At 32.1% G+C, this 57,671-nt stretch carries 51 protein-coding genes and 1 tRNA gene (1 of these 52 only partly in view); 20 read left to right on the top strand and 32 right to left on the bottom strand.

The window, feature by feature from the left end:
• Window positions 1–3 precede the first annotated feature (3 nt).
• Window positions 4–1,008, top strand: a complete 1,005-nt coding sequence (gap, locus tag QM746_RS15605; RefSeq protein WP_374364540.1) for a type I glyceraldehyde-3-phosphate dehydrogenase — start codon at window positions 4–6, stop codon at window positions 1,006–1,008.
• Window positions 1,009–1,121: 113 nt separating this feature from the next.
• Window positions 1,122–1,739, top strand: a complete 618-nt coding sequence (locus QM746_RS15610; RefSeq protein WP_414985053.1) for a DUF4919 domain-containing protein — start codon at window positions 1,122–1,124, stop codon at window positions 1,737–1,739.
• A 52-nt stretch (window positions 1,740–1,791) separates the two neighbouring features.
• On the opposite strand, the gene QM746_RS15615 is transcribed toward QM746_RS15610, so the two are convergent.
• The 6 genes from QM746_RS15615 to aceB form a co-directional block, all read right to left on the bottom strand.
• The gene (locus tag QM746_RS15615) at window positions 1,792–4,644 is read right to left on the bottom strand and encodes an alpha-amylase family glycosyl hydrolase (RefSeq protein WP_414985054.1); all 2,853 of its coding nucleotides are present in this window, start codon (window positions 4,642–4,644) and stop codon (window positions 1,792–1,794) included.
• Between the two features lie 181 nt (window positions 4,645–4,825).
• Window positions 4,826–5,842 (bottom strand): acyl transferase, encoded by a 1,017-nt coding sequence (locus QM746_RS15620; protein ID WP_414985055.1) that lies wholly within the window; start codon window positions 5,840–5,842, stop codon window positions 4,826–4,828.
• A 62-nt stretch (window positions 5,843–5,904) separates the two neighbouring features.
• Complete coding sequence (locus QM746_RS15625; protein ID WP_414985056.1) at window positions 5,905–6,684, bottom strand: UDP-2,3-diacylglucosamine diphosphatase; 780 nt, start codon at window positions 6,682–6,684, stop codon at window positions 5,905–5,907.
• Between the two features lie 88 nt (window positions 6,685–6,772).
• The gene (locus QM746_RS15630) at window positions 6,773–7,219 is read right to left on the bottom strand and encodes a 6-pyruvoyl trahydropterin synthase family protein (protein ID WP_414985057.1); all 447 of its coding nucleotides are present in this window, start codon (window positions 7,217–7,219) and stop codon (window positions 6,773–6,775) included.
• A gap of 145 nt (window positions 7,220–7,364) precedes the next feature.
• Complete coding sequence (gene aceA / locus QM746_RS15635) at window positions 7,365–8,642, bottom strand: isocitrate lyase (RefSeq protein WP_414985058.1); 1,278 nt, start codon at window positions 8,640–8,642, stop codon at window positions 7,365–7,367.
• Window positions 8,643–8,860: 218 nt separating this feature from the next.
• Window positions 8,861–10,432 carry a malate synthase A gene (gene aceB, locus QM746_RS15640; RefSeq protein ID WP_414985059.1) on the bottom strand — a complete coding sequence of 524 codons (1,572 nt, stop codon included), beginning with the start codon at window positions 10,430–10,432 and terminating at the stop codon, window positions 8,861–8,863.
• A 366-nt stretch (window positions 10,433–10,798) separates the two neighbouring features.
• Between aceB and QM746_RS15645 the strand changes: the two genes are divergently transcribed.
• The 4 genes from QM746_RS15645 to QM746_RS15660 all read left to right on the top strand — a co-directional run bounded on the left by QM746_RS15645 (window position 10,799) and on the right by QM746_RS15660 (window position 15,317).
• Entirely contained in the window at window positions 10,799–12,274 is a 1,476-nt protein-coding gene (locus tag QM746_RS15645; RefSeq protein WP_414985060.1) for a helix-turn-helix domain-containing protein, read from the top strand.
• Between the two features lie 137 nt (window positions 12,275–12,411).
• Window positions 12,412–13,668, top strand: a complete 1,257-nt coding sequence (locus tag QM746_RS15650) for a putative DNA modification/repair radical SAM protein (RefSeq protein ID WP_414985166.1) — start codon at window positions 12,412–12,414, stop codon at window positions 13,666–13,668.
• Window positions 13,669–13,756: 88 nt separating this feature from the next.
• On the top strand, window positions 13,757–14,527 hold the full coding sequence (locus QM746_RS15655; protein ID WP_414985061.1) for a hypothetical protein: 771 nt from the start codon (window positions 13,757–13,759) through the stop codon (window positions 14,525–14,527).
• A 25-nt stretch (window positions 14,528–14,552) separates the two neighbouring features.
• Window positions 14,553–15,317 carry a TIGR03915 family putative DNA repair protein gene (locus tag QM746_RS15660; protein WP_414985062.1) on the top strand — a complete coding sequence of 255 codons (765 nt, stop codon included), beginning with the start codon at window positions 14,553–14,555 and terminating at the stop codon, window positions 15,315–15,317.
• A gap of 7 nt (window positions 15,318–15,324) precedes the next feature.
• Here QM746_RS15660 and upp read toward each other — a convergent pair whose 3' ends face one another.
• Both upp and der read right to left on the bottom strand, forming a co-directional pair.
• Window positions 15,325–15,975 carry a uracil phosphoribosyltransferase gene (upp, locus tag QM746_RS15665; RefSeq protein ID WP_374362877.1) on the bottom strand — a complete coding sequence of 217 codons (651 nt, stop codon included), beginning with the start codon at window positions 15,973–15,975 and terminating at the stop codon, window positions 15,325–15,327.
• A gap of 140 nt (window positions 15,976–16,115) precedes the next feature.
• On the bottom strand, window positions 16,116–17,423 hold the full coding sequence (gene der, locus QM746_RS15670) for a ribosome biogenesis GTPase Der (protein ID WP_414985063.1): 1,308 nt from the start codon (window positions 17,421–17,423) through the stop codon (window positions 16,116–16,118).
• A 219-nt stretch (window positions 17,424–17,642) separates the two neighbouring features.
• Here der and QM746_RS15675 point away from each other — a divergent pair, with 219 nt between their 5' ends.
• The 7 genes from QM746_RS15675 (at window position 17,643) to murA (ending at window position 25,443) form a co-directional block, all read left to right on the top strand.
• A complete protein-coding gene (locus QM746_RS15675) occupies window positions 17,643–18,269 on the top strand; it encodes a hypothetical protein (RefSeq protein WP_414985064.1) in 627 nt (208 codons plus the stop codon).
• An 80-nt stretch (window positions 18,270–18,349) separates the two neighbouring features.
• Window positions 18,350–21,808: a lectin-like domain-containing protein gene (locus QM746_RS15680; RefSeq protein ID WP_414985065.1), complete on the top strand. Its 3,459-nt coding sequence runs from the start codon at window positions 18,350–18,352 to the stop codon at window positions 21,806–21,808.
• Between the two features lie 22 nt (window positions 21,809–21,830).
• A complete protein-coding gene (locus tag QM746_RS15685) occupies window positions 21,831–22,400 on the top strand; it encodes a hypothetical protein (RefSeq protein WP_414985066.1) in 570 nt (189 codons plus the stop codon).
• Between the two features lie 96 nt (window positions 22,401–22,496).
• Entirely contained in the window at window positions 22,497–22,994 is a 498-nt protein-coding gene (locus QM746_RS15690) for a heme-binding domain-containing protein (RefSeq protein ID WP_414985067.1), read from the top strand.
• Window positions 22,991–23,395 (top strand): thiol-disulfide oxidoreductase DCC family protein, encoded by a 405-nt coding sequence (locus QM746_RS15695; RefSeq protein WP_414985068.1) that lies wholly within the window; start codon window positions 22,991–22,993, stop codon window positions 23,393–23,395. The genes QM746_RS15690 and QM746_RS15695 overlap by 4 nt, the downstream gene beginning before the upstream one ends.
• A gap of 108 nt (window positions 23,396–23,503) precedes the next feature.
• On the top strand, window positions 23,504–24,130 hold the full coding sequence (locus QM746_RS15700; RefSeq protein ID WP_374361335.1) for a DUF4290 domain-containing protein: 627 nt from the start codon (window positions 23,504–23,506) through the stop codon (window positions 24,128–24,130).
• Window positions 24,130–25,443: a UDP-N-acetylglucosamine 1-carboxyvinyltransferase gene (gene murA / locus QM746_RS15705; RefSeq protein WP_414985069.1), complete on the top strand. Its 1,314-nt coding sequence runs from the start codon at window positions 24,130–24,132 to the stop codon at window positions 25,441–25,443. The genes QM746_RS15700 and murA overlap by 1 nt, the downstream gene beginning before the upstream one ends.
• A 36-nt stretch (window positions 25,444–25,479) precedes the next feature.
• On the opposite strand, the gene QM746_RS15710 is transcribed toward murA, so the two are convergent.
• Window positions 25,480–25,938 carry a DUF1801 domain-containing protein gene (locus QM746_RS15710; protein WP_414985070.1) on the bottom strand — a complete coding sequence of 153 codons (459 nt, stop codon included), beginning with the start codon at window positions 25,936–25,938 and terminating at the stop codon, window positions 25,480–25,482.
• A 107-nt stretch (window positions 25,939–26,045) separates the two neighbouring features.
• Here QM746_RS15710 and QM746_RS15715 point away from each other — a divergent pair, with 107 nt between their 5' ends.
• The 4 genes from QM746_RS15715 (at window position 26,046) to ribB (ending at window position 30,307) form a co-directional block, all read left to right on the top strand.
• Window positions 26,046–27,242, top strand: coding sequence for a pyridoxal phosphate-dependent aminotransferase (locus tag QM746_RS15715; RefSeq protein WP_414985071.1), 1,197 nt, complete (start codon window positions 26,046–26,048; stop codon window positions 27,240–27,242).
• 54 nt (window positions 27,243–27,296) lie between these two features.
• The gene (locus QM746_RS15720; protein WP_414985072.1) at window positions 27,297–27,839 is read left to right on the top strand and encodes a YfiT family bacillithiol transferase; all 543 of its coding nucleotides are present in this window, start codon (window positions 27,297–27,299) and stop codon (window positions 27,837–27,839) included.
• Window positions 27,840–27,961: 122 nt separating this feature from the next.
• The gene (gene murB / locus QM746_RS15725) at window positions 27,962–28,972 is read left to right on the top strand and encodes a UDP-N-acetylmuramate dehydrogenase (RefSeq protein ID WP_414985073.1); all 1,011 of its coding nucleotides are present in this window, start codon (window positions 27,962–27,964) and stop codon (window positions 28,970–28,972) included.
• Window positions 28,973–29,185: 213 nt separating this feature from the next.
• On the top strand, window positions 29,186–30,307 hold the full coding sequence (gene ribB / locus QM746_RS15730; protein WP_414985074.1) for a 3,4-dihydroxy-2-butanone-4-phosphate synthase: 1,122 nt from the start codon (window positions 29,186–29,188) through the stop codon (window positions 30,305–30,307).
• A gap of 42 nt (window positions 30,308–30,349) precedes the next feature.
• On the opposite strand, the gene fmt is transcribed toward ribB, so the two are convergent.
• The 5 genes from fmt to folK all read right to left on the bottom strand — a co-directional run bounded on the left by fmt (window position 30,350) and on the right by folK (window position 36,761).
• The gene (gene fmt, locus QM746_RS15735) at window positions 30,350–31,297 is read right to left on the bottom strand and encodes a methionyl-tRNA formyltransferase (RefSeq protein WP_414985075.1); all 948 of its coding nucleotides are present in this window, start codon (window positions 31,295–31,297) and stop codon (window positions 30,350–30,352) included.
• Window positions 31,298–31,360: 63 nt separating this feature from the next.
• Window positions 31,361–33,262, bottom strand: a complete 1,902-nt coding sequence (locus tag QM746_RS15740; protein WP_414985076.1) for an ATP-dependent DNA helicase RecQ — start codon at window positions 33,260–33,262, stop codon at window positions 31,361–31,363.
• An 85-nt stretch (window positions 33,263–33,347) separates the two neighbouring features.
• A complete protein-coding gene (locus QM746_RS15745) occupies window positions 33,348–34,835 on the bottom strand; it encodes an OmpA family protein (RefSeq protein WP_414985077.1) in 1,488 nt (495 codons plus the stop codon).
• Window positions 34,836–34,860: 25 nt separating this feature from the next.
• Entirely contained in the window at window positions 34,861–36,324 is a 1,464-nt protein-coding gene (locus QM746_RS15750; protein ID WP_414985078.1) for an OmpA family protein, read from the bottom strand.
• 23 nt (window positions 36,325–36,347) lie between these two features.
• Window positions 36,348–36,761: a 2-amino-4-hydroxy-6-hydroxymethyldihydropteridine diphosphokinase gene (folK, locus tag QM746_RS15755; RefSeq protein ID WP_414985079.1), complete on the bottom strand. Its 414-nt coding sequence runs from the start codon at window positions 36,759–36,761 to the stop codon at window positions 36,348–36,350.
• Between the two features lie 29 nt (window positions 36,762–36,790).
• On the opposite strand from folK, the gene sppA reads away from it, so the two are divergent.
• Window positions 36,791–38,542 carry a signal peptide peptidase SppA gene (gene sppA / locus QM746_RS15760; protein WP_414985080.1) on the top strand — a complete coding sequence of 584 codons (1,752 nt, stop codon included), beginning with the start codon at window positions 36,791–36,793 and terminating at the stop codon, window positions 38,540–38,542.
• A gap of 82 nt (window positions 38,543–38,624) precedes the next feature.
• On the opposite strand, the gene ftsY is transcribed toward sppA, so the two are convergent.
• From ftsY to QM746_RS15800, 8 genes are all read right to left on the bottom strand, one after another.
• Window positions 38,625–39,581, bottom strand: a complete 957-nt coding sequence (gene ftsY, locus QM746_RS15765; protein WP_414985081.1) for a signal recognition particle-docking protein FtsY — start codon at window positions 39,579–39,581, stop codon at window positions 38,625–38,627.
• 159 nt (window positions 39,582–39,740) lie between these two features.
• Window positions 39,741–39,896: a DUF4295 domain-containing protein gene (locus QM746_RS15770; RefSeq protein WP_374361364.1), complete on the bottom strand. Its 156-nt coding sequence runs from the start codon at window positions 39,894–39,896 to the stop codon at window positions 39,741–39,743.
• Between the two features lie 19 nt (window positions 39,897–39,915).
• Window positions 39,916–40,098, bottom strand: a complete 183-nt coding sequence (gene rpmG / locus QM746_RS15775) for a 50S ribosomal protein L33 (RefSeq protein WP_374361366.1) — start codon at window positions 40,096–40,098, stop codon at window positions 39,916–39,918.
• A gap of 7 nt (window positions 40,099–40,105) precedes the next feature.
• A complete protein-coding gene (gene rpmB / locus QM746_RS15780) occupies window positions 40,106–40,342 on the bottom strand; it encodes a 50S ribosomal protein L28 (RefSeq protein WP_069797241.1) in 237 nt (78 codons plus the stop codon).
• Between the two features lie 133 nt (window positions 40,343–40,475).
• Window positions 40,476–42,101 carry an apolipoprotein N-acyltransferase gene (gene lnt, locus QM746_RS15785; protein WP_414985167.1) on the bottom strand — a complete coding sequence of 542 codons (1,626 nt, stop codon included), beginning with the start codon at window positions 42,099–42,101 and terminating at the stop codon, window positions 40,476–40,478.
• An 86-nt stretch (window positions 42,102–42,187) separates the two neighbouring features.
• A complete protein-coding gene (locus QM746_RS15790) occupies window positions 42,188–43,390 on the bottom strand; it encodes a PepSY-associated TM helix domain-containing protein (protein WP_414985082.1) in 1,203 nt (400 codons plus the stop codon).
• Between the two features lie 70 nt (window positions 43,391–43,460).
• On the bottom strand, window positions 43,461–44,081 hold the full coding sequence (locus QM746_RS15795) for a hypothetical protein (RefSeq protein ID WP_414985083.1): 621 nt from the start codon (window positions 44,079–44,081) through the stop codon (window positions 43,461–43,463).
• A 6-nt stretch (window positions 44,082–44,087) separates the two neighbouring features.
• Complete coding sequence (locus QM746_RS15800) at window positions 44,088–46,295, bottom strand: TonB-dependent siderophore receptor (RefSeq protein ID WP_414985084.1); 2,208 nt, start codon at window positions 46,293–46,295, stop codon at window positions 44,088–44,090.
• Window positions 46,296–46,507: 212 nt separating this feature from the next.
• Here QM746_RS15800 and QM746_RS15805 point away from each other — a divergent pair, with 212 nt between their 5' ends.
• Window positions 46,508–47,014, top strand: coding sequence for a hypothetical protein (locus QM746_RS15805; RefSeq protein WP_414985085.1), 507 nt, complete (start codon window positions 46,508–46,510; stop codon window positions 47,012–47,014).
• Between the two features lie 306 nt (window positions 47,015–47,320).
• Here the strand turns inward: QM746_RS15805 and QM746_RS15810 are convergent, their stop codons facing one another.
• From QM746_RS15810 to QM746_RS15855, 10 genes are all read right to left on the bottom strand, one after another.
• Window positions 47,321–49,249, bottom strand: coding sequence for an ABC-F family ATP-binding cassette domain-containing protein (locus QM746_RS15810; protein ID WP_414985086.1), 1,929 nt, complete (start codon window positions 49,247–49,249; stop codon window positions 47,321–47,323).
• A gap of 125 nt (window positions 49,250–49,374) precedes the next feature.
• Window positions 49,375–49,881, bottom strand: coding sequence for a hypothetical protein (locus QM746_RS15815; protein ID WP_414985087.1), 507 nt, complete (start codon window positions 49,879–49,881; stop codon window positions 49,375–49,377).
• A 59-nt stretch (window positions 49,882–49,940) separates the two neighbouring features.
• Entirely contained in the window at window positions 49,941–50,201 is a 261-nt protein-coding gene (locus QM746_RS15820; protein WP_414985088.1) for a GlsB/YeaQ/YmgE family stress response membrane protein, read from the bottom strand.
• A gap of 28 nt (window positions 50,202–50,229) precedes the next feature.
• On the bottom strand, window positions 50,230–50,487 hold the full coding sequence (locus QM746_RS15825; protein ID WP_414985089.1) for a YtxH domain-containing protein: 258 nt from the start codon (window positions 50,485–50,487) through the stop codon (window positions 50,230–50,232).
• Between the two features lie 17 nt (window positions 50,488–50,504).
• Window positions 50,505–50,657, bottom strand: coding sequence for a lmo0937 family membrane protein (locus tag QM746_RS15830; RefSeq protein ID WP_414985090.1), 153 nt, complete (start codon window positions 50,655–50,657; stop codon window positions 50,505–50,507).
• Between the two features lie 396 nt (window positions 50,658–51,053).
• Complete coding sequence (locus QM746_RS15835) at window positions 51,054–54,083, bottom strand: PAS domain-containing protein (RefSeq protein WP_414985091.1); 3,030 nt, start codon at window positions 54,081–54,083, stop codon at window positions 51,054–51,056.
• Between the two features lie 13 nt (window positions 54,084–54,096).
• Window positions 54,097–54,543, bottom strand: coding sequence for a response regulator (locus QM746_RS15840; protein WP_414985092.1), 447 nt, complete (start codon window positions 54,541–54,543; stop codon window positions 54,097–54,099).
• Window positions 54,544–54,563: 20 nt separating this feature from the next.
• Complete coding sequence (locus QM746_RS15845; protein ID WP_414985093.1) at window positions 54,564–55,121, bottom strand: helix-turn-helix domain-containing protein; 558 nt, start codon at window positions 55,119–55,121, stop codon at window positions 54,564–54,566.
• A 151-nt stretch (window positions 55,122–55,272) separates the two neighbouring features.
• Window positions 55,273–55,836 (bottom strand): hypothetical protein, encoded by a 564-nt coding sequence (locus QM746_RS15850; RefSeq protein ID WP_414985094.1) that lies wholly within the window; start codon window positions 55,834–55,836, stop codon window positions 55,273–55,275.
• Window positions 55,837–56,120: 284 nt separating this feature from the next.
• Window positions 56,121–56,191: transfer RNA gene (locus QM746_RS15855), tRNA-Gln, on the bottom strand.
• Window positions 56,192–56,390: 199 nt separating this feature from the next.
• Between QM746_RS15855 and QM746_RS15860 the strand changes: the two genes are divergently transcribed.
• Window positions 56,391–57,671: the 5' portion of a hydroxymethylglutaryl-CoA reductase, degradative gene (locus QM746_RS15860; RefSeq protein ID WP_414985095.1), read on the top strand. 48 nt of this gene lie beyond the right edge of the window; the window shows 1,281 of its 1,329 coding nt (coding positions 1–1,281); it begins with the start codon at window positions 56,391–56,393; its stop codon lies beyond the right edge, outside the window.

Below are 57,671 nucleotides of genomic sequence, written 5' to 3' on the forward strand. Positions count from 1 at the left end.
AATATGTCAACAATTAAAGTAGGAATCAACGGATTCGGGAGAATTGGTCGTTTAGTTTTCAGAGCAATGACTGAGAGAGAAAACATCGAAGTAGTAGGAATCAATGACCTTATCGATGCAGAATATATGGCGTATATGCTAAAATATGACTCAGTACACGGAAAATTCAAAGGAGAAGTTTCTGTAGAAGGAAATAATTTAGTAGTAAATGGTAAAACTATCCGTGTAACTGCAGAAAGAGACCCTAACAACCTAAAATGGAACGAAATAGGTGCTGAATATATCGTAGAATCTACTGGTCTTTTCTTATCTAAAGATACTGCTCAGGCTCACATCAACGCTGGTGCAAAAAAAGTAATCCTTTCTGCTCCTTCTAAAGATGATACTCCTATGTTTGTAATGGGTGTAAACCACACTACTCTTACTGATGATGTAAAAATCTTCTCTAACGCTTCTTGTACTACTAACTGTCTTGCTCCTTTAGCAAAAGTAGTTCACGATAACTTCGGAATTCTTGAAGGTCTTATGACAACTGTACACGCTACTACAGCTACTCAAAAAACTGTAGATGGTCCATCTTTAAAAGACTGGAGAGGTGGTAGAGCTGCTCTTACTAACATTATCCCTTCTTCTACTGGTGCTGCTAAAGCGGTAGGAAAAGTAATCCCTTCATTAAACGGAAAATTAACTGGTATGTCTTTCAGAGTACCTACTGCTGACGTTTCTGTAGTAGATTTAACTGTAAGATTAGAAAAACCAACTTCTTATGACGAAATTGCTGCTGCTATTAAAGCCGCTTCTGAAGGAGAATTAAAAGGAATCCTTGGTTATACTGAAGATTTAGTAGTTTCTCAAGATTTCGTATCTGATGCTAGAACTTCTATCTTTGATAAAGATGCTGGTATCATGTTATCTCCAACTTTCGTTAAATTAGTTTCTTGGTATGACAACGAGTGGGGTTATTCTAACAAATTAACAGACTTATTAATTCACTCTGCTTCTCTATAATAAAGTAGATTAGAATTTAAACATAAAACTCCTGATTTTTTCAGGAGTTTTTTTATTTGAAAACTCAAGATTCATTTTAATTTTATATTTTTGAGAGAAGATAATGAATTCTCATGAAAAAAAACTTCACATTAATTGCTCTATTCCTTTTCGCTATATCAACATTTTCTCAAAATGTAAACCTCGAAGAAATTAAAAAGAACATTTCTAATCCTTCTTCAGACTTTTATTTAGAAAAAATTCTCACCAAATACAAAGGCCTTCCAAGCCAATTAGACAGCATAGAAGCAAGACATTTGTACTATGGCAAAGCTTCTTCAGTAGATATTAAGAAAAGTAACGAAATAAGAGAAAATTTCAAAAAAGAAGATTACAAAACTGCCTTAGAAATCGCAGAAAGCATTTTAAAAGAAAACCCTACAGATTTAGAAACACTAAGTATAATTTCAGAATGCTATTATAGGTTGCAAGACAGTAATAATTTAAACTACTACTCTACTCAATTTAGGAAATTGATAGATGCCGTTTTATCTTCTGGCGATGGAAAAACCGAAAAAACAGCCTATCTTGCCAATTCAGTGACAGACGAATATATTCTTTTGGCTATTCTTCAAAAAAAGGCATTTGAAATGAAAAGATTTTCCAAACCTTCTAAAGATGGAATGTATGATGTTTGGGACGATAATGGCAAAAAAATATTCATTAGCATTATTTACAATATGAAATTCTAAAAAAATCCTTTCAAAAAAATTGAAAGGATTCTTCTATACTATTGAATTGAATTTATTTAATCAAAAGTTTTGACACTGTCATTCCAAGCTCTGATTTCAACATCAAAAGATAAACTCCAGATTGCAAACCTGAAACTGAAATGGTTTCGTCTCCAGAATTTTGTTTTACTTTTTGGGTTTTAAGCATTTTTCCATTCAAATCATACAAATAAACGGTTCCGCCTTTTGCGTTGGTATATCTTATGGTTGCTTGTCCGTTAGAAACAGGATTTTGAACAATTGTTAAGGTTTGCTTTTTAGCAGAACTCGTAACTTCATTGGTAGCTAAAGCTGCTCCGTTTCCGAAAATTCTGAACTCGCCAGGTTGTAGATTATAAGTAAACGAAGAATCTGTAGCCGTAACACTTAATATACTATTATTATCCATTAAATTATACCAAGTTCCTGTATTTGGAAAAAAAGGAGCGACAGTTTGAGCTGTAGTAGTAAGATTTGCAAAAATAACTACACTTTTTAAAGCTCCCGAAGCTAAAGCATCATTCCAAATGTAAATTCTAGGTTTCAAATCTCCTGAATTTATTGTAAACGTTTTGGTATTAAAAACTTCATTATTCAATTTTAAGCTTATAATCTTTGCCCAAGTATCATAAACTGCTTTTCTCTGAGTATTGGTAAAATAGTTTAAAGTAAATGCATTAGGTTTTGGACTTGTTCTGCAATCATTACTATAAGTACCATTCTCACATCTATTAATTCCATATTCATATCCTAATTCACCAAATTGCCATAACATTTTAGGACCAGGAATTGGAAAAAGTACTGCTGCATAAGCTTTTTGTCTCTCTAGAGCAGTTGACAAGATTTTAACATCATATCCAGAACCTGTATTGCCATAAAGTAAATTTTTATACATTAATCTCTCCTCATCGTGACTTTCGCCATAAGTGATATTTCTTCTCTCTGTAAATCCTACATGATTTTCAAAATCTGCTCTATCAATTGTGCTATCAGTAGTATAGCCCATAGTATTTTGATTGTATGGGACATTCAAATTATCCCACAATATAACACCTTTTCCTTCTCCAACTCTGTAATTAGCCCATTCTTTTTCTTCATTATTTGTACCTAAATGTTCAAAAATAACATAAGAGCTAGGATCTAAACTCCACTGTCTATCAGCATATAATTTTAATACATCTACTCTATCTTGTTGATAAGAACCCGTACAAGATTCATCAGAAGCCGTACAATTTTGTGTAAATCCTTTTGTTAAATCCCAACGGAAACCATCAATTTTATACTCACTTATCCATTGTTCTAAAACTCTTCCTACATAATATCTAGTTGCATCAGTAGAATGATTCATATCTTCGTTTACATTATAAGCATGCTTTGCCACTGTATTAAAATAAGGATTTGAAGAATTAGCAGAACCATAACCGTCTCCATCAGGGTCTGTATTCCAAAGTCTTACTAAAGGATTTCTTTGCGTAGCATGATTAAGAGCAATATCTAAAATTACCGCAATACCATTTTGGTGACAAGTATCAATAAATTCTTTAAACTTATCTGAAGTTCCGTAAGCTTTATCTAATGCAAAATGAAAAGAAGGATTGTAACCCCAAGAATTATTACCATCAAACTCCATTACAGGCATTAATTCAATTGCATTAATTTTTAAATTTTTAAAATAAGAAATCTTATCTATCATAGATTGCCAATTCTGTTCTGAAGTAAAATCTCTAACAAGAGCTTCATAAACTACAAGATTTTCTTTGGCTGGTTTTGTAAAATTAGTCGCTTGCCAATTGTAAGCAGACATCCCAGTTTGCACTACCGAAACATCAAATTTTTGTCCAGAAGGATATGCTGGAAGATTTGGATAATCTGCCGAAGAAATATAAGGGTCGTCATCAGGTGAAAGCACTAATCTAGAATAAGGGTCTGCTACTTTTATGCCATCATTTGTTCTGTATTGAAAAGTATAAATCTGCTGTGGAGTAAGCCCTGAAATTTCAATCCAATACAAATCTGGGTTCGTAGTATCTTTTTTCATTAAATAATTACTATTTACCGCCCATTGATTAAAGCTTCCGATTACGTGAACATAACTTTTTCCAGGAGCATAAATTGCCAAACCAATTTTTGTAGCATCATTAGCATCATAATTTATTCCTTGTCTTATCCAAGAAGGAATTGCTTGCTGATTAGAAGTAGAAGAAATAACAAAAGATTTTGTTTCGGACAATCCACTTACAGAACTTGTTCCTGTTAATTCAAAAAAAGAATTGCCATTGGTTACCGTAAAATCATAATTATAATTTGCAGATGGAGTTGCAACTGTATTAATAACCGTTCCATTCATTTTTAGAACATAAGAAGCCGTTTGGGTAGAAGTAGCTCCTATATTCACCGTATTACCAGCTGTAGAACTCGTAAAACTATTATCTAAAGGATTGTTCATCGTTAATACATATCTCCCAACTTTTACATAAATATCTTGCGATTGTAATAATCCATTTGAAGTCTTTACCAAAAAACCAATTCTTGACAAGGGATTTGCTCGGTTCCCATAAAAAGATTTCACAGTATTCATGGTATAAGTGTAAGTTGCTGCAGTAGCAGTTCCACCAACATAAGTTAATTTATTGGCTGAATTAGACACATTCCAAGTTCCATTAGTTGGAGAATCGGCAATAACATTACTCGTATCAAAAGACCAAGCCCACAGATAAAGGCTATGAGTGGATGCTACTCCAAAAGAATTTTCGTTTACCGTAAAGGTTATTGTTATAGACTCTGTTTCATCAAAAGTAGATGGTGATACAGAATACGACGTAGTAATTTGGCTATATGCAAAAATCTGCATTAATAGAACCAAAAAAATTGATAGTTTTTGTTTCATTTGATAATTTTTTCAACACGTAAAATTAGGAATTTCTATATTACGATTGATATAAATTATACTGATATTTGACAAAATAGTACATTTTTTATGCACTTTTTTGCTATCAACTTATCATAAAAAACAATTCAATTAATGTCTTTTCGTGAGAAAATAAAAAACTTCTTTTCAGCTATAAAAACTAAGAAACCAAAAGGCTACAACCTCTAATATCAGAATGGTCTATTCTGCCCAAAACTTGAAACTTTTCATTCTCGAACTCTCTTTTTTCAATCCTTCCCAAATCCTGTGTAGCAATAAAAGAGCAAGAATATCTGTTTGCCAAATCTATAATATTGATAGCTCCAGTTTTGCCATCTTCTAAGTAAGAAAATGGGTCTTCTGCATTTCGGATAAGAACACGCATCCAATGTGGGCACTCATATTCATTATTCCCTAAAGAATAAGCTTGAGAAAGCAATTCCGTCATAGAATATTCCGAATAAATCTTATCAGTGCCGAAACTTTTTTGCAAAATTTCTAGAAGTTCATCTTTCGTCATTTCGGCTTTTCTGCCTTTCATTCCGCCAGTTTCTATCACTGTAAAATCGTTGATTTTTAAATTTGTAAAGTCATTTTCAGAATCTAAAAAATCTAACAATGCAAAAGAAACCCCGAAAAGAATTACTTTTTTATCTTCTTTTCCTAATTTTTGTAAAAGTTCAAAAAGTTCTTGATGATTGTATAAGAAATATCCGTTTTCAGGCTTTGCTGATTTCTTCATCAAAAAATCAACCATATAAATTAAAGAAGAGTGCGGATTTTCCGAATAATTTGGAAGCAAACCTAAGAAAATATAATCTTCTGGCTTTCCAATAAATTTTTCAAAACTCTTGTAAATACTTTCTTCGTATAGATTAAAATCTGCAATATAATGTTTAGAACGATTCAGCATTTGTGTAGTTCCAGAACTTTGAAAATAACTTGTAGATTTGTCTGTCTGAGCGGAAACGAAGACTTTGTCTAAAACTTGATGATTCTTAAACATTTCTATCGGAAGAAAAGGGATGTCTTCAATTTTTTTTACTTCCGAAGGATTTTTACCTAAAAAATCTACAAATTTTTGGTAAACTTCTACGTTTTTATATTGATATTGAAATGTTTCCAAACACGCCGCTTGGAATTCTTCTTCCGTTGTTATGTTGAATAAATCATTCATTTTGTAAAAAAATAAAAAGATGCAAAAAGAATAAACATGCATCTTAAATTGGTAAATTTATTTTAAATAGGATTTTCGTATTTCAAAACTTGAAAATTTTCCCCATCAAAAACTCCATAGGTAAAATACGAAATCCAATCGCCAAGATTAATGTATTTCGCTTCGTTTTCGTTTGCTTTTAAATCCAAAATCATCGGAAGATGACGGTGACCATACACGAAATAATCCATCTTCTCTGTTTTGAGTTTTTCTTTAGAGTAAATAATTAAAAACTCTTTGTCTTCGCCCAAAAACTCTTTGTCTTCTTCGCCAGAAATCATTTTATTTTTTGTTGAAAAATAGATAGCAACTTTCATTGCGATGTCAGGGTGAAGCCATTTAAAAAACCATTGCGCAATAGGATTGGTAAAGAATTTTTTCATTCTTTTGTAGCCTTTATCGCCAGGCCCAAGACCATCTCCATGAGCCAGAAGAAAGTTTTTGCCAGAAATTTCATAAAATTGTTTTTCGAAGAAAACCGGAATTCCTATTTCTTCTTCCAGATAATCTTTCATCCACAAATCGTGGTTTCCAACAAAAAAATAAATCTCTATTCCGCTGTCTTTTAGTTCGGCTAATTTCCCAAGAATTCTCACATATCCTTTCGGAACTACATAGCTCCATTCGTGCCAAAAATCAAACAAATCACCCATCAAAAACAGTACTTGTGCATCGTGTTTTATTTCGTCTAGCCAAGCAAGAAATTTAGTTTCTCTAGGCTTACTCAGCTCTGGAGTTGGCGCTCCAAAATGCTGGTCAGATGCAAAATATATTTTTTTATTGGGCTGTAATTCGATTTTCATTTTTTTGAGTTTCGAAATGCGAGTTTCGTGTTACGAGTTTTGATATTTTTAATTCACTATTCACTGCAAAGCAAATTCACTATTCATTTTATAAATTCTCTTCCGCCAACCATTCTCCGTAAGAATTTTCGGTTTCGTGAAGTTTCAAATAAGCTAACTGAACGTGACTTGGAAGATTTTTCTTAATTTTCTCAGCAATATCATACAACATATTTTCGCAAGTTGGCTGGTAATTGCAATAAATTACTTTATGACCTTGTTGCTCTAAACCTTCGCCCAATTCTTTGTGAGGCGTAAGTGCATTAAGCAAAACTGCGTGGTCCCAAATATCTACAATTTCTTCTTTCACAATTTTCTTAATATCTCCAAAATCTACCACCATTCCGTTTTTAGAATGCTCCACATCATTAATAGGAACTCCTTTTACTGTAACGAAAAGTTTGTACGAATGTCCGTGCATATTTTTGCATTTTCCATCATAATTATACAGAACGTGTGCCGTCTCGAAAGTGAAAATTTTAGTAATGCGTATCATTTTGCAAAGATAGAGAATTTTTAAACTTAAAAACCTCCTCTATTAAGAGAAGGTTCTTTCAACAAATTAAAAACTATGGACTCTTTTTATGTTAAGAGTGAATAATGGAAATATAGGGATGAAAAAATCATTTTTTTTTAAAATTTTAATGGAATTGCTCTGCTTCTGTAGAACCTGCCAATGCTGTGGTAGAAGAATTACCCGCAGTTACAGTAGTTTGAACCGCATCAAAATAACCTGTTCCTACAAAACTTTGGTGTTTCACAGCACGGAAACCTTTCGCTTGTAACGCAAATTCTCTTTCTTGCAATTCGCTGTAACCTGCCATACCTCTTTCTTTGTAAGCCAATGCCAATTCGAACATTGCCGTATTCAAAGCATGGAAACCTGCCAAAGTAATAAATTGGAATTTGTAACCCATTTTTGCTAATTCTTCACGGAAAGTTTCCATTTCGGCAACAGATAATTTTGCTGCCCAATTGAACGATGGAGAACAGTTGTACGCCAACATTTTCCCCGGAAATTTTGCATGAATTCCTTCTGCAAATCTTCTTGCATAATCTAAGTCTGGATTAGAAGTTTCCATCCAAATTAAATCTGCATACGGAGCATAAGAAAGTCCTCTGTCAATACCTTGTTCCACTCCACATTTTACTTGGAAAAAACCTTCAGAAGTTCTTTCGCCAGTTATAAATTTTTTATCTCTATCATCAATATCCGAAGTTAATAAATCTGCAGCATCAGCATCAGTTCTTGCCACCAAAACCGTTGGAACTCCGCAAACATCTGCCGCTAATCTTGCAGCAATCAATTTATTAATCGCTTCTTGCGTAGGTACTAGAACTTTCCCTCCAAGATGTCCACATTTTTTAGCCGAAGACAATTGGTCTTCAAAATGTACACCAGCAGCGCCAGATTCAATCATTTGTTTCATCAATTCAAAAGCATTGAGATTTCCACCGAAACCAGCTTCTGCATCAGCCACAATTGGAACGAGATAATTCTTATCGCCACCACCGTTCACAGATTGAATTTGGTCTGCTCTCAAAAGTGCATTATTAATTTTTTTCACCACCACAGGAACCGAATTTGCAGGATATAAACTTTGGTCGGGATACATTTCTCCAGACAAATTTGCATCTGCAGCCACTTGCCAACCAGAAAGGTAAATTGCTTCTAAACCAGCGTCCACTTCCTGAACCGCCTGATTTCCTGTTAAAGCTCCCAAACCTGCCACAAAATCTTGATTGTTCAATTTTTTCCAAAGTGTTTTAGACATTTCTGTCGCAATGGTGTAATCTATTTTGTAGTTTCCTCTCAATTTTAAAACTTCCTCAGCGGTATAAGGTCTTGTAACGCCTTTCCATCTTGGGTTTTCTCTCCACTCTTGCTCTAGTGCTTGGATTTGTTCTTGTGTGTTCATAATATTTTGGATTTTTTTGGGTTGTTTAAAATTTGTGTAATGTATACTATGTATAATGTATAATGTACTATGTATAATGTATTTTTTTTAATTTCAAAAAACTTTAAATTTTCATTTACTTAACAAATCATACTTTGTACCTTGTACCTTGTACTTTTTACTTTTTACTTTGTACTTTGTACTTTTTACTTTGTACTTTGTACTTTATACTTTGTACATCAAATAAAAGGATATGCTTTCAAGGTTAAAAACTCTTCGAAATTTTCATCAAAAATCAATTCATTGAAAAGCTGAGTTGCCAAATCGAATTTCCCTTCAGTAAAACGTTTTTCTCCGACATAATTTTTAATTTTTTCGAGTTCATCTTCTTCCCAAATCATAATCATATTTGGTGTAAGTGTTCTTTCGTCGTCTAATTTTGCTTTATTTTTGAGCCATTGCCAGATTTGAGTTCTGGAGATTTCGGCAGTTGCAGCGTCTTCCATCAGATTGTAAAGAGCTGCAGCTCCCGTTCCCATCAACCAAGATTCTATATAAAGAATTCCTACATTGATGTTTTTTCGTACGCCTTTTTCGGTAATTTCACCTTTCGGAACTTCTAATAAATCTGTTTCAGAAATGTGATAATCTTCGTACTTTTTATCTATTTGATTGGGTGTTGGCATATATTCATCAAAAATTGCTTTTGCAACAGGCACCAAACCAGGATGTGCCACCCAAGTTCCGTCGTGCCCATTTTTCACTTCTCTTTCTTTATCTGCTCTTACTTTTGCATAGGCGATTTCGTTTTCTTCTTCGTTGTTTTTTACAGGAATTTGCGCCGCCATTCCGCCCATAGCATGAACTCGGCGTTTATGACAAGCCTGAATAACACGTTTGGAATAAGCACTCATAAAAGGCGAAGTCATGGTAACTTGGTCTCTATCTGGCACTAAAAATTCCGGATGATTTCTAAATTTTTTGATGTAAGAAAAAATATAATCCCATCTTCCGCAGTTTAGTCCGGCGCTGTGTTCTTTCAGTTCATACAAAATTTCGTCTAACTGAAAAGAAGCGGTGATGGTTTCTATGAGAACTGTTGCCTTAATTGTCCCTTGATTAATTCCTAAATAATTTTGTGAAAAATTGAAAACCTCATTCCACCACCTTGCTTCTTTATAATGTTCTAATTTTGGCAAATAAAAGTACGGTCCACTACCTTTTGCTAATAAAGTTTTCGCATTTCTGAAAAAGAAAATCCCAAAATCTACTAGAGAACCAGATGCTTTTTCACCATTAATTTCTATATTTTTTTCTTCTAAATGCAATCCTCTTGGTCTTACGATTAGTGTCGCCAAATTTTCGTTGAGTTGATAAGCTTTACCTTCTTCATTCACGAAATCTATTTTTCTATTAATTGCATCTGTAAGGTTAATTTGCCCTTCCATACAATTTTGCCAAGTTGGAGAATTAGAATCTTCAAAATCTGCCATAAAAGTAGAAGCGCCAGAATTTAACGCATTGATAATCATTTTTCTATCAACAGGCCCAGTAATTTCAACTCTTCTATCTTGTAAATCATTTGGAAGTTTGTTGCAAACCCAATATTCTTCTCTTATTCCCCTGGCTTCTTTGGGAAAACTTGGCATTACACCTTCGTTAATCAATTCTTGAACTTTTTTTCTTTGCTCTAGAAGTTCAATTCTTTTTTGATTAAAATTTTTATGAAGTTGAATTAAAAACTTTTCAAGACCTTCAGAGAAAATTTGAGAATACTTTTCATTGACTTTCACATTAAATTCTTTTTCCATAATATTTTGATTTTGTTGATGTTAAATAATAATATCACTATCAATAATTTTTTAATTGAGAAAATTTATTGAGTTCTGCTTGAGACAAATATAGAAAATATTTTCACTTACAGCGAACGTTCGCAAAAAATATAAAATTTTTTATTATGCGAATAATCGCTTTTATTTTATATCTTTGTATTGAAAGGAGATAGCGAGCAATTTAGAATCATTACAAATTATTTTCAACGTTAATTTTCGTATAATTTTTAAAGTTTTTTATCGATTTTAGCTCAAATTAAAAAGCACAAAATCAACACTTGAAATTCAATTTTTAATAAAATTTATTTTTTTTCAATTAAAACCACATCACCAAAAACCAAAAATATGAACAACGAAAGCGACTTTATAAAAACTGTTTTCGGATTGAAACTGAGACAACAAAGACAAAAAAAAGAATGGTCTTTGCAAGATTTAGCAGACAAAACCAAACTTTCTAAATCTTACCTCAACGAAATTGAAAATGGCAAAAAATATCCTAAACACGACAAAATTTTACAATTAGCAGAAGTTCTTAATTGCAAGTTTGATGATTTAGTTTCTACAAAATTAGATAAGAATCTCGCTCCTTTTGGCGAACTTTTACAGAGTGATTTTTTCAAAGAAATCCCTTTAGATTTGTTTGGAATCAACAAAAATACACTCATCAATATCATTAGCGAAGCTCCAAAACAAATTACCGCTTTCATCAATACATTAATCGAAATATCTCAAAATTATAACTTAGGAAAAGAGCGATTTTACTTTGCTGTTTTAAGAAGTTTCCAAGAGTTACACGACAATTATTTCCCTGAAATTGAAGAAATTGCTCAAAATTTCGCCTCAGAAAACAATCTAAAACTCGGGAAAAACATTAATATTCAACATTTAGAAGAAATTCTCGCCAAAACATTCGGTTATGAAATAAAATCCGAAAATTTTGAAAATCACGGAACGCTCAACAATCTTCGTTCGCTTTACATTCCCGAGAAAAAACTGCTTCTCTTGAATCAACTTTTAGACGAAAATCAAAAAACCTTCATCTTCGCAAAAGAAATAGGCTTCAATGTTTTAAAACTAATACCAAGACCCAACACTTATTCTTGGTTAGATTTCACAAGTTTTGACGAATTGCTCAATAATTATTACGCATCTTATTTCGCTGGCTGCATCTTAATTCCAAAAGAAGAATTAGTAGAAAAATTAGAAGATTTTTTTGATGAAAACGAATGGAATTCTCAGAAATTAGCAGATTTAATTTCGCATTTTACCAATTCTCCAGAAACATTTTATTACAGATTAACCAACATTCTCTCATCAGAATTTGGAATTAAAGATTTGTTCTATCTTTGTTTTGTAAAGAAAAAAGACACTGATAAAATACAGATTTTAAAAGAGCTACACCTTAATCAACAGCAAGCTCCACACGCCAATTCTATGAACGAACATTATTGCAGAAAATGGATTGCCATTAAAAATCTGAAAGAATTAAAGGAAAACGAAACGCTTACTTCTGCTCAAATTTCACATTACAAAGATTCTGGTTTAAGTTATTTGGTACTTTCCACTTCACACAAAAATCCTTTTTCAGACGGCACCAATAGAAGCTATTGCATTGGAATTTTACTAAATTCTAATTCTTTGAAAAAAATAAAATTCGCTAAAAATTCTTCCGTAAAATCAGAATACGTAGGCGTAACTTGCGAAACCTGCAACATCTACGATTGCGACGCAAGAAAAACTCCGCCAACCCGATTAGAAAAAGAAAATTTTAACGAAAGTATGAAAAAATCTATCGCTAAAATTAGAAAAGAAATGTTATAATTTGCGATTTCCGATTTGTGATTTTCGATTTAATTTAAAGATTACAATTAATTCATTTTAACATTTTTTGCGGATAACTTTAGACAATTTTTATTGAAATTTAAATTTCTTGGAATTATATTTGACAAGACATTATGATGAATTTTGATAGAATAAAAGAAAAACTAGAAATCCTTGCCGATGCCGCAAAATACGACATTTCTTGCTCTTCGAGTGGCGGAAACCGCAAAAATAAAGGCGGACTTGGTAACAGTCATGTTTCTGGAATTTGCCATTCTTTCACAGAAGATGGCAGATGTATTTCTTTGCTCAAAATTCTATTAACCAATCATTGCATTTACGATTGCGCTTATTGCGTTTCCAGAAAATCTAACGACATAAAACGTGCAGCTTTTACGGTAGATGAAGTGGTAGATTTAACCATTAATTTTTACCGAAGAAATTACATTGAAGGTTTATTTTTGAGTTCAGGAATTTTCAAAGATGCCGATTTTACAATGGAACGTTTGGTAAGAATTGCTAAAAAATTACGACAAGAACACAATTTCCATGGATATATTCACTTGAAAACCATTCCTGGTGCAAGTGATGAGCTAACGAAAGAAGCCGGACTTTACGCTGATAGACTTTCTGTAAATTTAGAAATTCCTACAGAATCTGGCTTAAAATTACTCGCTCCCGAAAAATCTCACGAACAGATGACAAAACCAATGAATTACATTAAAAACGAGTTGGTTTTATATAAAGAAGAAAAGAAAATTTTCAGGAAAGTACCAAGATTTGCTCCAGCTGGACAATCTACACAAATGATTGTAGGTGCTACCAACGAAACTGATTTGAAAATCATAAAAGTTGCCGACCACTTTTACCAAAATTACAACATGAAACGCGTGTATTATTCTGGTTACGTTCCTGTAATTGAAGATTCAAGATTGCCTTCGGTTTTTTCGCAAGTTCCTATGCAACGAGAAAATCGCTTGTATCAAGCCGATTGGTTGATGCGTTTTTATGGTTTTGATGCTAATGAAATCCTAGACCAACAAAATCCGTTTTTGGATTTGGAAGTTGACCCAAAATTAGCTTGGGCATTAAGAAATAGAGAAAAATTTCCTGTAAACATTAATACTGCACCAAAGGAAATGTTATTGAGAATTCCCGGAATTGGTGTAACTTCGGTTTTGAAAATTTTACAAGCGAGAAAATTTCAAAAATTGAATTTGACACATCTCAAAAAAATGGGAGTTGCTACCAACCGAGCCAAATATTTCATTGAATTTGAAAGCGAAAATATTTTCAATAGATTAATTGATGAACAAAATTTCCGCCAAATTGTGTTGAACGGAATGAAATCGAAATGGCAAAATCCGTTTTCAGAGCAGTTGAGTTTGTTTTAATCGCTGTCGTCATTGCGAGCGAAGTACAACGAAGCGAAGCAATCTCAATTATAAACAAGATTTTGTAATTTTAAACTTTAATTTTTAAATGAAAAAACTATTAACAATATTATCATTTACAATATTTATTTTATGTTTTTCACAGGAAAAATATGTGAATGATGCAACTGCATATTACAATTCAAAATCAAAAAAACCTTTTGGTTATATTAACAATCCTAGTATTAATGAAATCTATATAAATTCTGATAATACTTTTGAAATGTGGATGAGACCGCATAACAGTTGTTTTACTTGGCAAGAATTCAAAGGAACCTGGAAAAAAACTAGCGACAGCATTACTTTTTCAAATCATTACGAAGTAAAAGAAGCAGATTCTTATGAAATATTAAAGAAGAATAATTCAGATAAATTCACTATTTTATTTAAAAATGACAGTAAGAAAATCATTGCAAACCAATCTATTTACATAACTTATGAATACGATTTTGATTCTAAAATAAATCCTGATAATTCATATGAATTTACAACTAACAAAAATGGAATTATAGAAATTCCTATTAACAAAATTCCAAATTTTGACAAGGTTGCTTCTCTAAAATATAAATTTCAATATAAGCAAAGGAAAATTGATAGCTACATTACAGAAAGTGACTTTGTAAACAAAAAGGCTAAAGAAATCCCTAAAGATATTGTAGTTGTACTTATCGAAAATCCTAAAAAAGAAACAGTTGTAAGAACTGTAAAAACAATTCTAAAAGACAATAAACTTTATATTTTATCTTCAAATAAAACTAAAACTAACATTAAAGATTTTCATAACGAATGGAAATTTGAAAAACTTTACACTAAAGAGTAAAGTTTAGATTGCTTCGTTCCTCGCAATGACGATACTATTATACGATTCCACTTTTGAAGGTTTAATGACGGCTGTATTTGAAGTTTTCGAGTACAAATATGATAATGTGGAAATTATTGCCAAAGAAAATTACACACAAGAAAATTTCTTCGCAGAAACGCACGAAGTAATTACCAATATTGAAAAATCTGATAGAGTTCTCAAAAAATTAGAAGAAAATCTCGGCAAAGAAGGAATTTCTCAATTGATGTTGGTTTATTTTTCGGAAAGGAAAGATTTGGAACGTTTGATTTTGAGCGCTGTTCAGTATTCTATTAATCATCCGAAACAGAATATTTTAAAAGATTTCGGGAATGATGATATTTTAGAAATTTCTAAAATTTGCAGAAGTGTAGGACGAGAACGACACAGAATGCTCGCTTTTATTCGGTTTGAGTTATTGCAAGACGAAATGTATTTTGCCAAAATAGAACCAGATTTTAATGTTTTGCCTTTAATTCAGAAACATTTTAAAGATAGATATGTCGACCAAAAATGGATGATTTTTGATTTAAAAAGAAACTTCGGAATTATTTACGACTTGAAAAATGTTGAATTTTTCTTTCCCAACGAATCTCAATTGCAAAATTTTAAAAATTCTGAGCAATTTCATCACGATGAAGAAAAAAACTACCAAAAACTGTGGCAACGTTATTTTGTAAAAACAGGAATTACGGCTCGTAAAAACATGAAATTACACACCCAATTGGTTCCGAAACGCTATTGGAAATATTTAACCGAAAAGTTTTAAACTGAAATTAGTTTTGAAGTTTTTGTCCGTAACTCAAATCACCAGCATCTCCTAAACCTGGAGAAATGTAGCCTTTTGGCGTAAGGTCTGGGTCTATAGCGCCTACCCAAATTTTAGCCTTCGGAAAAGCATTTTGAATAGTATCAACACCATGTTGACTGGCAATTACTGCAACAATATGCAACTGAGATGGCGTACCGTGATTTAATAAATCCTTCAACGCTTCAATAAGAGAAGCACCAGTTGCCAACATTGGGTCAGCTACAATTAGCGGTCTTCCGTCCACATTAGGACAAGTAAGATAGTCTTGTTTTATAGAAAAATAATCATTCACATCGTGTTTTCTGTAAGCTGCTACAAAACCACAATCTGCTTTATCAAAATAATTAAGGACACCTTGAAAAAGAGGAACTCCAGCTCTTAAAATAGTAGTAATAACAGGCTGTACTGCAATTTCTTTCACTACAATTTTGTCTAAAGGCGTCGTAATTTCCACTTCTTTATACTCTAAATCTTGAGAAATATGATACGCTGCTACTTCGCCAATGCGCTCCATATTTCTTCTGAAAGTATTTCTGTTGTTTTGAGTTTCTACGTTTCTTAGTTCGTTAATCCAAGAATTAACCAGTGAAAAATTTTGAGCAAGTTCTATAACCATTGGTTGATGTGTTGATTTTACAAATTTATTGATATTTTTTGAAGACTGAAAATTATTTTTAAATCCAAACTTCAAATTACTTTCATTTAATTGAAACTAAAAACCCTTTCTACTTTTAAAAAAGCAAAAAGGGTTTCACATTATTTTTGTCTGAAATAAACTTCAATAGGAACACCTGTAAAATCGAAGTTTTTTCTCAATTGATTTTCTATAAATCTTTTGTAAGGTTCTTTTACATACTGAGGTAAATTACAGAAAAATGCAAACTGAGGCGTGTAAGTTGGCAACTGCGTAATGTATTTAATTTTCACATATTTACCTTTAATTGCCGGAGGTGGAGTTTGCTCTATAATTGGCAATAAAATTTCGTTAAGCTTTGAAGTTTTGATGCGTTTTTTACGATTTTCGTGCACCATCATCGCCATTTCTACGGCTTTCAAAATTCTTTGTTTCGTAAGAGCGGAAACGAAAAGAATTGGCACATCGCTAAACTGCCCAATTTTTTGTTTTATTTTTTCTTCGAAATCTCTCATGGTATTGGTTTCTTTTTCTACCAAATCCCATTTATTTACCAAGATTACAATTCCTTTTCTGTTTTTCTGAGCCAATCCGAAAATATTCATGTCTTGAGATTCCCAACCTTGCGTGGCATCAATCATCAAAATTACAACATCAGAATGTTCAATAGCTCTAATAGACCTCATCACAGAATAGAATTCTAAATCTTCAGAAACTCTATTTTTACGACGCATACCAGCTGTATCTACCAATACAAACTCGTGTCCAAATTTATTATAAAGCGTTTCAATACTATCTCTGGTAGTACCTGCAATATCTGTAACAATATTTCTGGTATCATCCAAAAGTGCATTAGTAAGTGTAGATTTACCTACGTTTGGTCTTCCAACAATGGTGATTTTTGGCAAACCTTCAAAAGGGTCTTGGTATTCAGTAGTAGGAAAATCTGCAACTAAATCGTCTAGCAATTCGCCAGTTCCAGAACCTGTAGCCGAAGAAAGAGTGTAATATTTTTCGACGCCTAATTGGTAAAATTCTGTAGCAGGAAGTTCTTCTTTAGCAGAATCTACTTTGTTTACAACAAGGTATAAAGGTTTATTAGCTTTTCTTAAAAGATTGTAAATTTCGTGGTCTATATCCTGAAGACCTTCTTCTACATTTACCATAAAAATGATAGAAGTAGCTTCATCTACCGCCAACTGTACTTGTTTACGAATTTCTTCTTCGAAGACATCATCACTACCAACATCGTAACCACCAGTATCTATTACAGTAAAATCTACTCCATTCCAGTCAGATTTTCCGTAATGGCGGTCTCTAGTAACGCCTGCTGTAGCATCTACAATAGCTTCTCTTTTTTCTAAGAGACGATTAAAAAGGGTAGATTTCCCTACGTTTGGTCTCCCTACAATTGCAACAATATTGCCCATAAAAATTGTATTAATAATCCTTAAAAATTATAAAATAGGATTTTGTTATTAATAGGTATCCCCCACTTTGAGAGCCTTAAAATTTTTGCAAAGATATGAAATTGAAAATTAAGATTAAAAATATCTATAGTACAATAAATAAAATTTATCGAAATAAAATATAGATTTACAATGATTTATTACTTTTTTTATTAAATTTGCATCAGTCTAAAAACACAAATGAAACTGAAGAAACACAACTATGCAGCAATAGCTGTAATAGTTTTATATTGCTTTGTAAGCTATAAATCTTTTTCCTATAAAAGATTTAAAGTTTTATTAGTTGTTATTACCTCACTATTTTCTTCATATATTTATTCGCAACAAGTAACCATTAGTGGTTTAGAAAACATTCACATCTCCGAAGGTGCATCTATTGTTGCTGAACATACGGATAATAAAATTACAGTCATTACTTCTTCATCCACAAAAAGTTACTCACAAGAAGAAAAATTCCTAATCACAAAAAATGATGTCAACCAAAACAAAAAAAAGGTTTACAAGAAGGAAAATATTGCAAAAAAATCAAAAAGCAATTCATTAAAGAAGTTTGAAAACATTAAAAATTTTGCCATTTTCACCAATACTGATTCAGAATCTAGCAGTTCTTTTGAAATAGCAAATGTACTCCAAAAGCAATGCACCAACAGGTCTAACAATGGAAATGAATCTTTATTAAAACCAGAAAACAACTGGAAAATAGCTTTAATCAATTACCAGACTAAAGATAACATTCTATATCTCTTTTATCATTCTAAAAAAGCAAATGATTCTTTATTTGCTCGCCCTCCACCTGTTTTTATTTAACCATATAAAAATAGCACAAAAATTCTATAAACTATTAGTTAGCTTATAACTACAGCTAATTATTGAAACACAAATTTTAAATGATAACTACAAACTATACAATTTATCTGAAAAAACAGATAATGTTGCTTATTTTGCTAATAAGCGGATTTGTTTTTTCTCAAACAATTTTCAATGAAGATTTTGGGACGAGCCAAAGCCCTACATCATCCAATGACTACGGCAGAAAAACCTCTCCCTACATGCCATCTGGTAGTTTTACTTACGGAACTTCCAAAGCAAATTCATCAACTTATGCAATTAATAACATTGACAATGACCATTACGCTGTTGTAGCACCAGAATTTATTTATTCGGGCGTTGCTACTGGCTATTATTTTTGGACATTACCATCTCCAGGAGCAACAGGAATTACTGGAGCTCCCAAGCCATACACTGAAGATCATACAACTGGTGACACCAACGGTGCAGTGATGGTTGTAAATGCTGGCAGCACCTTGAATAGCTTTTACCAAAGAAATGTAAATCTTGAAAAAGGCTCATGTTACAGATTAAGCTTCTGGGTTTATCTCGTAAATGCAAGTTCTCAAGTTGGCGTTGAAATAAAAGATGTATCCTCTAATGCTGTATTACAATCATATTCTACCGCTTTTTTATCTACAGAAGCTACATGGACACAATATACTATTGATTTCAAAATGCCTACAACATGTACCAGCTCAGATATTAAAATTGCTTTAAAAAATATTTATAGTAACAATTCAGGAAATGATTATTTTATAGACGATATTAAACTAGAAAAACTTTCAACCTGCACCGCTACAGCTATTAGCTCTTGCCCAACAGGTAAAGATACTGATGGAGACGGTATTGCGGATGACGTTGATTTAGATAGTGATAACGATGGTATTTTAGACAGTGTAGAAAAAAATACTTGTTCTACAGCAAGTAAAATGGAAGGAACTCCTATATATATAAATGATTTTGGGACAGGAACAGGTACAGCATCCGACACCAATGTTATTGGACATATATACACAACAGGTGATGCTGGAGATGGATATTATAATCTGAGAACTTCTGGAACCACAGGAGTAACTTATACGAGAACTGATCTTACTGGAAATAAAGATGCTGGAAACCCTACCATTAGCAGTGGATCAACTAATGGAAGATATTTAATGATTAATATAGATTCTCCTAACTATAATAATAAAGCAATATATAGAGTTTCTGCAATTCCAACACAAATAGGACAAGGTTATCGTTTTAGAATTGATATGGCAGGACTTGCTAATAATGATACTGATATTCCTAAACTTAAAATTGCTATTAAAGACGCTTCAAACACTACAGAACTAGCATCCGCAACATCAACATCAATAGGAATGGCAAATGATGATGTTTGGAGAAGACTAAATTTAGAATTTACGGCCACTACAAGTAGTGTTGTTCTAGAAATTATTAATCAGCAACCTAATGGTAGTAGCGGTAATGATGTTGGGATTGATAATATTGTATTTACACCTCTTTATTGTGATACTGATGGAGATGGAACCCCTAACTATTTAGATTTAGACTCAGATGGTGACGGTTGTCCTGATGCTGTTGAAGGTGGAGATAGCATTTCTCAATCTATGCTTGACGCTAACGGAAGAATAAATGTAGCTGCAGATGGAATTACTATACCAATTGTAGTAGATGCAAATGGAGTGCCTGTAATAACAAATACAGGAAGTACATACAATATAGATGGACAAGCGCAAGGACAAACTGTTGGGCAATCACAAACTAATAATCCTGCCGCTGTTGCAGGAACTGTCGCCACTAATCAGTCTATTTCTTCAGGAGCAACTCCTTCTGCTTTAACTTTAACAGGTTCTACAGGGACAATACAGTGGCAGTCTTCTGCAAACAATGTAAGTTTTAATAATATTTCTGGTGCTACATCAGCAACTTATTCACCAGGAGCATTAACAGCCACAACCTATTACAGAGCTGTTGTTAGCAGCGCTGGAGGGTGTCAAGTAAATAGCAATACGGTTACTATTACTGTAATTGCTCCTCTCGACACCGACGGAGATGGCATCCCTGACAATATTGACATTGACGACGACAACGATGGTATTACAGACTGTGATGAAAACCTATTAGGTACTAACGCTTCAGTTTCTAATGTCTTTTCTTTTGTTACCGCAGGAACTGCAATAGCAACAAGTAATAATGAAGTAAGATTAACTCAAGATACAGGATATCAAGCAGGGCAAATATGGTCTGTAGGAAAAGTAGATTTTACAAAATCTTTTGTTTTAAGATTTGATGCTTATCTTGGAACCCATGATGATGGAGCAGATGGTATTGCAGCAGTTTTTCATAATTCTCCTCAAGGAGTAAATGCAACGGGAGCAACTGGCTCAGGAATAGGAGCAAATGGAATTGCAAATGGAATTGTATTAGAATTAGATACCTTCGACAATGGAACAAGTCTTGGAGATATATCTTCAGACCATGGTCAAATATGGGATTCTGACAACCAAACGTCAACCGGATTTTTAACTACTGCTGTTGCTCTTCCTAATTTAGAAAATAGTACCTGGCATCCCATTGTTATTAACTGGAATGCTACCACCAAAACTATTTCTTATACCGTTGATGGAACTACTGCTGGAACTTATACTGGTGATTTGGTAACAAATTACTTTGCTGGAGCCAGTAAAGTTTATTTCGGATATTCCGCTTCAACAGGAGGCTCTACCAATGAACAAAGAATAAGAATTAATTCTTTTTGCTCAGATTTACCTCTAGAAATGGATAACGACAACGATGGCATCCCTAATCAATTAGACACAGACTCGGATGGAGACGGATGTGCAGACGCTATAGAAGGTTCTGAAAATGTAACATACAGCCAAATTCACGCACTAGATTTACCAGTTAGCGACACTAATTATGCTTACAGAGGTCAAATTAAAGTAAAATACGATGGAGTAACAACAGGTTCTCCTTCGCAAATCATCAGTACTTCTGCAGCAGCTAATGGAGTTCCTCAATTATTGAACAATGCAGGTAATAATCTAAATACAAGTACCAATCCTAGTAATTCGGTTGGTGTTATAGATAATACAGATGGTACAGCAGATGTAGGTCAAGGCATTGGAGCTTCTCAGGATAATACTGTTAATTCTTGTAAATGTTACAAAACTCCTTCTACAGATGGAAATACCTATCCTACGCAACATGGTATTACTGCATTTAGTAGAGCGGGGGCAGATAATCAAAACTGGCCAATGGAGAGACAAAGCGGATGGACTGCTTTAGAAGCGAGCACAAAAGGATTTGTCATCAACAGAATGCCAGTAAGTACTTCTGGAGGAAATATTGGAGAACCAGTAGATGGAAGCAATAATGCAGTAATCACTTCTCCAATCGCAGGAATGATGTTTTATGACACCACAAATGACTGTCTGAAAATAAATGTTGATGGTACAAGAAGTGGATGGAAATGCTTTAACAAACAAACTTGTCCTGATGAAAACTAAAACCTCAATTAAAAGAAAAGTTATGAACACTAAATATTTTTCAACTTTATCATTATTAATTTCAACACTAGCATTCTCTCAGGTAGCTATTGGTAAATCTAACATTTCAAATACAAATGTATCTTTAGAATTTGGGACAGGAAACAAAGGCGTCATTTTACCTTGGGCTACTAATTCAACAGGGGTTTCTCTTCCTGCTTCTGGAAATAAAAGTGGTACTCTAATTTTAGACGTAAACGATAAAAAAGTAAAACTCAGTAAAAATGATGGTACTTGGGCAGACCTTACCGTTCATAGCAACGAAAAACCTGCAACTAGTGGCAATACTGCAATTGATAATTCATTGCAGACCAATGCGTCTTTTCTAGAAAAAAGCACTGCCAAAACAATGATTGGAGGTGATCCTAACACAGATACTACGCCTGGTATTTTAGTTTTAGCAGACACCAATAAAGCAATGATTCCACCATTAGTGACAGATCCCGCTACTAACATCAAAAATCCAGCTCCTGGCATGATGGTTTACGACCCTACAAAAAAACTGTTTGCCGTATATAATGGAACAATTTGGTCTTATTGGAGACAACCTTAACGAATAACTTGTCTTATTTTTTTACAAGACTGCCTCAAAAAGGCAGTCTCTTTTTTTAGTTTTATAAAATTTTGTAACTTCACAAAAACAATTACAATGAAAAATTTATTAAAAGTTATCTTGGTAGTCTTTATTATTCTACAATTTTTCAGAATAGATAAAACCAATCCGCCAGTTGATAAAAACATGGATTTCCTTACCATTAAGAAAACTCCAGAAAACGTGACGAAACTTATAAAAAGCGCTTGTTACGATTGCCACTCTAACGAAACAATATATCCTTGGTATTCTAACATACAACCTTTTGGCTGGTTCCTAAAAGACCATATAGACGAAGGCAGAAGAGAATTAAATTTTTCTACCTTTGCAACTTATGAGCCAGCAAGACAAGCTCGAAAACTAAAAAAAACTGCAAGTGAAATAAAAGAAGGAGAAATGCCTTTAGAATCTTATATTTTGATACACAAAGATGCCAAACTTACTCCTCAGCAAAAAGAATTATTAGTTACCTATTTCAACACAATGAAAGATGTAGCAATGATTACCAATAAAATCTCCGAAGAAGAATTAAAACCTAAAAAGACAAAACCTTGATTTCAAAAGAAAAATATTATATCTTTTATGACGGAGACTGCGGTTTCTGTAATTTTTGGGTACAATGGATTCTTAAAAACGACAAAAAAGACAATTTCCTTTTTGTAGCTCTACAAAGTAATTTCGGGCAAATTTTTTTGAAAGAAAGAGGTCTTGAAACCAATCATTTTAACACAATTTATCTTTGGAAACCAAATATTTTCTATCTTATTAAATCTGATGCTATTTTGGAAATCGCAAAAATTATTGGAGGGAAATATTCGGTATTAAGTGCTTTCAAAATATTTCCAAGATTTTTCCGAAACTTCTGCTACAACACCATTTCTAAAAACAGAACAAAAATAATGGCTCAATCTTGCCTCTTGCCAACTTCAGAAGAAAAGAAAAAATTTATCAATTAAATTCATTTTTAATTACTTAGCTCTTAAAAAATTAACTTTAATAAAGAAATTTCAACAAAAAAGAATTATCTTACGCTTCTAAAATTCTAATTATTATCTTTGCAAACTATGGAATATAATACAGATAGAACCCAGCTTCTAATGCCAGAATATGGCAGAAATATTCAGCAATTGGTAGAACATTGCAAAAGCCTTACCGATAGACAAGCCAGAAACGAAATGGCAATGGCTATTGTAGAATTTATTGGGCAAAGAAACCCGCACCTTAGAGACGAAGAAAATTACAATCATAAACTTTGGGATCATTTATATATTTTGGCAAATTACGATTTGGATGTAGATTCTCCTTTTCCTTTTCCTACAAGAGAAGAAATTGCTCAAAAACCCAAAAAAATGGATTATCCATCTTTTGATAATGATTATAAATTCTACGGAAAAAGTATTCTTCAACTTATAGAAAAAGCAATTGAACTAGAAGAAGGTGAAGAGAAAGAAGCTCTGATAGAAGTAATTGCCAACAACATGAAAAAATCTTACAATGTGTACAATAAAGAACACGTGCAAGATGTGGTAATTTTCCGTCATTTGAAAGAACTTTCTCAGAACAGATTAGACCTTACAGGAATTGATTCTCTAGAAAAAAGCAGAATCTATCACACCAATAATAAAAACAAAAATCAAAAAAACAATCCTAAAAAACGTTTCAACAATCATAATAAAACCCGAAAGAGATAATGAGCGAAGCATTCCAAATAAGAGGAGGAAAACAACTACACGGTGAGATAAAACCGCAAGGCGCAAAAAACGAAGCGCTACAAATTTTATGTGCAGTTTTACTTACTGGCGACGAAATTAGAATTAAAAACATTCCTGATATACACGATGTAAATCGTTTGATAGAAATTTTAGGAGATTTCGGGGTAAAAATCACCAAAAACGGTCATGGAGATTACACCTTCAAAGCAGACGATGTAAATTTCGATTACATTAAATCTAAAGAATTTAAAAAAGATGGCGCCAGATTGCGTGGCTCTATCATGATTCTTGGTCCAATGCTAGCGCGTTTCGGTGAAGCTTATATGCCAACTCCAGGCGGAGACAAAATAGGAAGAAGAAGATTAGATACTCATTTTCAAGGCTTTGTAGAATTGGGCGCAGAATTTCATTATGATGAGGAAGAATATTTCTATTCTTTAAAAGCAAAAGAATTAAGAGGAAAATTTATTCTATTAGAAGAAGCTTCTGTTACCGGAACTGCCAACATTATTATGGCTGCCGTTCTAGCCAAAGGAAAAACCAGAATTTATAACGCCGCTTGCGAACCATATCTACAACAATTATGCAGAATGCTCAACAGAATGGGCGCAAAAATAGAAGGGATTGGTTCAAATCTATTAACTATTGAAGGAGTTTCTCAACTTCATGGTACAGAACACACCATGCTTCCAGACATGGTAGAAATTGGTTCTTGGATTGGTCTTGCAGCAATGACGAAATCTGAAATGACTATTAAAAATGTCGCTTGGAATCAACTTGGGATTATCCCAAACGTTTTCAGAAAACTAGGAATTCAGCTAGAACAAAGTGGTGACGATATTTACATTCCTGCACAAGAACATTACAAAATTCAGAAATTTATAGACGGTTCTATTCTCACGGTTTCAGATGCACCTTGGCCAGGATTTACACCAGATTTGCTGTCAATTATTTTGGTAGTGGCAACTCAGGCAAAAGGAACAGTTCTTGTTCACCAAAAAATGTTCGAATCTCGATTATTTTTCGTGGATAAATTAATTGATATGGGCGCTCAGATTATTTTGTGTGATCCGCATAGAGCAACGGTAGTTGGGCTTAACCACGAATATCCGTTACGAGGAACTAATCTTACTTCACCAGACATTAGAGCTGGTAATGCATTATTAATTGCTGCACTTTCTGCCGAAGGAAAATCTATTATTCACAATATTGAACAAATAGACAGAGGTTACGAAAATATTGATGGAAGACTAAAAGCTCTTGGTGCTGATATTGAGAGAATTCAGTTATAAAATTTTAAACCGCAACTTTTTTTTGAGTTGCGTTTTTTATTTCTTAACAAAAGCATTTTCATACATTTCAATCCACTGCTCGGGAGTAATTTTACTTGCTAACTCTCCTATTAATTGATACGGAATATCTTCTGGCTTTTTAAATCTCATACAAGATTTTCCCATATCCAATTTCTTTTTAGAATATTTCGGAAATTCTGAAACGAACCAATTCAACAATTTTTCGTCGGCATAAATTCCCATGTGATATATATTTATGGAGTTTTTTTGTGAAGCAATATTCAAAAAAGGCAAAGGCAACTCTGGCGAACAGTGATAACCTTTTGGGTAAATGCTTTTCGGCACTACAAAACCAATCATTCCGTAACTCATTTCTTCCTCGAAACCTTTTGGGAGATTTTCAAAAATAATTTTCCTCAAATTTTCTATTGCTTCCTTTCTATCTTCGGGAAGTTGAGAAATATATTCTTGTATTGTATTAGCTTCTATTTTCATATTCGTAATTTTATTCGAATGTATGAAAAATTAAAACACCATATTATTTGTCCTATAAAATGCTGACAACAAAAAAATTATTACTTTTGTGAATCAAAATTTTTGCTATGCCTAAAATATCAAACAGAGCAGTAAGTATGCCTGCTTCGCCAATTAGAAAATTAGTTCCTTATGCGTTAGCTGCAAAAGCTAAAGGCACAAAAGTATATCACTTAAATATTGGTCAACCAGATATTGAAACACCTAAAACTGCACTAGACGCACTTAAAAATATAGATTTAAAAGTTTTAGAATATGCTCTTTCTGAAGGGAATTTAGACTATAGAAAACAGCTTGAAAAATATTATCATTCTGTAGGTTTTACAGACCTTACTACAGATAATTTTATTGTTACCAACGGAGGTTCTGAAGCACTAAATTTTGCCCTTTCTGTAGTTTGTGATAGTGGAGACGAAGTAATTATCCCAGAACCTTATTATGCAAATTATAACGGTTTCACCAATGCAATTGGCGTAAAAGTAGTGGCTATTCCTTCTTCTATTGATACAGGTTTTGCCCTACCAAAAATTGAAGAATTTGAAAAAAAAATTACTGATAAAACAAAAGCAATCTTAATCTGTAATCCAGGAAATCCTACCGGATATCTTTATAATAGAGAAGAATTACAAAAATTAGCAGAAATTGCCCTTAAACATGATATTGTAATTATTTCTGATGAAGTTTACAGAGAATATGTTTATGATGGAGAGAAACAAATCTCGATGTTAGAATTCCCAGAACTGAAAGAAAATTGCATCATCATCGATTCAGAATCAAAAAGATATTCGATGTGCGGCGTTAGAATTGGTTTTTTGGTAACTCGTTCTCAATCGCTTCACAATGCTGCAATGTTGTTTGCACAAGCAAGACTTTCGCCAGTTTTAATTGGTCAAATTTTAGCAACAGCAGCTCATAACGATGATGCGGAATACATCAAATCTGTTCGAGAAGAATACACAAAACGTAGAAATCTTTTGGTTGAATTATTAAATGAAATTCCGGGTGTGAAATGTCCAAAACCAAAAGGAGCTTTCTATTGCGTAGCCGAACTTCCTGTAGAAGATGCAGACGATTTTGCACAATGGATGCTCGAAAGTTTTTCAGATAATGGCGAAACTGTAATGGTAGCACCTGCTTCTGGATTTTATTCTCAGCCAGAATTGGGCAAAAAACAAGTTAGAATTGCCTACGTTCTGAAATCTGAAGATTTAAAACGAAGCGTAGAACTGCTGAAATTGGCTTTGGAGAAATACAATAACAAATAATCTTAAAACGAACTTTGGTTCGTTTTTTTATTTTAATTTTGAGAAAAACTTGCAATGAATGAACAAGAATTAGAACAACTAAAATATCCAATCGGAAGATTCAAAAATCCCGAAAATTTCACTCCAGAATTTTTAGAAAATTGTATTTCTATTATTGAGAGTTTCCCCGAAAAATTTAAAAAAGAAGTCGATAATCTTTCAGAAAATCAATTAGATACACCTTACAGAGAAAACGGTTGGACAGTGAGACAAGTCGTGCATCATTGTGCAGACAGTCATATCAATAGTATCTTGCGTTTCAAATTGGCTTTAACAGAGGAAAAGCCAACTATAAAACCTTATTTTGAAGACAGATTTGCAGAATTATCAGACTCTAAAAACTTCCCAATCGAAGCTTCTTTGCTAATTTTAGAAGGAACGCACAAAAGATGGGTTGCCATTTTAAAATCTCTTTCCGAAGAAGATTTACAAAAAACGTTTATCCATCCTGAACACAACAAAGAATTTACTTTAGAAACCAATATTGCAATCTACGCTTGGCATTGCGAACATCATTTAGCACATATTACTTCGCTTAAAAAGAGAATGATCTGGTAAAAATATCCAATTACAATTTTTGAATTTTCCCCAACTTCTTAAAGAGGGGAATTTTTATGTAAATTTGTAAAATAAACAGATTGCTACGCTTGGCTGCGTTGCGCTCGCAATGACTTTTGAAAATGAAAATTCAGGAAAATTTTTCTTTAAAAAATTACAATACATTTGGTGTAGAAGCCAAAGCAAAATATTTCGCAGAAGTACATTCTTTAGAAGAACTTAAAGAAACGCTTCAATTCTCTTATTCGCCTATTTTAGTTCTTGGTGGAGGAAGCAATGTTCTTTTCACCAAAGATTTTGAAGGATTGGTCATTAAACTTAATTTAAAAGGAATTTCTGAAGAAATTTTAAACGAAAACCACGTTTTAGTAACTGCAAAAGCAGGCGAAAACTGGCACGAATTTGTACAATTCACTATTTCTAAAAATTATGGTGGTTTAGAAAACCTTTCTTTAATTCCGGGAAATGTTGGGACTTGTCCTATTCAAAATATTGGAGCTTACGGAACAGAAATAAAAGACCATTTTATCTCTTGTAAAGCACTGAATTTAGAAAATTTAGAAGTTGAAACTTTAACTTTAGAGCAATGCAAATTTGGGTACAGAGATTCTATTTTCAAAACTTACGCAAAAGGCAAATATATTATTTTGGAAGTTACGTTTAAGTTAACCACACAAAATCATCACATCAAAACAGAATACGGCGCTATTTCTACAGAATTGAAAAATTTAGGAATAGAAAATCCTACAATTCAAGATGTGGCGAAGGCCGTCATCACCATCAGACAAAGCAAATTGCCTAATCCTGCTGAAATTGGAAATGCTGGAAGTTTCTTCAAAAACCCTACAATTCCTTTAGAACAATTCGAAAAATTAAAAGAAAATTTTACAGAAATTCAAGGTTATGCCAACGGAAATTCTGTGAAAGTTCCTGCTGGTTGGCTCATAGAAAATGCTGGTTGGAAAGGAAAACAAATCGGAAATGTAGCTTCTCATCAATTACAAGCTTTGGTAATTATTAATGCAACAGGAAAAGCTACAGGAAAAGAAATTTATGATTTTTCGACTAAAATTATTGATTCTGTAAAGGAAAAATTTGGAATTGAACTAGAAAGAGAGGTGAATATTGTTTGAAGTGAAAAGTTTGAAGTAAAAAACTAAAAGTTGACAATTGAAAACGTTTTATCAAAATTCTTAACTAACCATAGTTCTGATTTTGCAGTTTACATGTAAAATATATACTAAATTATCAATTATTTCTTATTGAATTCATTGACAAAAACTTCTGACATCCATCTTCCAACTTCCCACAAAAAACCTATCTTTGCGGAAAATTTTAAAGTAAAAATGTCTGAAATAAAACTTAATACAATTCCCGAAGCAATAGAGGATTTGAAAAACGGTAAAGTAATTATTGTAGTAGATGATGAAAACCGTGAAAATGAAGGAGATTTCTTATCTGCAGCTGAACTTACAACTCCAGAAATTATCAATTTTATGACGATTCACGGGCGTGGATTAATTTGTACTCCACTTCCTGAAAAACGTTGTGACGAATTAGGTTTAGAAGCTATGGTTTCTAGAAGTACAGACCCAAAAGAAACGGCTTTTACCGTTTCAATTGATTTGTTGGGAGAAGGTGTTTCTACAGGAATTTCGGCTGGCGATAGAGCAAAAACAATTCTTGCTTTGATGGATAAAAAAACAAAACCTACGGATTTTATGCGTCCTGGTCACATTTTTCCTTTAAGAGCAAAAACTGGCGGTGTACTAAAAAGAGCTGGACATACCGAAGCTGCTATAGATTTAACAAAATTGGCAGGCTTAAAAGAAGGTGGTGTAATCTGCGAGATTATGAATGAAGATGGTACAATGGCGAGATTACCTCAATTGGTAGAATTGGCTGCAAAACTGGATATAAAAATTGTTTCTATCGAAGATTTGATTAATTACCAACTTAAAAAAGGAGATTTGGTAAATGAAATTGAAAATAGAATGGTAAAAACAACTTTTGGTGAGTTTAATTTCCGTGCTTTTCAAGAAAAACATACAGACCAAATTCACTTTGCGCTTACCAAAGGAAATTGGGAAATAGACGAACCTGTTTTGGTAAGAGTTCAGTCTTCTAATTCTTATTTTGATGTTTTCAGCAGATTAATTAGAGGCGAAGAACCTCAGCTAGAACGCATTACAGATGTAATTAACAAAGAAGGAAAAGGTGCTCTTATTTTCATCAATAACGTTTCTAATGCAGAATTAACGATGAGAAAATTACAACAATTCCTAAATTACCAAGACGGACAAGTTGAAAAACCTACGCTATCTGCAAATTTTGTAGAATATGGAATTGGAACTCAAATTTTGAAAAAACTAGGCATTACTAAATTCAGAGTTTTGACACAAAATCCGGCTCAAAAACCTGTACTTTCTGGTTACGGTGTAGAAATTACCGAAATGGTACAATTGTAAGAAAATAATTTTTGATTTTTAAATATTTAGCGTAGAAAATTTCTACGCTATTTTTATATTTTCAAAACTGTGAAATCCGTTGAGAAAGTCTTTCACATTCATTCTTTTTTTGCCTTCCAACTGAACTTCTGTTGGAGAATAAAAACCATCTTTGGTGTAAATTCTAAATAAATTTTTAGAAATCTCTAACGTTCCAGCTTCATGACTATGAGTAGAAATTTCAAAATTACCTGCATAAATTTTCAAACCTTTGGTTTCTTCACCAATTTTCAAAGTCGTGAAAGCGCAAGGATAAGGAGACATTCCTCTAATAAAATCATGAATTTTCTGTGTTTCTAAATTCCAATTAATTCTGGTATCTTCTTTAAAAATTTTAAAAGCATTTTTGGGTTCAGCAACTTGCGGCTGAGGTTTTTCAACAATAGAATTTTCTGCTAAGCCATCTAACGTTTTCACCACCAATTTCGCGCCCATTTCCATCAATCTATCGTGCAAATTTCCAGCATTTTCGTCTGGCGAAATAGGCAATTCTTCTTGCAAAAGAATATTTCCTTCGTCTATTTTTTCATTGATAAAGAACGTTGTAGCACCTGTTTTTTCTTCTCCGTTAATAATGGCAAAATTAATTGGCGCTGCACCTCTATAATCTGGCAACAAACTAGCATGAAGATTGAAAGTACCAATTTTTGGCATTTCAAATAAGATTTTCGGCATCATTCTGAAAGCTACCACCACAAAAACATCAGCATTCAAACTTCTAATTTGCTCTAAAAACTCAGGATTTCTCAATTTTTCTGGTTGAAAAACTGTCAAATTATTTTCTACCGCATATTTTTTAACGGGAGATTCGGTCAATTTTTGTCCACGTCCCGAAGGTTTATCGGCAACTGTTACTACACCTACCACTTCGTGATTGGAATTGTGAATTGCAGCTAAACTTTCTTTCGCAAAATCTGGTGTCCCGAAGAAAACCACTTTCAATTTTTTCATTTATTGTATCGCTCCTACGGAGCTTTTTTTTAAATTTAAGTACTTATTTTTTACAAACCAAAACTATTTAATCATATAGGTTCTAAAATCCAACATTCTAATTTTCCCTAATTCTAACAAAAATATCAGATGCTCTTGCAATCTTTCTTTTTGAGGATAATGCAACATAATTGCCAGCTCATCTAACGTGGCAGCTCTTTTCTTTAGCGCTTCTAAGATTTGTTTTTCGATACTTTGTTGGTTTTGGGTAGGATTTTTTTCTTTGCAAACATAACAATTTCCACAATTTTTGGCATTCTTTTCTCCAAAATAAGTGAGTATAAGTTTCATTTTGCAGAACTCTTTATTTCGAGTATAAAACTTCATTTCCTCCCACTTTTGGAGCTTATTTTTCTGAATTTGCTCGAAAAGATTCCACCATTTACCAGAGAAAGTTCTGTCTTCTCTAGGCTTTAGAAACCTAATGATATCTAAACTTCCATCCAAATAATCTACAAAACCTTTATTGTGAATTTCTCTAAGTCTTTCTTTCAAAAATTTATTTTCAACGCCAATTTTTTTGCAAAGATTAGCTTCACTAAATTGTGCTTTGTGAGTAGATAAACCATCAATACTTCTCAGTAGAAGTTCTACAAAAAAACTATCTTTTTTAGGCAAATTTTCCAAATCATAGACTTCAAATTTAAGTTCTAGCGTAGATAGACTTTTAACAGTATTGAGATAAATTAACTCTTGATTGTGAAGAAAATTTAAAATATTGATAATTTTTGCTTTAGAAATTTTGGTAAATTCTTGAATTTTAGAAATATTAACTTCAAAAATCTGCTCTGGCAATTCGTTTTCTGCAATCATAAATTTAGAATACAGATAAGAAATTGTTTTCAAAAATTCTGTTTTATTTGGCGTTTGATTTTGAAAAACATCATCAAGATTTTTCAGCTCTTGTTCGTTCCAAAGTAAGAAAGCATAGCTTTTTTCTCCGTCTCTACCTGCCCTTCCTATTTCTTGATAATAATTTTCCAAAGAAGCAGGTGGCGAAAAATGGATAACAAACCTTACATTTTCCTTGTCGATTCCCATTCCGAAAGCGTTGGTAGAAATAAGAACCTGATTGTTGCTTTTCAACCATTTTTCTTGTTTCTGATGTTTCTCTCTTACGGATAAACCTGCGTGGAAAAAATCTACATTTTTAAGATTTCTATTTTGTAAAAACTTAGACAATTCTTCTGCGTCTCTTCTTGTTCTGGAATAGATAATGCCCGAAGAATTACTATTTTTGAGCAACTCAAAAATATATTGATACTTATCTGAAAGTTCATCAATAAAAATTTCAATGTTTTCTCTAATGAAACTTTTTTTGAAAATTAAATATTGATTAAAACCTAATTTAACTTTAATATCTTCAATTACTTTTGGTGTAGCCGTAGCGGTAAGCGCTAAACAAGGAACATTTTTGAACTGGTTTCTAAAATTTTTTATATTCTGATAGCTAGGTCTAAAATCTTGCCCCCATTCTGAGATACAATGCGCTTCATCAACAGCAATAAAAGAAATTGCAATTTCATCTATTCTTTCTAAAAAATTTTTATTTTGAAGTCTTTCTGGGGAAACGTATAAAAGTTTTGTAAGTCCTTCTATACATCTTCCGTAGATTTCTTCCTCTTGCAATTCGTCTAATTCTGAACTGAGGTATTCTGCTTCTATTCCTTTTGATTTCAATTGTTGAACTTGGTCTTTCATTAAAGCCAACAAAGGAGAAATTACAAGACAAGTACCTTCTAAAACCAACGCCGGAAGTTGATAACAAAGAGATTTACCTCCACCAGTAGGCAAAAGTGCGATGGTATCTTTACCCGAAATTACAGCATTAATAATCTCTTCCTGAGAATCTCTAAAGGAATTGTATCCCCAAAAATTTTCTAGCGTTTGGGTGATGAGATTAGAAATATTAATAGAAGATTGCATTTTGTAAAAATAAGAATTCTGAGGCATAAATCCACATAAAAAAAGCTGCGACTAGCGCAGCTTTCTAAATATCATTAAGAAAAATTTATTTTAAATCACTTTTTGGCAGTGCGTTCCATTCTGCACCCGTTACAGATTTAACTTCTACTTTTCTATCTTGTAATCTTTCTGCATCAGAAGCAGTTTCTGAAGCTACAGCATCAGCTTCGCCAACGCCTTTAGATTTTAATTGATAAGAGCTAACTCCTCTTTTTTCTAATTCTTTTACTACTTCGGCAGCTCTTTGTTGAGACAACTTAAGATTGTATGCATCATTTCCTTTTTTATCAGTGTGACCAACTAAAAGGAAAGTCCCTCCATTAGAAGATTTAATAAGATTAGCAGCAAGGTCTAATTTAGAGCTAGACTCTGTTCTAACGGTAGTTTTACCAAAATTAAATTGTAAATCTTTTAAAGCAGATTGAATATTTGCCGTAACACTAGAATTATCTGCTGTGTTTGCTACTGGAGCAGCTTCTTTAGGACAACCATCATTTTCAACAGGACCAGGAACAGTAACACATTTATCTTTCAAATCGATAACTCCGTCTAAATCTGCATCTAAAGCAACACCTGCACCATCTACTCTAGCACCAGCTGGAGTATCTAATTGTCTATCCCAATCATCACAAACGCCATCATTATCAGCATCTCCTTTTTTACATACTTCTACATCAACATTTTTGCTTTCCAAAACATCTAGTCTGTAATAAATTTCTTGTAGAGGATCGTGCCACATCAAATGAGACTCGTGTTTACCTAATTTAAGTGTAATACCTAAAGTTGCATTAATAAAATTATCAGAATATTGTTCTTCTTTAGCATTTATAGAATTAAGTTGATATACATTACCACTACCACCATCGAAGTTATCATCACCTGTAAATACATACATTACTCTACCTTCGATATCAATTCTTCTATTAACATTGAATTTAAGACCAGCTCCTGCTTGTCCGAAAAGAGACAATGTTTTTAGAAACTTAACATCTGTAATAAGATTGCTACCCAATTTATTATTAGGGTTTGCAGAATCTTCATCTTGTCTGTAAGCTTTATACCCTAAAGTACCAATCCCTGCATAACCGTGTAACGCCCATCTGTAAGGAGAATGATTATCTGATCTTCTTAATAAATTAGAGAAATTAATATCACCTATCAAAGAAAGTGCTTGATATTTTGTCTTAGCACCAAGACCAGCATCTTTATCTAGGTTTACCAATCCTTGTTTTGTTTGTCCTAATTCGTATTGAAGGTTTAATCCAAATGCGTGAGTAATCGCTTTATCTACACTTATATAAGCTGAATACCCAAAAAGATTTTTTCCATTTCCATTTTTAATGGAAGTTAAATCTGCTGATTGGATTAAAGGAACTCCAACTCCCGCAGAAATAGACCAGTCGTTAAATTTTTTCACCTTTTCAGTAAAAGGTTGGCTTTTATCACCAGAATAAAACTTGTCAGTATTTTGAGCAAAGATAGTACCTGGCAAAATAGCTGCAAATAAGGCTAAAGTTGCTAAATTTATTTTCATGATTTTGTATTTTTAAATTTTGTAATTATTTAATTAATTCGAAATAAACCCTTCTATTAGCCTCGTTTTTCCACTCAGGACATTTCGTTGCTGGTTTACATTCAGGATATTTCAAATCTTTTTCTCCTCTTCCTTCTCCAATCAACATATTAGGATCTACTCCTTTAGAAACTAAATATTTTATAACAGCTTGTGCTCTTCTATTAGAAAGTTCTAAGTTATAAGAATCAGAAGCTCTTGTATCTGTAGCCGCAATTACTAAGTATCTTGCATTTTTGTTAGATTTAGAAAGTATTTTGGCTGCAATATCAAGTTTTTCAATAGATTTCTGAGTAAGTGTAGCTTTGTCTAAATCGAATACAATTCCTTCAAAGAATTTCTTAGTATTTTCATCAACAATAACAAGAGTACTCTCATCGATATAAGGACAACCGTAGTTTTCTACCAAACCAGGTACAGTTACACACTTATCTGTAAGGTCTATTACTCCGTCAAAATCCATATCTAAAGCTTTACCAGAACCATCTACTCTTGCTCCAATTGGTGTATTAAGTTCTCTATCCCAATCATCACAAACTCCATCATTATCTGCATCTCCTTTTTCACAAACCACCAAATCTGAAGATCTCGATGCTAATGCACTTAATTTATCAAGTGCCGCATTATTCGAATCGTACCATGCTAGGTGTTGACTATGTTTTCCTAATTTGAATGTAATTCCTAAATTAACAGTTACTAAATTATCAGACGAATTCTTCAATATTTGGTTATAGCCTGGCCATTCTTTTACATCTTCTCCTCCACCATCAAATTCATCATCACCTGTTATAATGTACATTGCTCTACCTTCTAAATCAATTCTTTTAGAAAGATTGTACTTCAGTCCTAAACCTCCCTGATAAAAGAAAGATTGAATTCCTAATTTCTGAGTAAAATCTTTATTTGCAAATTTTTCTGGGTGCTCATCTCTTCTTGAATATGAATACCCTTGAAGCCCTACTCCTGCATAACCGTGCAATGCCCACCTAAATGGAGAATTATTATCTATCCTTCTAAAAAGGTTAGAAAAATTAAAATCTCCCAATAAAGATATTTGGTCATACTTTGTAGTAGCAGTAGCTAATCCATGTACTAATGGAGAAGCGCCCCATACATTATCTCCTAATCGACCAGTTTGTTTAGTCTCTCCTTTCTGGTATTGTAAGAGGAAGCCAAACTTATCCGAAAGTTGTTTTCCTAATTCTACATAAGCATTCCATCCGAAATGTTTTCCATCATTATTAAATGATGTTAAATCTGAATGATGCAAAAATGCAGTACCTCCACCTAAAGAAATTGACCAGTCATTAAATCTTCTAGCATTATTGTCAAATTTTTCTACTTTGGCAGAACCAGAAGTAAAGGTATTTGCACTGCTAGATCCTTTGTTATCTTGAGCGTAGAATAAGCCCGGTAAAGATAACATTAGAGTGAATAAACCTAATTTCATACTTGTGTTTTATATGTGTGTTTTTATAATTCTTGCAATAGGATTCTAGAAAAATCTCTTTCAAACAAATGTTTTCTATGAGGAATTTCTAAAACTGAAGATTGAAGATTAATCTCTCCAAACTTTACAATATCTATATCTATTATCCTATCTTCATATCCTCCTTTTACAGAAGAATCTTCTAACCGCCCCATCTCTTTTTCTATGTTTTTTATTTCTTTTAACAACGAAAAAGGCGAAATTGTGGTATATAAGCTTAATGCAATATTACGAAAAATATTATTGCTAACAAATTCTACCGGTTTAGTTTCTAATATTTTAGAAAATTTATCAATTTTTCCGATGCGTTTTTCTATTTTTGCAATCGCGTTTTCAATATTTTCTAGAGTATTTCCAATATTACTCCCGAGTAACAAAACCACATAATATGACGACATATTATAAAAATTTAATTTTTTAATTTATTATGAAAGACTTTTTTAAAAATGTTTTTGCAAATATAGTTGCCATTCTTATTATATTAATGGTAATATTTGGCTTTTTTATGCTAATGATTTTTGCTAGTGCAATGAGCGAAGACCAAAAACCTTCTATTGAAAACAATTCTGTTCTTGTTCTCAATTTTAAAAACCCAATTTTAGACTCATACACAGAAGCTGAAACCAGTATTTTTGATTTCGGGAGCAAAAAAAACACACTGCTTATAGACGTTTTAGACGCCATCAACAAAGCTAAAACCGATGACAACATAAAAGGAATAAGTATTGAAACTGATGAAATTCAAGCAGGAATTACTCAAATTGACGACATAAGAGCAGCATTGGAAGATTTCAAAAAAAGTGGAAAATTTGTTTATGCTTATGGCAATAATATGTCTCAAAAATCATATTATCTTGCGTCTGTTGCAGACAAACTCTTTTTAAACCCAGTTGGAATGGTAGAATTGAAAGGAATGTCTACAGAAGTAACCTTTTTCAAAGATTTTGCCGAAAAATACGGAATTGGCGTTGATATTATTAGACACGGAAAATTCAAAGCTGCCGTAGAACCTTTTATGAGAAACGAAATTTCTCCTGAAAACAAAGAACAACTTTCAACATTACTAAATGACATTTGGGGAAATATTTCCACAAAAATTAAAGCGTCAAGAAAAATAGACGATGCAAGCTACAAAACTGCTGTTGATAGTTTGTATGGTTTTATCCCAGAAATGGCTTTGAAAAATAATTTGGCTGATAAATTAGTTCAAAAATCCGAATACGAAAATATTCTTAAAAGCAATCTAAAAATAAAAGCTAGTAAAGATTTAAAAGAAGTTTCTATTGGAAAATACGTCAACACACTTGAAAGCAATAGTGATAGCGATAATGAAGTAGCCGTATTGTACGCTTCTGGAGAAATTTTCAATGGAGACGATTACAGCGATATTCATTCTGAAAAATACGTAAAATATATTAAAGATTTAGCAGATGATGACAATGTAAAAGCTGTGGTTTTAAGAGTAAACTCACCTGGAGGAAGCGGAAACGCGTCAGACGAAATTCTTTTCGAGCTTCAACAATTGAAAAATAAAAAACCGCTAATTGTTTCTTTTGGAGATTACGCTGCTTCTGGAGGTTATTACATTTCTATGGCAGCAGATAAAATCTATTCTGAGCCAAACACACTTACAGGTTCTATTGGCGTTTTCGGGATGATTACTAATTTTAAAGACTTAGCAAACCGAAACGGGATAAGAAGTGATATTGTTGCTACCAATGCAAATTCTCAAATTTATTCACCTCTTTCAGGCGCAGCACCAGGAACCATCCCAATCCTTACAAAAAGCATAGAAAGCACTTATAAAAGATTTGTATACTTTGTAACTCAAAACAGAAAAAAAACATTTGAACAAATTGATGCTATTGGCGGAGGTAGAGTCTGGAGCGGAACAAGAGCTAAAGAAATTGGCTTAGTAGATGAATTAGGAACCATTCAGCAAGCGATAACATTTGCAGCATCTAAGGCTAAACTTAAAGATTACAACATCCAAAGTTACCCAGCAAAAGTGAGCAAGTTTGAAGAATTTTTCAAAAATGCAGATGAAGACGAAATTGCAGCAAGAGTAATTTCTAAAAAGATTGGGAAAGAAAACTATTCGTTATTCGAAAGAGTGAGCAATCCTAAATTCAATAATGGTGTACAAATGTCTCTTCCTTATAAAATCACCATAAAATAGCAATTCATTCAACTTTTATAATAAAAAGAAAGACCGTTTCAAAATGTTTGAAACGGTCTTTTTATCTAAATATATTTTATATTTAACCTCTTTTTTTGAAAAAAGAATCTACAAATTCTTCTCCATTAAAAAGTTGTAAGTCTTCCATCTTTTCGCCAACTCCAATATATTTTACAGGAATTTGAAATTGGTCTGAAATACCAATCACTACACCACCTTTTGCTGTACCATCTAATTTAGTTACCGCTAAAGCAGAAACTTCGGTAGCCGCAGTAAATTGTTTAGCTTGTTCGAAAGCATTTTGACCAGTAGAACCATCCAAAACCAACAAAACTTCGTGTGGAGCTTCTGGCAAAACCTTTTGCATCACTCTTTTTATTTTAGAAAGCTCATTCATTAAATTTATTTTATTGTGCAATCTCCCTGCCGTATCTATAATTACCACATCAGCATTTTGCGCCACCGCACTTTGCACGGTATCAAAAGCTACAGAAGCAGGGTCACTTCCCATATTTTGCTTTACAATTGGCACGCCTACTCTTTCGCTCCAAATCACCAATTGATCTACTGCTGCTGCTCTAAAAGTATCTGCAGCACCCAAAACTACATTCAAACCTTGAGATTTGAATTGATGCGCTAATTTACCAATAGTTGTAGTTTTACCAACTCCATTTACACCAACTACCATTATTACATAAGGTTTCTTGGTTTCATCAATATTTTTAGATTGAGAATGAGGATTTTCGAGCAATAAACCAGAGATTTCTTCACGAAGAATTTTATCCAATTCTGCGGTATTTACATATTTATCTCGTTCTACTCTTGCTTCAATTCTTTCGATAATTTTAACGGTAGTATTAACGCCCACATCAGAAGCGATTAAAATATCTTCCAATTCGTCTAAAACCTCATCATCTACTTTAGATTTACCTACTACAGCTCTGGAAATTTTATCAAAAAAACCTTGACTAGATTTTTCCAGACCTTTGTCTAAAGATTCTTTTTCTTCTTTTTTAAATATATTTTTAAACCAACTCATCTTATGATTTGAGATTTGAGATTCGAAATTTAAGATTTGATATTTGACACATCAAAAATAAAATCTATAAATTGTTACATTTTTAATTTGCACAAAGATAACAAAAAAACTACTCAAAATATATTGAGTAGTTTTTATATGTTTACGCGTGTAGAGTAATTATTTTTTTAAAAAACCATCTACTTCATCAGCGTTCATTACTTTTTCTTCAAAAACGTAAGCACCTGTTTTAGGAGACTTCACCATTTTGATTACTTTGGTCATTTTTTTAGATCCTGCTCCACCTTGTAGCGTTGCAACAACTTTCTTTGCCATCTTTTAACGTTTTATAAGATTACTTAATTTCTTTGTGAACAGTATATTTCTTAAGAACCGGATTGTATTTTTTAAGTTCTAATCTTTCCGTAGTGTTCTTTTTATTTTTAGTGGTGATGTATCTAGACATACCAGCCATACCAGTTTCTTTGTGCTCTGTGCACTCAAGAATTACTTGAACTCTATTTCCTTTCTTAGCCATTTCTTACTTATTTTAAAAATCCGTTTCTTGTTGCTCTTTCAATTGCTTCTTCGATACCAATTTTATTGATAACTCTCAAACCATGAGCAGAAACTCTTAGTGTTACGCTTTTTTCTTGCTCAGGAAGATAAAATGTCTTCTCTAATAAATTAATTTCAAAACGTCTTTTCGTTTTGTTATTTGCGTGAGAAACATTGTTTCCTACCATTGCACGCTTACCTGTTATTTGGCAAATTCTTGACATATCTCGATGTTCTTTTTACTACTATGTACTTATTTTGAGTGTGCAAAATTATGGATATTTTTTTTAACACACAAATTTTCAGAGAAATTAATTTCTATTTTTTTGAAATTATTTTCCACAAAGACTATTTACTTTATTTTTTAGAAGTTATCCTTTTTCCAAAATGATAAACCATTAAAAATCCGAGTGCAAATATAGCAATTCTAGAAATTAAATCACCAATTTTTGTGTAACTAGAATTTTCTTCTAATAAATCAGCCTTCACCACCAAAGCTGTTTGGTCTCCATAAATGGTATCTTCTAAAATATCTCCTCTCGCATTAATATGCGCAGAAATCCCACTATTAGCTGCTCTCACTATTTCTCTTCGGGTTTCTATGGCTCTCAATCTTGCATAAGACAACAATTGTCTATGCCCTTCAGAATTATCCCACCAAGAATCGTTGGTCATAATTGCTAAAAGATTTGCTCCGTTTCTAACGTAATCTGTCACAAATTCTCCATAGATACTTTCATAGCAGATGATAGGAGCTACTTTTGCTTTATTAAAATTATTGGTAAAAACTTTTCTTTCTTTATCAATTCCTAAAGAAGAAGTAGCACCGCCAAAATCTAACATTGCATCTCCCAAAATAGGTTTCAAAAATCTGATATAAGGAAAAATTTCAACTCCTGGAACTAATTTCCCTTTGTGATAAACATCTACATTTTGATTCGGAATAATCTGAAGTGCCGAATTGTAAGAATTAGCCCAAACCCCATCTTGAAGTTTTACCGAATAATTTTCTGTTTCGCTTTCATTAAATAAAAATTTATGAGTTGAAGCACCTGTTAACAAAATAGATTTAGGATGCTTTGCCAAAAATTCTTTAGCTATATTTATAGAAATACTTTTGTTAAATCCGTTTTCGCTAAGGCTTCCTCTTCCTGGGAAAGCAGTTTCGGGAGCGATAAAGAAATCTACTTTTCCTTTAGAATTATGTTCTGCCAAAGTAAGAAGTTCGTCTAAAATTTGAAGAGAATCTTTAGAATATTTCTCGTTGTACGGGTCTAATTCAGGCTGTAACAAAACCACATTTACGTTTCCTATTGGTTTTTCTTGAAAACTATTATATTTATAAATAGAAATAAAAATCGGAATAAAAATAAGCGCAAAAATAATTGCTACATTTTTTATTAAATCTTTTCTAATTCTACCTGCTTCCCATACTCTAATCGCATAAAATGTAAAAACATTAATCAATAAAATCCAGAAACTACCACCAGTTGCTCCAATAGTGTCGTACCATTGTATTATTTTAGGATATTCGGAGAAAGCATTTCCTAAATTTAACCAAGGCCAAGTAAATTCCCAACCCAAATGAAATTTTTCAAAACTCAACCAAATTGCAACAAAAAATACCAATCCGAAATACGTTCCTCTTACTTTTTTGTACCAATGATACAATTGAAAAGCAGTACTCATCAATAATGAATTAACAACTACCGGAAAAACAACCGCAAAAATAGCATTGCTACCATCCGGATTTTTAGCATAATACAGCCAACCTGTAGTTACTATGTTCCAAATAAAAAAGGCGAAATAACTCAATCCGAAAACAGCCCAACCCTTTTTTTTAATATTCGAAAATTTCGAAATATTTTGTTCCATTAATAAAAGCGGAACAAACGCAAAAAAAACAAAAAATGGAACGCCGTAAGTAGGCCAAGAAACACTAAAAAGCAACGCAGAAATAGCTGCGAGAAAAATATTTTTTATCATAAATTTTCATCAGTAAAAACGCAAATTTAAGATTTTGAAAATTAATATTGGTTTTGAAAACATTAAATTACTGTTTTATCAATTTAAACCTTTTGTTTTTGCAATCTTTGCCACCAAATCACAATTCCTGTAACGGGAAGCGAACAACCGATTAGACAAACTATAAAATACAAAATAATACTTGGTAAACCCATTATTTCGCCTGTGTGTAGCGGTTTTACCAAAGCTGTAATCTGTTCATTCAATGGTTTATCCAAAAATAAATCTTTGGTTTTCAGTTCTCCATTTTTATCAAAAGTAACCTCATCGGGAAGCATCATTCCTAAAAAATGAGTGGTATTAATTTTTGAAACTACAAATCTGGGATTTTCTTTATTTGGCAATTCTATTGTTGTAACAGCTTTGTAAAACAACACATCGTCTGCTTTTTTAAGAATTTCGTCGAGAGAAATTTTCACTTTTTGTTCTTCTTTCTTTTCATTTTGTTTCTGAATCATATCCAAAAGCAAACCTGCAAAAGCATCGTCTGACTCTTTATTTTCAGCATTTATAGAAGAAATAGATTCTCCGCCAAGAGAAACAATCAAGATGTTTTTAACCCAAGGATAAGTTACATACAAACCTGTAATTGCAATGAAAAACAACAATAAAAATGTGTAAAACCCGAGTGTATTGTGCAAATCGTAGTTCAAACGTTGAAAACGAGCATTCCATTTCACGGTAAGACTTTGCTTAAGATTTCTAATTCTTTTGGGCAACCAAAGCACAAAACCTGAAAAAAGCAGAAAAACAAACATCAAAACTCCAGCTCCTAAAATCTGCCGACCAACATTCCCCATCAATAAATTCTTATGAAGGTCTAAAACCGTTTCAAAAAAAACATTTAAAGAAGTATCTACAGCTCCCAATTCTTCACCTGTGTATTGATTAAAAAATGTGGTTTGTGCCACTCCATTTTCCTCATAAGAAACGCTAACACTTCTGCCCTCGTCATTAGAAATCGTAAGTGCCGTTATTTTTTTATGATTTTTTAAAAATTGATTCTGAACATCGTCTGCCGAAAACTTTTTTGCATTAGAAACCTTCTCTACAAATACTTTATCACGATTATAAATTTCTGTAATTTGATTTTTAAAAGCATAAAGACATCCCGTAAAACAAACCACAAAAACGACGATAGAAGACAAAATACCCAACCAAAAATGCGAAATCCACATTAGATATTTAAAAAAAGTTTCATTTTTTCTTCTCTTACGAAAGATGCTTTTTAATAGTTTTTTTTTCATAGTTAAAAGAAAACCATTAAAGCCTTAAAAAAGCTTTAATGGTAAAGAAAATTAATGAGTGATAAAAAATTTATTTTCTAGCTTTAAACTGTTCGCCTTTCACTATTTCTTCGAATTTAGCAAAATGTTCTGGCGTTAAAGCAATTTTTATAGCTGCTTTTCTTTGAGCATCATACTTATTCCAATATTCTTTTGCTACATCATTATTACCGTGGTAAATATCGTGAGCATCGTTAAAAGCTTTTTCGAAAGCATCATTAGCTGCATTTACTACAGCAAATTCTTCGTTAGAAAGCTGAGCTTCAGATTTTATTTTTTCTAGAAGTTTATTGTCATATCTTGGTCTTTTTCTAGAATTTTCATCTACAAATTTGTTGAATTTTTCTAATTCTTCCGCAGAAAGCACTTTTGCCATTTCTATCGCTTGTTTCTCCCGAAGTTCTTCTCCTTTTATACCAAGAGCTACTCTATCCATTTTTCCACCTTGCGCTTTAGCAGCTTCAAAGTTTTGTTCTTGCAGCTTTTTGTATTTTGCTGTAATCTCGTCGAACTGTTTTTCTTTAGTTGCATCTAATTTCAGCTCTTTTTTTAGTTCAGAAAAGTCTATTCCTCTTCCTTTTTTGTCACCAGAGCAAGAAGCTAAAGAAATAGCTAAAAATGACAAAACAAATAATTTGATTAATGATTTCATAATTTATTAAAATTTATAATTTACTTGTACTGCGAAGTTTCTCGGTTGAATTTGGTCTATATATCCACCTCTAAAATAAGAGCTGTAACCTACCTCGTCAAAAATATTATTAAAGAAAACTCTTAAACCAAGTCCTTTTTTGAATTGATAACCAACCTGCGCATCAACTGTGGTATAATCTGGCATCAAGAAAGGCTTTTCACCAGGTTGAGTACCATTAACGTGACCTCCAGTTGCATTAGTATAAGTTTGCTTATAATCATCAACAGGTCTTGTCCCCACATAATAAATACCAGCGCCCACATCTAATCCATTAAGAAACCCTTGATTAAATTTGTAATTCAACCAACCATTTGCTGTGTTTTTAGGAGTATTAATTGGCGCTGAACCATTAACAAATGCTGGACTATCTTGATACTGAGCATCTACATACGCCCAACCTGTCATCACTTGTAAGTTTGGCAAAATTCTACCTATCAATTCTACTTCAATTCCTTTTCTTTTCAATTCTCCTGCTAAAGCATAAGGGTTGCCTTGTAGAGGATTTCCATTACTATCTAAAAGTTGATACGAAAGATTATCTATATTAATATCAAACAATGTTACATTGAATCTTAATTTTTGATCTAGCCAATCCGATTTAATCCCTGCTTCCCATTGTTTTGTAGTAGATGCGCCTACGTTTTCTCCGTTTAACAAAACATTATTTGCAGATCTAAGACTGGTTGTACTTGTGTATGAACCAAATACATTAACATTTTCTAATGGAGAGATCATCAATCCGAAAGAAGGATTCCATGCGTAATTGGGGTCTTTATCAGAACCATTTAATCTACTATATCTCACTCCTAAATGAGCCTTTATGTATTTATTAAAAGTTACCACATCTTGAGCCATCAAACCAATTGTTGGTGTTATAACGTTAGTAGAGTTACCCGCTACATACGTAATTTCGTAAGGAAGTGTGTTAGATATATCATCAAGAACATTAATAACGTCTATTGTATTATTATTACTTATAGTGCTTCCATCTGGTTTTTTGGCGGTATAAGCTGTGGTGGTAACGTCAGATTCTTTCCAATCAAAGCCAACCTGAAAAGTATGTTTCATGAAACCCGTCATCACGTCTGCTCCTATAAAATCAAACTGAAAAGTTTTGTTTGCATCCTCCCTGCCAGATCTAGCTATTGTTCTTCTTCTAAATTCATTAGGATTACTAGAACTTACTGGCGCAAGAGATGCTCCAATAATATCAGATTCATAAGAAGAACTCATGTATGCTGCTCTCAGTTTCAATTTATCCGTCAATTTCCTTATAACAGATGTAGAAAAATTAAAAGTTGTTGTTTCTGCATTATCTGAAGAAAAGCCTAGAAATTTACCTTTTGGCATTTCGTATAACGCTTCAGTATCTCCTTTTGCAAGATTAACAGTTCCTCGGTCTGGGGTTGTGTTATTATGCATATAATCCATCTCTACTACAATTTCAGTTTTATCGTCTGGACGAAATGCAACTGATGGATTTACATAAATTCTGTCTGTATTTACATACTTTCTAAAGCTATTATTATCTTGATAAGCTGCATTAAATCTTACTGCAACTTTACCTTTGTCATCTAAAACTCTTTGAAAATCTACAGTTGGTCTATAAAAATCCCAACTTCCGTATCTGAAACCTACATTGGTTTGATTGATAAATTTTGGAACTTTAGTTACAACATTTATTACACCACCTGCAGAACCTAAACCGTCTCCAATTCCTTGAGTAACTGCCGCAGAACCTTTTATCACTTGAATAGATTCTACACCTTGCATATCTGTAAGCATAGCTGCTGTACGAAAATCAGAATCCATCATTACTCCATTTTTAAGAACAGGAACACCTCTATAACCTCTAATAGACATACTTTCTCTTGTTCCTCCGTAACTACCAAACTGTGTAACACCTGGTATATTTTTAGCAACATCCGTTACCGTTAATCCTCCCAACTGCTCAATAACTTTAGTTGATACTACTGAAATTGATTGAATTTGATCTCTTGGCTTAAGAGGCAACCTTGTAATAACTTCTAAACCTTCTGGTTGTTTGTTTTTTTCCCCGAAGAGTTCTACCTCATCTATTTTCACTTCTCTTTTTACAGTATCTTTTTTCTTTTGAGCATTTGCAAAAACAGTTCCTAATACTACTAAAGACACCGCTATCGTTTTCTTCATAAGATTATTTTTTTGCAAATATATTATTTTTATTAATTCTAAATAAAAAATAATTAGCATGATTTTTATCATATTCTTGCGTTAAAGAACTAAAATCTTTATTTTTCATTAACCTACACTTATAAACTTTAACTTTGCAATAAATAATCAATCTAAAAAAGTGGAAATATTTCCACTTTTTTTTCGTTTATCAAACATAAAAATTAAATAGAATGAAGAACACAAGAACTACGATGAGACTTCTACACCGTTACATCGGGTATTTTATGGCAGGAATTATGGCTGTTTATGCAATTAGCGGAGTTTTACTAATTTACAGAGACACAAGTTTTTTAAAAAAAGAAAAGAAAATTGAAACTAAAATTGAAGCCAACATTCCTTTAGACAAACTAGGAAAAGAATTAAAAATTAAAGGCTTGGAAGTAAAAGAACAAAAAGGCGATTTAGTAATCTTCAAAGAAGGCAGCTATAACTCAAAAACGGGAGAAGCAAAATACACAAAAAAAGAACTTCCTTTTTTCTTGAAAAAGATGACTGACCTACACAAATCTGACTCAAAACATAAACTTTCTGTACTCAATACCATCTTCGGGATTTCATTATTTTTCTTTGTAATCTCTTCATTTTGGATGTTTAATCCTAAGTCTAGAATCTTTAGAAACGGTATGATAGTAACTGCATTAGGCGTTATTTTGGCACTATTTTTGATTTTAGTTTAATTATTGAATTATCAATATTTTTTTGATTTATTGCAATTTAGATAATTATTAGTATCTTTGCAAAATTATAAAACGACTTTATAAATAATTGATAAATTGATTATTAGACGTTATTTAACATAAAATATAATTCAATTTATCATCAATAAAGTTTTTAATAATATTAAATTTATTTTAATATAATTTAACATTTTTTCATTTGTGTTTTTGGGCGGGATAAGATATCTAATATTTTGTCTCGCCATTTTTTTATAAAAAAAATCCGGCTATAAAAACCGGATTCTATACTTTTCAATAAAAATTTATTTAATCAATTTGAGAAGCTACATCTTCCCACTCTTGCATACTTGCTGCTAATTCTGTTCTCAGATTTTCATACTTTTCTAATTCTTGAGCCGAAGGATTGGTTTTAGAAAAAATACTTTCCAGCGAAGCAATTTCAGTTTCGTAATTAGAAATTTTTTCTTCAATTTTTTTTAATTTATTTTGAAGATTTTTCTGCTCTTTGCTTACAAAATGAGACGTATTAGAAGGTTTATCTTCTACAGAAGTTTCTTTTTCTGCTTTTACCTCAACAATTTCCTGAGACAATTTAGATTTTTCTATAGAAATTTCTCTAATGCTTTCTTTTTGTCTGTATTCCAAATATTCATTAATATTTCCTAAGAATTCTTTCATGCCACCATCTCTAAATTCGAAAATTTTATCACAAAGTCCTTGCAAAAATTCTCTATCGTGAGAAATTACAATTACCGTTCCTTCAAATTTTTGAAGTGCTATTTTTATAATTTCTTTAGATTGAATATCTAAGTGATTGGTAGGTTCGTCCATAATTAACGTATTGAACGGACGAAGTAACAATTTACAAAGCGCCAAACGGTTTCTTTCTCCTCCCGAAAGAACTTTCGTCTTTTTTTGCACCGCTTCACCAGTAAAAAGGAAACTTCCGAGCAAATCTCTTACTCTTGGTCTGGTTTCTTCGGTTGCGGCATCTTCTGCTTCTTGCAAAACGGTTTTGTCTGGCGTAAGAACTTCTTCTTGATTTTGAGCAAAATAACCAATATTTACGTTATGCCCAAGATTCCATTCTCCAGAATAATCTTTAATTTCTCCTGCCAAAATCTTAGCAAGTGTGGTTTTTCCTTGTCCGTTTTGCCCAAGAAGTGCAATTCTATCGCCACGTTGAACAAAGAAATCTACATTGTCAAAAATTTGATTATTACCGTATTTTTTTCCTAATTTATTAGCTTCGAAAATTACTTTACCAGGAACAACACTTTGCACAAATCTAATATTGAATTTAGAAACATCGTCGTTTTCTACTTCAATTCTTTCTATTTTGTCTAATTTTTTAATTAAAGATTGGGCAAAAGAAGCTTTGGTAGCACTCGCACGGAACTTGTTGATGTTATCTTCCATCTGTTTAATTTCCGCATCTTGGTTTTTCTTCGCTTGAATTAGTTTTTCTTTTCTATCTTTTCTAAGTTCTAAATATTTAGAATAATTAGCTTTATAATCATCTACTTTTTTGTTATTGATATCGAAAGTTCTGTTACAAACCGCCGTCATAAACTGCTTATCGTGACTTACCAAAACAATTGCACCGTTATAATCTTTCAAAAAATTTTCGAGCCAAATAATAGATTCCATATCCAAATGGTTGGTTGGCTCATCTAAAAGCAACAAGTCGTTATTTTGAAGAAGCAATTTTGCCAATTCTATTCTCATTCTCCATCCGCCAGAAAATTCATCAGTAATTCTATTGAAATCTGCTGCTTTAAAACCTAAACCTAGCAAAACTTTTTCTACATCTCCTTCCAAATTATAGGCATCGTGATGATGAAGAATATCGTTAAGATCTGTCATTCTGTGAATTAAATCGTGGTAAGCATCAGATTCGTAATCTGTTCTGGTAGCTAATTGATGATTTACTTCTTCTAGTTCGTTTTTCCAAGCATTAATTTGCTCAAAAGCTTGTAAAGTTTCTTCCCAAACGGTTCTACCTTTTACGAAATCTAAATCTTGTTTTAAGAAACCAATGGTAATATTTCCTTCTGGCACAATGTTTCCTTCGTAGAAAGAAATTTCTGAGGAAAGCATTTTGAGAAGTGTAGATTTTCCTGCACCATTTTTACCTACCAAACCTACTTTATCGTCTCTTTTGATGGTGAAATTTACATCTCTAAAGAGATAATTGCCAGAATGGTGAAGTCCTAAACCTTGAACTGAAATCATAATATGATAGAATTTTTATAAAACTTTTTTGAAGTTGCAAAAATAAGATTTATAAAATAAAAACTGCACCTATTAAGATGCAGTTTCATTAATAATTCTCAATGAGATAAAAATAAACTTTCTTTTTACAATTCAACAGGGATTGTATATCTTACTCTGGCAGCCATTTTAGTTGTTCCTAATGTTGCAGGCGAAAAGCCGTCTTTTACTTTGTAAACCGCTATAATAGAAGCTAAATTAAGTGTTTCGTTATTACCTTCTGCTTTCACATCGTAGATTTTACCTTTTTCATCTACTAAGAAAGAAACTGTAGTATATTGTAAACCTGTTTCAGAAATATGTTGTCTGTCTAAATTGGTAATTACAGCATTTCTAAAAGCTTCGTCTCCTTCTTTATACATCGGCTTTTCCATTGTAGAAAGCATAGGAACCAATGTGTAAGGCGATACTTTTTCAGATTTTCTAATTTTATTAACCTCTGATTTTAAAACCTGAGGATTACCTTCTCCTATTTTAATTGGTTTTTCTACACTTGTTCCTTGCGAAAACATCATAGAAAATGCACCAATAGACAATACTGTAAATAATTTTTTAATTGTCGAATTTCCGTTTAATTGAAGATTTGATTTCATAATTTTGTGATTTTTCAAATTAATATTTTGTGATGTGTGTGTGTGTTTATATTTATAAATTAATCTCTTGATAAGGCGTTATAAGCATACAAAACAATAATACCTCCTAGAACAGACATTCCTAAAGAATAAAAACTAAAAACATCATTAGTAACATCTGCATCGAAAAATAAATTCCCTAAAAAACCTCCTACTACGCTTCCTACAATACCAATAACAATAGTAGCTATCCAACCTGCTTTGTCTTGTCCTGGTTTTAATAATCTGGCAATTGCCCCAGCAATTAATCCAAAAATTAACCATGCAATAATGTTAATCATAACAGTTTGTATTAAAAGTTAAACCAAATTATCTAAGAGCATCTAATTCTGTGTGAATTTCAGAGATTGTTTCATTTTTTTTATTTTGAAACTTTTCAGATACAGAATTCAATTTCTTTTTAGCTTCATCAGAAAAATTTTTCAATTTATCTTTTGCGCCAGTTGCTTGAGACTTAATTTTCGCTCTTGTGCTTTTACCTTTCTGAGGTGCAAATAAAATTCCTACTGCTGTTCCTACAGCTGCTGCACCTAAAATTCCTAAAGTTTGTTTTGTGATGGTGTTCATAATTTTATATTTTATTGTTATTTATTCTCTTCTCTTATTACTTCAAAAAGCATTATAAAAAGTGCCATTACAAAAAGAATGTGAATAAAAACTCCAAAATCAAAAACAAAAAATCCTATTGCCCATATTATTAATAAAAACCCCACCAAAAAATATATCCATTTATTCATAATTGTTAAAAAAAATTATACAGTTTTCAATGCAAAATTATCATGAGCAAGCAAATTTAGAGTTATATCATTTCTATTCATTATTATAGAATTATCACTTCTTACCGTTAATGAAACTTTTCAAAGAACTTTTTCTTTTTTACATCACAAACTTACAAACAACTAACAATCAATATTTTACATTATTTGATTAAAATTTTACAGAATTTAAATTGTTATATTATTTAAAGTTTTGCCATGTAAACCTGTAAAGTTTATCTGCTTTTTTACAATACAAAGATGTTAGAAAACAACGGGAGATTTGTTACATCAAAAAATAAATAATTTATAGAATTATCATAAAAAATCACGCTTCAATTGATAAAGCGTGATTTCTATATTTTGAGTATTTAACTATTAATTAGCATCTGGCAGATATACATTAAATTCTGCTCCTTCATTCGGATGTCCTTCTGCTATTATATAACCTTTGTGGTTTTCTACAATTTTTTTACATATTGCCAATCCAATACCAGTTCCTGCAATTTCGTCTTTATTATGCAACCTGCTAAATAGCTCAAAAATCCTTTGAGAATATTCTTGCGAAAAGCCAATTCCGTTATCAGAGAAGGTGAATTGATGAAATTCTTTTTTAGTAGGCAAAACAAGATTACCAATTTTCTTGGTTGCTATTTTTTGATACTTAATATTAATTATAGGTGCTACATCTGCTTTAGAATATTTTATAGAATTTCCTAAAAGATTAATAAATAATTGCTGAATCTGGAATGGTATTACTTTAATTGAAGGCAATTCTTCAGATACAATTTGAGCAGATTTTTCGTCAATACTTTCTGCAATTTCGTGTTTTGCAGCTTCTAGCAAATCGTTAAGGTTTGCTTTTTCAAAAACTTGGTCAGATTTATTGGTTCTAGAAAATTGCAGTAAATCTTGTATTAACAATCTCATTCTTCCTGCAGCTACTTTTATTCTATCAAAATATTGTTGACCAATTTCGGTAAGATTTTTATAATCTTTTGTTTCTAATCTGGAGATAAAAGTTTCAATTTTTCTTAAAGGTTCTTGCAAATCGTGACTTGCAACGTAATTAAATGCCTGAAGTTCTTTATTACTTGCTTCTAACTCTCTGTTTTTCTGTAAAGTTTCTGCATTTTTATTAATTTCGTCTGTAATATCTTGAGTAATCATCATATAATAAAACCCATTATTATCTTCAATTGGCTTGTTAGAAACTCTAATGTATCTTATTTCCGATGTATTTTGTTTTACAATTCTATGTTCGTAAGAAGCTATATTTTTTTCTTTTTTTCTAAATTTCTCTAAATATTCTGTAACAAAAGCAGCATCTTCTGGATAAATTGTAGGAATAAAACTATCTAGCACAGGAACGAAATTTTCTTTGTCCAAACCAAACATTCTGAAAATATTATCAGAAAATTCGAAATCATTTTTATCAACATCCCATTTCCAGAAGCCATAATTTCCTATTTTTTCTGCTTCTTTACTACTTTCGTTGTAATATGAAATTTCTTCTAAAGCTTTTTGAAGCATTTCGTTTTTCAAAACTTCGTCTGTAATATCAATAACACTTCCCGAAAGTAATTTTTTGCCAGATGCATCATAAACAGGTCTTCCAATACTTTTCACATGGATAATTTCTCCACTAGGCTTGTGAATTCTATAGGTAACGCTTGGCAAATTTTCTTCTTCCATCATATTTGCCATCGCTTGTTTGTATTTTTCTAAATCTTCAGGATGTATATACTTGTAATAATTATCAAGATTTGCATCAAATGAAAAAGGTTTAGCTCCTAATATTTTATACAAATTCTCTGAGAAGAACCAAGTATTTTCTTTTATATTCCACTGCCAGTTTCCGTATTTACCAATTTCTTCTCCAAATTTTGCAGCTTGGTTGGTAATAATTAATCTACTGAAAGCATCTTGTAATTCTTTGTTCCGTTTTTCTATTGTTTTATGGGCAGTAATATTATCTGTAACATCTACCAATATAACCAAGACATAATCTTTTACCGTATCATTAGATATAAATTTACTCACTACAGAAATATGTCTCACCTCATTGCTGTCTGGTCTTTTAATTCTAAAAACATAAGGTTTAAATTTCCTTCTCTCTCTCATTTCCTTAAGTCGCCCAGTAACAATTTCTAAATCTTCTGACGAAATATATTTGAAAAAGTCTTTAATATCAATACCTTTATCTATCTCAATTCCAAATAATCTGAAAACATTATCCGAATAATAAAATCTATCATCTTCTACAAACCACTGAATTGTACCAAAACTACCTGCAATTTCTGCTTCCTTATTGGTTTCGTTTGCCAGAAAAAGCGTCTTGTTTTTCTCTTGTAATTCTATATTTTTATTTTCAATATGAAGTTGACCATATACTTCTTCTGTAATATCCGAAGTAATACCAATCATCATTCTTTCGTCACTAAGATTTTTAATAATTTTACAAACTCCTCTAAAAAATCTTACTTCGCCATCCTTTCTAATAATTCTGTAAGAATAAGGACCAAGTTTATCCGCAGTTTTAAATTGTCTTGATATTTCTAACATCCTTGGCAAATCATCTGGATGAACATGAGCTGCATAATTTTCTAATTTTGCTTCAAATTCATTAGGATTGTAACCTAACATTCGGAAAATATTCTCAGAATAATGAAATAAATCCGTCTCTACATTATACTGCCAAATTCCAAATTCTCCTATTTGCTCTGCCATATTAGAAGATTCTATTGCTAATTTTAATTCGGAATTATAATTAGTAAGCATTTTAATATCTCTCGATATTTTTACAATGGCAACTATTAAAATAAAAAGAGTAACAAAAAGGGCAAAATAATTAACTACAGGTGCAAACTTGCTTACTTCATTATTTTCGTATAGCCTTTTACTGAGAAGATTTTTTTCTATATTAATCATTTTATTGATAACTACAGAAATTTCTTTCATTTTATTGCTTCCATCCTTTATATTTTCTATAACCAACGGACTGTCTTTTGTGAGATTTAGAAATCTTAAACCATCTTCTACAATAGTTACTTTTTCTTTAAATTTTAATTTTAATATTTTAAAACTTGCAACTTGTTTAGGATTATCATTGATGAGTTTTTCTACAACCTCCAGATCTTTATTAACTACAGATACATCTTTTTGAATCTTAAGTATAATATTTTTATCTTTTGTAATAAAATAGTTTCTTCTGTCTATTTCTAAATCTTTAATATCTCCGTAGAGTTTTTCCAGATTACCATAGACAATATAACTATGTTTCACTACATCATTAGATTCATTAAGATGCTTAATATTTCTAAATGATACAGCAGAAATAAATAAAATAATGGCTATACTAAGTATAAAAATTATTTTGAGGAAGAGAGGTTTTTCGTAGAATTTCATAAAAATTAAAAAATTACATTCTCAGAAGGAAATTGTCTTTGTTAAGACCCGAAGTGTGATATTGCCAATTAATTGCTACTACATCTGACAATACTTTTTTCAACATTTCAAAATCGCTAGGTTTCTTAATGTAAATATTAGCACCTTTTACAAATGTTTCTTCTATATGTTCTTCCGAAGATGAAGTAGAATAGATAGCAATAGCAATATCTTCGAATTTGTTATTAGATTTTATTTCAGCTAAACATTCTAAACCGTTTTTCTTTGGCATATTAAGGTCCAAAAATAAAACTTGAGGTAAAATTGCATCGTCCGAATTCAGATAATTCATCAATTCTACACCATCGTTGAAGGTATTTACTTTAGTATTAATCTTAAGTTCGCTGAAGGCATCTGTGAAGAAAAGTCTGTCATCTTCATCATCATCTGCTAAGATAATATGGATGTAATCTGTTTGCATACTAATTATATTTTCGTTTATTATTGTTTATTGGCTAATTCTCTTCTTTTTGTAATTATTCTTTGAAACTGAGACGGTGTAATTCCTGTAATATTTTTAAATTGTGTGCTAAGATGTGCTACACTAGAATAGTTGAGTTTATAAGCAACTTCTGTAAGAGTAAGATTATCTTTTATGATTAAACTTTTTGCTCGTTCTATTTTTTGAAGCATAATATAATTTTCTATTGAGCTAAAAGTAATTTCCGAAAAAAGATTAGAAAGATAACCATAGCTATGACTTAGTTTTTCCGAAAGATAAACCGAAGCCTTCACATTAAGTGGTTCGTCACTACTTACCATTTCCAAAATGGTTTCTTTAATTTTTTCAATCAAAACGGTTTTTTGATTTTCAATAATAGTAATTCCATATTCTTCTAAATCCTCTTTAAGAAGTTTCATCTTCTCAGAAGGAATCTTTTCTAAGAACTCTACCTCACCGAATGCAATTATTCTATATTTCAAATCCAAGTTACCAAGTTTATCTTCCAAAACTTTTTTGCATACTGTATTGTAATCAAATTTTGTAAAAATTTTCATGTTCTTTTGTTTATCAATTATAAATATAAAAAAATATTATGTTAAAAAGTTAAATATTTACAAAAACTCTCACAAATAAAATTTTCCTATTTGTGAGAGTAAACTAAATAATAAACTATATGAAGAAAAAACTACTTTTCATTTTTTTAAATTATTTACCAAGTGGTAAGTTATACGAAACACCAACTCCTAGTGAAGCTGCATTGTAATCTTGCCCAGGCAAATCTCCTTTGTCTCCTGTGAAAACTTTGGTATATTGAACGGCAAAATTCCAATCTTCGTTATGATAACCAATTTCTGGTTTTAAGTAAAATCCACCATCTGGTCTTTCTACAGAAGCATTTCCTGCTACTTTTTTACTACCGGTAATAAATCCGTATCCTAAATCTGTACCAAAATAGAAACCATGTTGCTTAGGATAAACTCTAATTAAAGCTGCAACAGGAACCACCCCGAAATCACTATTGCTATAACCATTATTATCTTTTCCAAAAAACTGATTATAACCAGTTGCGATACCCAATCCAAAACCTGGCGTTACTAAATTTTGGTACGCTACATCCACTCCTACATTTGCAGATGCGTTACTAGAAGGAACAGCTACGCCGCCATTTACTCCTAATTTCAACATATTCGTCATTTGTGAATTTTGTGCACTTAATAATCCTGCACTTAAAATCCCTAGTCCTAGTATTACTTTTTTAATGTTTTTCATAATTTTAAATTTTAAATTCTATTTGTATATGTAATTTTGTATTGCAAAGTTGTGTTTTTCTGTTTTCAGTCTTTTTATATTATTTTATTTGATTTTTACAGAATTTTTTGTTGAACTACCATTCGTAAAACTTACATAATATAAATACTAATTCTTTTCACATATCTCTTAGATACATTGCAAAGATGTAGCATTACAGCAAAGAATGCTTTACAAAATTTTAAATGAAAATTATAGAATTTCTAGAAATAAAAAAGCCTCCTGAATACACAGAAGGCTTTTTGTAGACTCACAGGGATTCGAACCCCGACAGACGGTACCAAAAACCGTAGTGCTACCGTTACACCATGAGTCTCTATCGTTTTTGGTGGTGCAAATTTAATACATTTTTTTCAACTTGCAAGTGTTTACAGAAAAAAAAATAACAAAAATTTATATATCATTGAATTTCAACTTATTTTTTTTCACAATAGCATTCATATTTTTTATAAAAAACAGCTACCACTACTACTTCTACAAAATTTGTATCTTTACCCAATTAAAATTTAATCTCTATGAATCATAAACCAGTTGAAGGTTTTTCTAAACTTTCAAAACAAGGAAAAATAGACTGGCTCATAAACGAATACTTAGAAGGAAAACAAGAATATCAAGATATCCTTCATCAATATTGGAACGAAAATCCAGAACTTCAAAAACTACACGAAGAGTTTTCTGAAAATACCATTTCTAATTTTTATATGCCTTACGGTATTGCGCCTAATTTCTTAATTGATGGCAAATTAATGGCTCTACCAATGGCTGTAGAAGAAAGTTCTGTTGTAGCTGCCGCTTCTAAATCTGCAAAATTTTGGATTGAAAGAGGTGGTTTCAAAACTACCATTATCAATACCGAAAAACTGGGACATACCCATTTTATTTTTAAAGTAGAAGCACACAAATTGCAGCATTTTTTCAATTTTACTTTAAAGAAAAAGCTTTTTGATGCTACCCAAGATATTACGGCTAACATGAGAAATCGTGGCGGTGGAATTCTAGACATTAAATTAATTGATAAAACCTCAGAATTAGAAAATTACTATCAATTAAAAGCAAGTTTTGACACAGTAGATTCTATGGGAGCCAACTTTATCAATTCTTGTTTGGAACAATTCGGGAAAACTTTAAAAGAAGAAATTGCTCAATCTGAAGATTTCTCTCCAACCGAAAAAGATTCTTTGCAAATTGTGATGAATATTTTGTCAAATTTCACTCCAGATTGTATTGTAAGAGCCGAAGTTTCTTGTAAAATAGATGATTTAAAAGACGACAGTGGAATTTCTAACGAAGAATTTGCCTGGAAATTTAAACAAGCTGTTACCATTGCAGAAATAGAACCTTATAGAGCAACTACGCATAACAAAGGCATTATGAACGGTGTAGATGCCGTTGTAATAGCCACTGGAAACGATTTTCGAGCTACGGAAGCCTGCGCACATGCTTATGCAAGCAAAGACGGAAAATACAAATCTTTATCTCATTGCACTACAGATAACGGAATTTTCAGATTTTGGATAGATTTACCTATATCTGTTGGCGTTGTTGGCGGTTTAACCAATCTTCATCCTTTGGTAAAATTTTCTTTAGCGTTATTAGGAAAACCATCTGCACAAGAACTCATGAGCATTTTGGCGGTTTCTGGTTTGGCTCAAAATTTTGCAGCACTTCGCTCTTTGGTAACTACGGGAATTCAAAAAGGGCACATGAAAATGCACCTTTTTAATATTTTAAACCAATTTGGAGCAACCGAAGAAGAAAAACAGCACTTTGTGACGTATTTTAAAGACAAAACGGTA

Origin of the sequence: Cloacibacterium sp., assembly GCF_047601505.1 — a bacterium.
Classification (GTDB): domain Bacteria; phylum Bacteroidota; class Bacteroidia; order Flavobacteriales; family Weeksellaceae; genus Cloacibacterium.

Bases quoted from the DNA above. Each gene is read 5' to 3' on its own strand.
- gap (WP_374364540.1), top strand. From the start codon at position 4: ATGTCAACAATTAAAGTAGGAATCAACGGATTCGGGAGAATTGGTCGT.
- QM746_RS15610 (WP_414985053.1), top strand. From the start codon at position 1,122: ATGAAAAAAAACTTCACATTAATTGCTCTATTCCTTTTCGCTATATCA.
- QM746_RS15615 (WP_414985054.1), bottom strand. From the start codon at position 4,644: ATGAAACAAAAACTATCAATTTTTTTGGTTCTATTAATGCAGATTTTT.
- QM746_RS15620 (WP_414985055.1), bottom strand. From the start codon at position 5,842: ATGAATGATTTATTCAACATAACAACGGAAGAAGAATTCCAAGCGGCG.
- QM746_RS15625 (WP_414985056.1), bottom strand. From the start codon at position 6,684: ATGAAAATCGAATTACAGCCCAATAAAAAAATATATTTTGCATCTGAC.
- QM746_RS15630 (WP_414985057.1), bottom strand. From the start codon at position 7,219: ATGATACGCATTACTAAAATTTTCACTTTCGAGACGGCACACGTTCTG.
- aceA (WP_414985058.1), bottom strand. From the start codon at position 8,642: ATGAACACACAAGAACAAATCCAAGCACTAGAGCAAGAGTGGAGAGAA.
- aceB (WP_414985059.1), bottom strand. From the start codon at position 10,432: ATGGAAAAAGAATTTAATGTGAAAGTCAATGAAAAGTATTCTCAAATT.
- QM746_RS15645 (WP_414985060.1), top strand. From the start codon at position 10,799: ATGAACAACGAAAGCGACTTTATAAAAACTGTTTTCGGATTGAAACTG.
- QM746_RS15650 (WP_414985166.1), top strand. From the start codon at position 12,412: ATGAATTTTGATAGAATAAAAGAAAAACTAGAAATCCTTGCCGATGCC.
- QM746_RS15655 (WP_414985061.1), top strand. From the start codon at position 13,757: ATGAAAAAACTATTAACAATATTATCATTTACAATATTTATTTTATGT.
- QM746_RS15660 (WP_414985062.1), top strand. From the start codon at position 14,553: ATGACGATACTATTATACGATTCCACTTTTGAAGGTTTAATGACGGCT.
- upp (WP_374362877.1), bottom strand. From the start codon at position 15,975: ATGGTTATAGAACTTGCTCAAAATTTTTCACTGGTTAATTCTTGGATT.
- der (WP_414985063.1), bottom strand. From the start codon at position 17,423: ATGGGCAATATTGTTGCAATTGTAGGGAGACCAAACGTAGGGAAATCT.
- QM746_RS15675 (WP_414985064.1), top strand. From the start codon at position 17,643: ATGAAACTGAAGAAACACAACTATGCAGCAATAGCTGTAATAGTTTTA.
- QM746_RS15680 (WP_414985065.1), top strand. From the start codon at position 18,350: ATGATAACTACAAACTATACAATTTATCTGAAAAAACAGATAATGTTG.
- QM746_RS15685 (WP_414985066.1), top strand. From the start codon at position 21,831: ATGAACACTAAATATTTTTCAACTTTATCATTATTAATTTCAACACTA.
- QM746_RS15690 (WP_414985067.1), top strand. From the start codon at position 22,497: ATGAAAAATTTATTAAAAGTTATCTTGGTAGTCTTTATTATTCTACAA.
- QM746_RS15700 (WP_374361335.1), top strand. From the start codon at position 23,504: ATGGAATATAATACAGATAGAACCCAGCTTCTAATGCCAGAATATGGC.
- murA (WP_414985069.1), top strand. From the start codon at position 24,130: ATGAGCGAAGCATTCCAAATAAGAGGAGGAAAACAACTACACGGTGAG.
- QM746_RS15710 (WP_414985070.1), bottom strand. From the start codon at position 25,938: ATGAAAATAGAAGCTAATACAATACAAGAATATATTTCTCAACTTCCC.
- QM746_RS15715 (WP_414985071.1), top strand. From the start codon at position 26,046: ATGCCTAAAATATCAAACAGAGCAGTAAGTATGCCTGCTTCGCCAATT.
- QM746_RS15720 (WP_414985072.1), top strand. From the start codon at position 27,297: ATGAATGAACAAGAATTAGAACAACTAAAATATCCAATCGGAAGATTC.
- murB (WP_414985073.1), top strand. From the start codon at position 27,962: ATGAAAATTCAGGAAAATTTTTCTTTAAAAAATTACAATACATTTGGT.
- ribB (WP_414985074.1), top strand. From the start codon at position 29,186: ATGTCTGAAATAAAACTTAATACAATTCCCGAAGCAATAGAGGATTTG.
- fmt (WP_414985075.1), bottom strand. From the start codon at position 31,297: ATGAAAAAATTGAAAGTGGTTTTCTTCGGGACACCAGATTTTGCGAAA.
- QM746_RS15740 (WP_414985076.1), bottom strand. From the start codon at position 33,262: ATGCAATCTTCTATTAATATTTCTAATCTCATCACCCAAACGCTAGAA.
- QM746_RS15745 (WP_414985077.1), bottom strand. From the start codon at position 34,835: ATGAAAATAAATTTAGCAACTTTAGCCTTATTTGCAGCTATTTTGCCA.
- QM746_RS15750 (WP_414985078.1), bottom strand. From the start codon at position 36,324: ATGAAATTAGGTTTATTCACTCTAATGTTATCTTTACCGGGCTTATTC.
- folK (WP_414985079.1), bottom strand. From the start codon at position 36,761: ATGTCGTCATATTATGTGGTTTTGTTACTCGGGAGTAATATTGGAAAT.
- sppA (WP_414985080.1), top strand. From the start codon at position 36,791: ATGAAAGACTTTTTTAAAAATGTTTTTGCAAATATAGTTGCCATTCTT.
- ftsY (WP_414985081.1), bottom strand. From the start codon at position 39,581: ATGAGTTGGTTTAAAAATATATTTAAAAAAGAAGAAAAAGAATCTTTA.
- QM746_RS15770 (WP_374361364.1), bottom strand. From the start codon at position 39,896: ATGGCAAAGAAAGTTGTTGCAACGCTACAAGGTGGAGCAGGATCTAAA.
- rpmG (WP_374361366.1), bottom strand. From the start codon at position 40,098: ATGGCTAAGAAAGGAAATAGAGTTCAAGTAATTCTTGAGTGCACAGAG.
- rpmB (WP_069797241.1), bottom strand. From the start codon at position 40,342: ATGTCAAGAATTTGCCAAATAACAGGTAAGCGTGCAATGGTAGGAAAC.
- QM746_RS15790 (WP_414985082.1), bottom strand. From the start codon at position 43,390: ATGAAAAAAAAACTATTAAAAAGCATCTTTCGTAAGAGAAGAAAAAAT.
- QM746_RS15795 (WP_414985083.1), bottom strand. From the start codon at position 44,081: ATGAAATCATTAATCAAATTATTTGTTTTGTCATTTTTAGCTATTTCT.
- QM746_RS15800 (WP_414985084.1), bottom strand. From the start codon at position 46,295: ATGAAGAAAACGATAGCGGTGTCTTTAGTAGTATTAGGAACTGTTTTT.
- QM746_RS15805 (WP_414985085.1), top strand. From the start codon at position 46,508: ATGAAGAACACAAGAACTACGATGAGACTTCTACACCGTTACATCGGG.
- QM746_RS15810 (WP_414985086.1), bottom strand. From the start codon at position 49,249: ATGATTTCAGTTCAAGGTTTAGGACTTCACCATTCTGGCAATTATCTC.
- QM746_RS15815 (WP_414985087.1), bottom strand. From the start codon at position 49,881: ATGAAATCAAATCTTCAATTAAACGGAAATTCGACAATTAAAAAATTA.
- QM746_RS15820 (WP_414985088.1), bottom strand. From the start codon at position 50,201: ATGATTAACATTATTGCATGGTTAATTTTTGGATTAATTGCTGGGGCA.
- QM746_RS15825 (WP_414985089.1), bottom strand. From the start codon at position 50,487: ATGAACACCATCACAAAACAAACTTTAGGAATTTTAGGTGCAGCAGCT.
- QM746_RS15830 (WP_414985090.1), bottom strand. From the start codon at position 50,657: ATGAATAAATGGATATATTTTTTGGTGGGGTTTTTATTAATAATATGG.
- QM746_RS15835 (WP_414985091.1), bottom strand. From the start codon at position 54,083: ATGAAATTCTACGAAAAACCTCTCTTCCTCAAAATAATTTTTATACTT.
- QM746_RS15840 (WP_414985092.1), bottom strand. From the start codon at position 54,543: ATGCAAACAGATTACATCCATATTATCTTAGCAGATGATGATGAAGAT.
- QM746_RS15845 (WP_414985093.1), bottom strand. From the start codon at position 55,121: ATGAAAATTTTTACAAAATTTGATTACAATACAGTATGCAAAAAAGTT.
- QM746_RS15850 (WP_414985094.1), bottom strand. From the start codon at position 55,836: ATGAAAAACATTAAAAAAGTAATACTAGGACTAGGGATTTTAAGTGCA.